Origin of the sequence: Actinomyces sp. zg328 (assembly GCF_009829635.1) — a bacterium.
Taxonomy (GTDB): domain Bacteria; phylum Actinomycetota; class Actinomycetes; order Actinomycetales; family Actinomycetaceae; genus Actinomyces; species Actinomyces marmotae.
Genome location: NZ_VWPE01000015.1, coordinates 1 through 57,671, shown reverse-complemented (window position 1 = coordinate 57,671; position 57,671 = coordinate 1). Strand labels below are relative to the sequence as shown.

At 72.2% G+C, this 57,671-nt stretch carries 41 protein-coding genes, 2 tRNA genes and 1 pseudogene (1 of these 44 running past the window's edge); 33 read left to right on the top strand and 11 right to left on the bottom strand.

The window, feature by feature from the left end; translation table 11 throughout:
* Positions 1–463, bottom strand: the 5' end (the start) of a protein-coding gene (locus GVV75_RS07480; protein ID WP_159814186.1) for a leucyl aminopeptidase. It extends 1,082 nt beyond the left edge of the window; the window shows 463 of its 1,545 coding nt (coding positions 1–463); the start codon lies at positions 461–463; its stop codon lies beyond the left edge, outside the window.
* A gap of 193 nt (positions 464–656) precedes the next feature.
* Here GVV75_RS07480 and GVV75_RS07475 point away from each other — a divergent pair, with 193 nt between their 5' ends.
* Positions 657–1,175, top strand: coding sequence for a hypothetical protein (locus tag GVV75_RS07475; protein WP_159523213.1), 519 nt, complete (start codon positions 657–659; stop codon positions 1,173–1,175).
* 20 nt (positions 1,176–1,195) lie between these two features.
* On the opposite strand, the gene GVV75_RS07470 is transcribed toward GVV75_RS07475, so the two are convergent.
* Together GVV75_RS07470 and GVV75_RS07465 are read right to left on the bottom strand one after the other, a co-directional pair.
* On the bottom strand, positions 1,196–3,145 hold the full coding sequence (locus tag GVV75_RS07470) for a chloride channel protein (protein ID WP_159814184.1): 1,950 nt from the start codon (positions 3,143–3,145) through the stop codon (positions 1,196–1,198).
* Positions 3,142–5,154, bottom strand: coding sequence for an alpha/beta hydrolase family protein (locus GVV75_RS07465; protein WP_159625179.1), 2,013 nt, complete (start codon positions 5,152–5,154; stop codon positions 3,142–3,144). The genes GVV75_RS07470 and GVV75_RS07465 overlap by 4 nt, the downstream gene beginning before the upstream one ends.
* Positions 5,155–5,417: 263 nt before the next feature.
* Here GVV75_RS07465 and dxs point away from each other — a divergent pair, with 263 nt between their 5' ends.
* The 4 genes from dxs (at position 5,418) to pflA (ending at position 11,208) form a co-directional block, all read left to right on the top strand.
* Positions 5,418–7,472, top strand: a complete 2,055-nt coding sequence (dxs, locus tag GVV75_RS07460; RefSeq protein ID WP_236263206.1) for a 1-deoxy-D-xylulose-5-phosphate synthase — start codon at positions 5,418–5,420, stop codon at positions 7,470–7,472.
* A 404-nt stretch (positions 7,473–7,876) separates the two neighbouring features.
* The gene (locus tag GVV75_RS07455) at positions 7,877–9,994 is read left to right on the top strand and encodes a pyruvate formate lyase family protein (protein WP_159523205.1); all 2,118 of its coding nucleotides are present in this window, start codon (positions 7,877–7,879) and stop codon (positions 9,992–9,994) included.
* Between the two features lie 67 nt (positions 9,995–10,061).
* Positions 10,062–10,307: an autonomous glycyl radical cofactor GrcA2 gene (grcA2, locus tag GVV75_RS07450; protein ID WP_080463415.1), complete on the top strand. Its 246-nt coding sequence runs from the start codon at positions 10,062–10,064 to the stop codon at positions 10,305–10,307.
* A gap of 22 nt (positions 10,308–10,329) precedes the next feature.
* Entirely contained in the window at positions 10,330–11,208 is an 879-nt protein-coding gene (pflA, locus tag GVV75_RS07445) for a pyruvate formate-lyase-activating protein (RefSeq protein WP_159523203.1), read from the top strand.
* Between the two features lie 170 nt (positions 11,209–11,378).
* Here the strand turns inward: pflA and GVV75_RS07440 are convergent, their stop codons facing one another.
* The 5 genes from GVV75_RS07440 to glgX all read right to left on the bottom strand — a co-directional run bounded on the left by GVV75_RS07440 (position 11,379) and on the right by glgX (position 21,513).
* Positions 11,379–12,677 (bottom strand): HRDC domain-containing protein, encoded by a 1,299-nt coding sequence (locus tag GVV75_RS07440; protein ID WP_201288737.1) that lies wholly within the window; start codon positions 12,675–12,677, stop codon positions 11,379–11,381.
* The gene (locus GVV75_RS07435) at positions 12,665–13,270 is read right to left on the bottom strand and encodes a DUF3000 domain-containing protein (protein ID WP_159523201.1); all 606 of its coding nucleotides are present in this window, start codon (positions 13,268–13,270) and stop codon (positions 12,665–12,667) included. The genes GVV75_RS07440 and GVV75_RS07435 overlap by 13 nt, the downstream gene beginning before the upstream one ends.
* A gap of 1,294 nt (positions 13,271–14,564) precedes the next feature.
* Positions 14,565–16,376 (bottom strand): malto-oligosyltrehalose trehalohydrolase, encoded by a 1,812-nt coding sequence (gene treZ, locus GVV75_RS07430; protein ID WP_159814182.1) that lies wholly within the window; start codon positions 16,374–16,376, stop codon positions 14,565–14,567.
* Positions 16,373–19,084 carry a malto-oligosyltrehalose synthase gene (gene treY, locus GVV75_RS07425; RefSeq protein WP_236266100.1) on the bottom strand — a complete coding sequence of 904 codons (2,712 nt, stop codon included), beginning with the start codon at positions 19,082–19,084 and terminating at the stop codon, positions 16,373–16,375. Before treY ends, treZ begins: the two co-directional genes overlap by 4 nt.
* 65 nt (positions 19,085–19,149) lie before the next feature.
* Positions 19,150–21,513 (bottom strand): glycogen debranching protein GlgX, encoded by a 2,364-nt coding sequence (gene glgX / locus GVV75_RS07420; protein WP_159814180.1) that lies wholly within the window; start codon positions 21,511–21,513, stop codon positions 19,150–19,152.
* Positions 21,514–21,678: 165 nt separating this feature from the next.
* Here glgX and GVV75_RS07415 point away from each other — a divergent pair.
* The 21 genes from GVV75_RS07415 (at position 21,679) to GVV75_RS07315 (ending at position 43,021) form a co-directional block, all read left to right on the top strand.
* Positions 21,679–21,751: transfer RNA gene (locus tag GVV75_RS07415), tRNA-Gly, on the top strand.
* Between the two features lies 1 nt (position 21,752).
* Positions 21,753–21,824 (top strand) — tRNA-Val (locus GVV75_RS07410).
* Between the two features lie 287 nt (positions 21,825–22,111).
* Positions 22,112–23,350 (top strand): carboxylate--amine ligase, encoded by a 1,239-nt coding sequence (locus tag GVV75_RS07405; RefSeq protein ID WP_159625186.1) that lies wholly within the window; start codon positions 22,112–22,114, stop codon positions 23,348–23,350.
* 77 nt (positions 23,351–23,427) lie between these two features.
* Complete coding sequence (locus GVV75_RS07400; RefSeq protein ID WP_159814178.1) at positions 23,428–24,492, top strand: lipid II:glycine glycyltransferase FemX; 1,065 nt, start codon at positions 23,428–23,430, stop codon at positions 24,490–24,492.
* Positions 24,493–24,646: 154 nt separating this feature from the next.
* Complete coding sequence (gene thrS, locus GVV75_RS07395) at positions 24,647–26,704, top strand: threonine--tRNA ligase (protein ID WP_159625190.1); 2,058 nt, start codon at positions 24,647–24,649, stop codon at positions 26,702–26,704.
* The gene (locus GVV75_RS07390) at positions 26,697–27,299 is read left to right on the top strand and encodes an HIT family protein (RefSeq protein WP_159523189.1); all 603 of its coding nucleotides are present in this window, start codon (positions 26,697–26,699) and stop codon (positions 27,297–27,299) included. Before thrS ends, GVV75_RS07390 begins: the two co-directional genes overlap by 8 nt.
* A gap of 56 nt (positions 27,300–27,355) precedes the next feature.
* Positions 27,356–28,006, top strand: a complete 651-nt coding sequence (pgsA, locus tag GVV75_RS07385; protein ID WP_159625192.1) for a phosphatidylinositol phosphate synthase — start codon at positions 27,356–27,358, stop codon at positions 28,004–28,006.
* The gene (locus GVV75_RS07380; RefSeq protein WP_159814176.1) at positions 28,003–29,004 is read left to right on the top strand and encodes a phosphatidylinositol mannoside acyltransferase; all 1,002 of its coding nucleotides are present in this window, start codon (positions 28,003–28,005) and stop codon (positions 29,002–29,004) included. Before pgsA ends, GVV75_RS07380 begins: the two co-directional genes overlap by 4 nt.
* A complete protein-coding gene (locus tag GVV75_RS07375) occupies positions 29,001–30,182 on the top strand; it encodes a glycosyltransferase family 4 protein (RefSeq protein ID WP_159814174.1) in 1,182 nt (393 codons plus the stop codon). The genes GVV75_RS07380 and GVV75_RS07375 overlap by 4 nt, the downstream gene beginning before the upstream one ends.
* A gap of 10 nt (positions 30,183–30,192) precedes the next feature.
* The gene (locus tag GVV75_RS07370) at positions 30,193–30,834 is read left to right on the top strand and encodes a hypothetical protein (protein ID WP_159523181.1); all 642 of its coding nucleotides are present in this window, start codon (positions 30,193–30,195) and stop codon (positions 30,832–30,834) included.
* The gene (locus GVV75_RS07365) at positions 30,831–32,030 is read left to right on the top strand and encodes a PrsW family intramembrane metalloprotease (protein ID WP_159814172.1); all 1,200 of its coding nucleotides are present in this window, start codon (positions 30,831–30,833) and stop codon (positions 32,028–32,030) included. The genes GVV75_RS07370 and GVV75_RS07365 overlap by 4 nt, the downstream gene beginning before the upstream one ends.
* A 24-nt stretch (positions 32,031–32,054) precedes the next feature.
* A complete protein-coding gene (locus GVV75_RS07360; protein WP_159718341.1) occupies positions 32,055–32,699 on the top strand; it encodes an NUDIX hydrolase in 645 nt (214 codons plus the stop codon).
* Positions 32,700–32,972: 273 nt separating this feature from the next.
* Positions 32,973–33,737 (top strand): YebC/PmpR family DNA-binding transcriptional regulator, encoded by a 765-nt coding sequence (locus GVV75_RS07355; protein ID WP_159625200.1) that lies wholly within the window; start codon positions 32,973–32,975, stop codon positions 33,735–33,737.
* An 80-nt stretch (positions 33,738–33,817) separates the two neighbouring features.
* On the top strand, positions 33,818–34,420 hold the full coding sequence (locus GVV75_RS07350; protein ID WP_159523312.1) for a crossover junction endodeoxyribonuclease RuvC: 603 nt from the start codon (positions 33,818–33,820) through the stop codon (positions 34,418–34,420).
* 65 nt (positions 34,421–34,485) lie between these two features.
* Positions 34,486–35,127, top strand: a complete 642-nt coding sequence (gene ruvA / locus GVV75_RS07345; RefSeq protein ID WP_159814170.1) for a Holliday junction branch migration protein RuvA — start codon at positions 34,486–34,488, stop codon at positions 35,125–35,127.
* A gap of 4 nt (positions 35,128–35,131) precedes the next feature.
* Positions 35,132–36,151 (top strand): Holliday junction branch migration DNA helicase RuvB, encoded by a 1,020-nt coding sequence (gene ruvB / locus GVV75_RS07340; protein WP_159523310.1) that lies wholly within the window; start codon positions 35,132–35,134, stop codon positions 36,149–36,151.
* 252 nt (positions 36,152–36,403) lie between these two features.
* Positions 36,404–36,781, top strand: coding sequence for a preprotein translocase subunit YajC (locus tag GVV75_RS07335; RefSeq protein WP_159625205.1), 378 nt, complete (start codon positions 36,404–36,406; stop codon positions 36,779–36,781).
* 101 nt (positions 36,782–36,882) lie between these two features.
* Positions 36,883–38,928, top strand: a complete 2,046-nt coding sequence (secD, locus tag GVV75_RS07330; RefSeq protein WP_159814168.1) for a protein translocase subunit SecD — start codon at positions 36,883–36,885, stop codon at positions 38,926–38,928.
* Positions 38,925–40,028, top strand: coding sequence for a protein translocase subunit SecF (gene secF / locus GVV75_RS07325; RefSeq protein WP_159625209.1), 1,104 nt, complete (start codon positions 38,925–38,927; stop codon positions 40,026–40,028). The genes secD and secF overlap by 4 nt, the downstream gene beginning before the upstream one ends.
* The gene (locus GVV75_RS07320; protein ID WP_159523167.1) at positions 40,025–40,570 is read left to right on the top strand and encodes an adenine phosphoribosyltransferase; all 546 of its coding nucleotides are present in this window, start codon (positions 40,025–40,027) and stop codon (positions 40,568–40,570) included. The genes secF and GVV75_RS07320 overlap by 4 nt, the downstream gene beginning before the upstream one ends.
* A gap of 123 nt (positions 40,571–40,693) precedes the next feature.
* Positions 40,694–43,021 (top strand): RelA/SpoT family protein, encoded by a 2,328-nt coding sequence (locus GVV75_RS07315; protein ID WP_159523165.1) that lies wholly within the window; start codon positions 40,694–40,696, stop codon positions 43,019–43,021.
* Here GVV75_RS07315 and GVV75_RS07310 read toward each other — a convergent pair.
* The gene (locus GVV75_RS07310) at positions 42,995–43,660 is read right to left on the bottom strand and encodes a hypothetical protein (protein WP_201288736.1); all 666 of its coding nucleotides are present in this window, start codon (positions 43,658–43,660) and stop codon (positions 42,995–42,997) included. The two genes, GVV75_RS07315 and GVV75_RS07310, sit on opposite strands and share 27 nt — an antisense overlap.
* Before the next feature lie 162 nt (positions 43,661–43,822).
* Entirely contained in the window at positions 43,823–45,463 is a 1,641-nt protein-coding gene (locus GVV75_RS07305) for a DUF349 domain-containing protein (RefSeq protein ID WP_159814166.1), read from the bottom strand.
* 369 nt (positions 45,464–45,832) lie between these two features.
* On the opposite strand from GVV75_RS07305, the gene GVV75_RS07300 reads away from it, so the two are divergent.
* The 6 genes from GVV75_RS07300 to GVV75_RS07275 all read left to right on the top strand — a co-directional run bounded on the left by GVV75_RS07300 (position 45,833) and on the right by GVV75_RS07275 (position 52,957).
* Positions 45,833–46,411, top strand: coding sequence for a hypothetical protein (locus tag GVV75_RS07300; RefSeq protein WP_159524605.1), 579 nt, complete (start codon positions 45,833–45,835; stop codon positions 46,409–46,411).
* A gap of 19 nt (positions 46,412–46,430) precedes the next feature.
* Entirely contained in the window at positions 46,431–47,096 is a 666-nt protein-coding gene (locus GVV75_RS07295) for an RES family NAD+ phosphorylase (protein ID WP_159814164.1), read from the top strand.
* An 84-nt stretch (positions 47,097–47,180) separates the two neighbouring features.
* Positions 47,181–48,008 (top strand): MBL fold metallo-hydrolase, encoded by an 828-nt coding sequence (locus tag GVV75_RS07290; protein WP_159524607.1) that lies wholly within the window; start codon positions 47,181–47,183, stop codon positions 48,006–48,008.
* Positions 48,009–48,042: 34 nt separating this feature from the next.
* A complete protein-coding gene (gene hisS, locus GVV75_RS07285; protein WP_159814162.1) occupies positions 48,043–49,446 on the top strand; it encodes a histidine--tRNA ligase in 1,404 nt (467 codons plus the stop codon).
* Positions 49,447–49,454: 8 nt separating this feature from the next.
* On the top strand, positions 49,455–51,281 hold the full coding sequence (locus tag GVV75_RS07280; protein ID WP_159814160.1) for a dynamin family protein: 1,827 nt from the start codon (positions 49,455–49,457) through the stop codon (positions 51,279–51,281).
* On the top strand, positions 51,278–52,957 hold the full coding sequence (locus GVV75_RS07275; RefSeq protein WP_159814158.1) for a GTPase: 1,680 nt from the start codon (positions 51,278–51,280) through the stop codon (positions 52,955–52,957). Before GVV75_RS07280 ends, GVV75_RS07275 begins: the two co-directional genes overlap by 4 nt.
* A 153-nt stretch (positions 52,958–53,110) precedes the next feature.
* On the opposite strand, the gene GVV75_RS07270 is transcribed toward GVV75_RS07275, so the two are convergent.
* Positions 53,111–55,633, bottom strand: a complete 2,523-nt coding sequence (locus GVV75_RS07270) for a DEAD/DEAH box helicase (protein ID WP_159814156.1) — start codon at positions 55,631–55,633, stop codon at positions 53,111–53,113.
* A gap of 625 nt (positions 55,634–56,258) precedes the next feature.
* Here GVV75_RS07270 and GVV75_RS07265 point away from each other — a divergent pair.
* Positions 56,259–57,671: pseudogene (locus tag GVV75_RS07265) on the top strand (hypothetical protein); the annotation flags it as partial.

Sequence of the window (57,671 nt, the reverse complement as noted above, 5' to 3'; positions counted from 1 at the left end):
CGCCGGTCATCGCGCCCTCGGCGACGGCGGTCAGATCGTGGGCCTCGGCGCAGGGCAGCGCGAGGACGGCGCGCTCCACGCCGGCCAACTCGCGGGTGGCGCGCGCCGCCGCGCGCGACAGTGCGCCGGCGCGCGTGAGGCCCAGGGCCGCCGCGTCGTGATCGGCGCTCTCGGCCAGCTCGAGGCCCCGTCCAGTGCCGACCACCAGGATCGTCGGCGCGCTGATCGCCTGGCCGGCGGGCGCGGCGATGGCGGAGGGGATCCGCACCACCGCGTCGAGCGAGCCGGAGAAGCCGAGGGAGGGGAGCGCCGCCTCCACGGCGCCCACATCGATCCCCTCCAGGCAGGCGCCGGCGGCCAGGATGCCGGAGGCGCCTCCATCGGAGGGCGGGGCCGCGGCGAGGACGAGGACATCGGCGTCAATCCGCGCGGCGGGGTCCTGGATGATCTCGAGAGTGCTCATGAAGGGAGATGGTATGCCCGATGGTAACGTCATGGTGCCGGAGGAGCCCCGTGCCGCGGCAGTCCCCTGGGCGCCGCCCGGAGACGCGCTTCCGGCATTCAGCAACGGGCCGGGCCGGGCGGGGGGCCCGCGCCGCCCGGAGCGGCGCGCGAGCGCGCCGCGGGCCCGACGCCGACGAGCCAGGAGGAGCAGCATGGACGATCGCCCCGAGGTCCGATCGACGGAGGACCGTCGTCGGCCCGCGCGAGGCCTGAGCCGTATTCTCGTGGGCGTCACGGCGGTCTTCGGCCTGGTGGTGCTCTGCCCCGCCGTCGTCTCCCTCATCCGGCATCCCGATCAGGCGCCCGTCCTGGACGCGATCGACGCCGTCGCCGGAGCCCTCTACCTCATGCTTGCGGTGTGCATGGCCCACAACGGCCGCCGCATGCGGATGATCGGGTGGGTCTGCCTGGGCGGTCTGCTGAGCGGCGCGATGCTGCTGGGACTGCTGACCATCACCGGCACCGCGCCCGAGCTCGAGGCCTCATTCCTCGCCCACGGGGGGCGCGGGCACGGATACCTCCCTCTCGTCCTGCCGATCATGGCCGCGTTCTGGATGTGGATGAGCGACCCCCGCCGCATCGTCGTCCACGCCGAGATGATCACCGATCTGGCCTCGGCCCGCTCCGACAGGTCGGGCAAGGACCGCGCCAGCGGCGAGGCGCGGGAGTAGCCGCGGGTGCTCTCAACGGCTCACCGACGGCGGTGGGCCCACCACGCCTGGGTGCGCGATCCCAGTGAAGTCCGCGACTGCGCGGCCTCAAGGGCGGCGTGCTGGTGGCGGTAGAGGCGCCGCACCATCTCATCCTGATCCACCCAGCCCAGTAGCGCCCGCTCGCTCCCGCGGCCCCGGCCGCCCCGGGCGGCCTCCTCCACCACCGGAAGGCCTGAGGCCCTGGAGTCGACGAGCGCCTTGAGGACCGCCGTCGTGCCGCTGGAGGCGTCGATGACCTCCTGGTCGAGCGGAAGATCGCCGACCGTCCGGGGGGTCTGGCCCCGGCGCTCCTCCAGGGCCGCCTGGGCCAGCGCCACGGCGCTCACGCAGCCGAGCAGGCGCCGACGGCCGGCGACGCCGCCTGGAGCGCCATCATCACCCGGGCCGTCCTCCGATCCCTCCGCCTGGCCCGAGGCCCCGGCATCGGCCACGACCGGCAGGCTCGTGCTCCCGGAGGCCCGCACGATCCTGGCGGCGCGGGCCAAGGAGGTCGAGGCCGTGAGCACCGCGGGCGGCTCATGCATGAGGTCGCGGGCGGTCGCCCGTCCGACGATGGTTGCGCCGACAGGGTCGTCGATGTCCTCGCCGCGGCGCCGCAGCTCCTCGGTGTAGATCGTGGTGCGGGTCAGGAACCTGCTGGTGACCGTCGCCAGCGCGATGGCGAGCATAAGCGGGGTGAGCAGGCCGTACTGGCCGGTCATCTCGATGATGAGGATGACGGCGGTCATGGGCGCCCGGGCCGAGCCGGTGAAGACCGCCCCCATCCCGACCACGCCGAATACGGCGACGCCGGTGGGGGTGGGGGCCACGAGAGAGCCGAGCCAGGCGCCCAGGGTCCCGCCGATGAGCAGCGAGGGCGCGAACACGCCCCCCACGAAGCCCATGCCCATCGTGATCGAGGTGGCGGCGATCTTCGCCGCGGTGAGGGCGAGGAGCGCCGTCGTGGTGTACTCGTTGGCCAGGGCGCGGCCCAGGACGGCGGAGGACTCCCCGTACATCTCGGGCACGGCCAGGAGCAGCGCCCCGAGGGCGAGGCCGCCGATGGCCGGGCGCGCCCACTGGGGCAGGCGGGTCGCGTCAAGGAGGTCGCGGCACCAGTCGGCGGCGAGGAAGCGGCAGCGGGAGAAGGCGATCCCCACCAGGCCGCCCAGCACGCCCAGGAGCGCGACCCAGCCGAGTTGGGCATCGCCGTCGAGGGACAGCGAGGGCAGGGACAGGGACAGGGTGGTCCCCAGGAGGTGGTGGGACAGGACGGAGGAGGACACCGAGGCCAGCACCACGAAGGCGAAGGCGTCCACCGTGAAGTCCACGAGGATCACCTCCATGGCGAAGAAGGCGCCGGCCAGGGGCGCGTTGAACGCCGAGGCGATTCCCGCCGCCGTCCCCGCCGCCGTGAGCATCCGCGCCGACCTGATCGGCAGGCCGAGCGCGCGTCCGACGACGCTGCCGGCTGAGGCGCCGAGCTCGGCGATCGGCCCCTCAGGGCCCACCGCCCCGCCGCCCCCGATCGTCAGGATGGCCGCTCCCGTCGAGGCGAGGGCCGGCACGGGGGCCACGGTGCCGTCGCCCCGCCGCGCCGACCAGATGACGCCGCCCACGCCGTGGCCCGTCGTCGTGCGCCCGAGGGCCGTCATGAGCGGGCCCACGAGCGCTCCGGAGATGACTGGCGCGAGGAGGACGAACCACCGTCCGGCGAAGGAGAGGATCCCCTGGGAGGGGCCCAGGGCCTCGGTGTAGTCCTCCGCCCCCGTGAGCAGCAGGGTCCAGGAGTCGATGCCGATGCGGAACAGGACCGCCCCGCCGCCTGAGACGAGCCCGACGATGACCGCCAGGGCGAAGAGCCCTGAGCGGTGGTAGCGCACGAGGCGCAGGGCCGCCCTCCGGGCGCGCGCGGCGGTTCCGGCGCGCCCGGGTAAGGGCGGCGTCACTCCCCGCGGGGCGCGAGGTTCTCCACCACGATGGGCGTGGCCTCGTCGTCCCGGGCGATGCCCCACACCTGGCTGTAGAAGGACAGCTCGTCGGTCAGGGCCTTGCGGATGTTCGCGCCGAGCTGGAAGCCGTGGCCCTCGCCCTGGAAGACCTCGAGGGCGACCGGCAGGCCCTTGGCGCGCGCCGCCTCGAACATCGAGGTGGCCTGATCGGCCGGGACGATGGGGTCGTTGGAGCCCTGGAGCAGCAGGAGGGGGGCGTGGATCGCCTCCACGTGGTTGATGGGGGAGCGCTCGGCCAGCAGGGGGTCATCGACGGAGTCCGCACCAATGAGCTCCTGGACGTAGTGCGACTCGAACTTATGGGTCTCCTGGATGAGCATCCGCAAGTCGGCGACGCCGTACAGCGAGGTCGCCGCGGAGAAGACGTCGGAGCGCGTGATCGCCGAGAGCACGGTGAACCCGCCGGCCGACGAGCCGCGCACCGCGACCCTGGAGCCATCGACCCGGCCCGCCTCGATGAGGTGGCGGGCGCCGGCGATGACGTCCTCCACCTCGCCCACGCCCCAGGCGCCGTTGAGGCTCCGGCGGAAGGAGCGCCCGTAGCCGGTCGACCCGCGGTAGTTGACCTCCAGGTAGGCGAAGCCCCGGGAGGTCCAGTACTGCACCTTCAGGTCGTAAACCGAGCGGGACATGGCGGACGGGCCGCCGTGCACCTGGACGATGAGCGGGGGAAGCTCGCCCTCGGGACCGGCGTGCTCCACCGAGGCCGGGGGGTAGAAGAAGCCGTGCGCGGTGACGCCGTCGGAGGACTGCCAGGAGAGCGTCTCCGGGAGGGACACGCCGCGATCGGCGGGCCCGAAATCGCCTGAGCCCCGCAGCACGGTCACCTCGCCGCCGGAGATCTCGACGATCCCCGGCAGCTCGCGCTCATTGCCTGCCAGCATGACGACCCGCCCCTCGGCGGCGGCCACGTTGCCCAGGGGCTGCCAGCCCGTCGCCCACTCCTCGAGCTCGCCGTTGGCCAGCTTGATGGTGCCCAGGTGCCACACCGAGTCCCTCGTCCACGAGGCGATGAGGTGCTCGCCGTCGAGGACGTCGAAGGAGTGGGGCCCGAGCTGCCAGGCCGGATGGGTGAAGGTGGCGTCCGTGGGGTGCAGCGGCCGGGTCCGCAGCCGCCCGCTCCAGCCGGTCTCGGCGGTGCCGCGCCGGGGGAAGCCCTCCGTGCGGTAGAGGTTCCAGAAGCCCGAGGCGTCCGAGACATGGATGAGCTCGCACTCCTCGGTCCAGCGCGGCTCGGCAGCGCCGTGCCCGTCGCCGCCGCTGACCAGCGCCTGCTCTCCCAGGGTCCCGTCGGGCAGCAGGTCGCCCACGTGCAGGGCGGCGTTGTCCCAGGGCATCCACGGGTGGTCCCAGGCCAGCCAGGCGAGATGGCGCCCGTCGGGGGAGAGCGTGGGGGAGGAGACGAAGTCGGTGCCCGACACGATCGTGCGCACCGGGGCGTCGTCGCGCGCGGCCGAGCCGTCCAGGGGGATGGCGACCAGTGTGTTCACGGCCTCGCCCTCGCCGCGGTGGTCCTCGCGCACGGCGTAGACGAGTCCGCGCTCGGTGTCGATCTCCAGGTCCCCGTGGCGCACGTCGCCGTAGATCGTCAGGGGTACCAGACCGCGCATCCTGTGCGCGACGTCGAAGCGGTAGAGGCGCCCGTCCCCGGCGTGGGAGACCACGATGATCCCCGAGTCGACGGCGTAGGCACGCCCCCCGTACTCGTGGACCCGGGTGCGGGCGTCGACCAGCTCGTCGCCGGGAGTCAGGGGAAGGACCTCCCCGATGCGGCCCGCGCCGTCGCGGCGCAGGAGCACCTGGCGGCCGGAGTCGGTGGCGCGCCGCTCCACCCAGTAGGTGTCGGGGCCGTCGACACGCACCTGCGAGAGGTCGATCGTTCGGCTGGTGATCGTTCCGGGCGAGATGGGCGAGGGCCAACTGCCGTAGGGCGCGATCGTGGTCATGCTTCCTCCTCGAGGACGGCGATGGTCGGCGCGCGGGCGCGCGCCGACGCGCTCCGGGCGCGGCATGGGAACGCCGCGGGGACGGGCGCTGGGGCCCGCCCCGGTCCCGGGCCAAGACTACGTGCTCGTCAGCACCGCGCGCGATGACGCGCAGCTGCGTCGACGACGCCTATGCTTGCCGCACCGCCGCGGGGCACGTCCACCAGCGGCCATGCTGACCGTTATCACCCATCCGCCGTCGAGATTCCTGGAGGTCCGTGGCGATGACACCTCCGACATCCCCGTCGTCCCAGCGCGATCAGGCGCGCCGGGCGGGCACCGGCGAGCACCCCGTGCCGGCCCCGCTGCTCGCCTCGATCCGCGGGCCCGAGGACCTGCGCAGGCTGACCTCCGACCAGCTCGTCCAGCTGGCCGCCCAGATCCGCGCCTACCTGGTCGCCAGCGTCTCCCGGACGGGCGGGCACCTCGGCCCCAACCTCGGCGTCGTCGAGCTGACGATCGCCCTGCACCGAACCTTCCGCTCCCCGGCCGACTCCCTCGTCTTCGACACCGGGCACCAGGCCTATGTGCACAAACTGCTCACGGGGCGCCAGGACTTCTCGGCGCTGCGATCGCGCGGGGGGCTGTCGGGCTACCCGGACCGTGGGGAGTCCGCCCATGACGTCGTGGAGAACTCCCACGCCTCCACCGCGTTGTCGTGGGCGGACGGCATCGCCCGGGCCAACGGGCTCCGGGGGAACGAGGACCGGCACGTCGTCGCCATCATCGGCGACGGGGCGATGACGGGCGGGATGGCCTGGGAGGCCCTCGATAACATCGCGGACTCGGGGGACAAGCGCCTCGTTATCGTTGTCAACGACAACGGCCGCTCCTACGCCCCGACCATCGGCGGGCTCGCCCACCACCTCGACGCCCTGCGCACCAACCCCGGCTACGAGCGCATGCTGTCCGGGATCAAGCGCGGCCTGCTGGCGCAGGGGGCCCCGGGCCGCGCCGCCTTCGACGCCCTCCACGGCCTTAAGGCCGGCATCAAGGACGTCCTCGTCCCCTCGGCGTTCTTCGAGGACCTGGGGATCAAGTACACCGGCCCGGTGGACGGCCATGACATCACCGCCCTGGAGTTCGCGCTGACACGGGCCAGGGAGTACTCCGAGCCTGTCATCGTCCACGTCATCACCGAGAAGGGCCGCGGCTATACCCCCGCTGAGGAGGACGTGGCCGATCGCTTCCACGCCGTGGGGCGTATCCACTCCGAGACCGGCCTGCCCGTCGTGCCCTCCGCCTTCGGCTGGACAGCTGTCTTCGCCGAGGAGATCCTGGCGCTGGCCCGCCGCGACGAGCGGATCGTGGGGATCACCGCGGCCATGCAGCAGCCGGTCGGGCTCCAGCCGCTGGCCGATGCCATGCCCGACCGGGTCGTGGACGTAGGCATCGCCGAGCAGCACGCCCTGACCGCCAGCGCCGGCATGGCCTTCGCCGGGCTGCACCCCGTGGTGGCGCTGTACGCGACCTTCCTCAACCGGGCCTTCGACCAGGTGCTCATGGACGTCGGCCTGCACCGGGCGGGGGTGACGATCATGCTCGACCGGGCGGGCCTGACGGGCAACGACGGCGCGAGCCACAACGGCATGTGGGACATGGCGCTGCTGGGCCACGTGCCCGGGCTGCGCCTGGCCGCGCCTCGCGACGAGGCCTCCCTGCGCTCCTGCGTGCGCGAGGCAGTGGGCGTCGACGACGGCCCGACCGTCGTGAGGTACCCCAAGGGGGCGCTGCCTGCCCCGCTGCCCGCGGTGCGGACGCTCGAGGGCGATGAGGGCGTCTTCGGCCAGGTCGATCTGCTGCTGGAGCACCGGGCGGGCGACGATGGCGGGCGAGTCGCCGGTGAGGGAGCGGGCCGGGCGCCCGACGCCCCGGCCCTTATCGTCGGCGTGGGCGCCATGGCGCCGGCCGCGCTGGCCGCCGGCCGCGCTCTGGCCGCGGAGGGCCGTGACGTCATCGTCGCCTCCCCTCGGTGGGTGATCCCCGTCCCGAGCGCCCTGACCGAGTTGGCTCTGACGGCCGGTCGTGTCGTGGTGGTCGAGGATGGGCTGGTCGACGGCGGTATCGGCTCGCAGTTGCGCGATGCGATGGATGACGCCCTCGACGCCCTGGCCGCCAGGGGCGGGGATGACTCCCGGGGCGCGGCCCTGGCGCCGCCCCCGACCACGCGGATCGGGGTGCCGAGGCGGTTCGTGCGGACCTGCGACCGGGCCACCCTCCTGGAGGAGTTCTCCATGACCGCCGAGGGCATCGCCGCGGCGGTTCGCGCGCGGCGCTGACCGGTGGGCCGCCCTCTCTCATGGGCGCCTTGCCGCCGGCGCTCCGCAAGGGGGCGGGGCAGGGCCGGCGGCCGCCCTGCTCAGGAGGCCTCAGCCCATGGGACGGGCGTCCTATCGCGCTCGTGCGCCTTCGCTATGCGCGCCTGTGGGGGCGGGTGAGTACCGCTGGCGATCCGATGTCTGACGGCGCGGACCGACCCCAAGCCGGCGTGGGACCAAGGGCCTAAACGGAGGTGGTCTAGAACGCTGTGTGAGTCATCGCACCGATAAGGCCCCCATCGTCTTGGTCGCACCGGGGCCGAAGGGCCTACGCTTGGGGCGACGGCGCAATGATGTACCGCCACGCCTCACGAGGGCGACGACATAGCCGGGCGGGATCGCCGCCCACATACAGGAGGACACGGATGACAACTGAGGTCACTTCATCCACCACCGCGGATGGGACCCGGACCGACGCGTGGGAGGGCTTCGCCACCGGCCCGTGGACCGAGGACATCGACGTCCGCGACTTCATCCAGCGCAACTACACCCCTTACGACGGTGACTCCTCATTCCTTGCCGGCGCCACGGACAAGACCCTTCGTCTGTGGAACACCCTGGAGGAGAAGTACCTCAAGGAGGAGCGCAAGGTCCGCATCCTCGACGTCGACACCCACACCCCCTCGGACATCGACGCCTTCGTCCCCGGCTTCATCTCCGAGGATGACGACGTCATCGTCGGCCTCCAGACCGACTCCCCGCTCAAGCGCGCCATGATGCCCAACGGCGGCTGGAGGATGGTGGCCCAGGCCATCAAGGAGGCCGGCAAGGAGGTCGACCCGGAGGTCGCCAAGATCTTCACCCGCTACCGCAAGACCCACAACGACGCGGTCTTCGACGTCTACACCCCGCGCATCCGCGCCGCGCGCTCCAGCCACATCATCACCGGCCTGCCCGACGCCTACGGCCGCGGCCGCATCATCGGCGACTACCGCCGCGTGGCCCTCTACGGCGTCGACCGCCTCATCGAGCTCAAGGAGATCGCCAAGGACAAGGTCGCCGACCAGCCCTTCTCCGAGCACTGGGCCCGCTACCGCGAGGAGCACTCCGAGCAGATCAAGGCCCTCAAGAAGCTCAAGAAGATGGCGGCCGACTACGGCTTCGACATCTCTGGCCCGGCCACCAACGCCCACGAGGCGGTGCAGTGGACGTACTTCGCCTACCTCGCCTCGGTGAAGTCCCAGGACGGCGCCGCCATGAGCATCGGCCGCCTGTCCGCCTTCCTCGACTGCTACTTCGAGCGCGACCTCAAGGCCGGCGTCATCGATGAGACCCGCGCCCAGGAGCTCATCGACAACATCGTCATGAAGTTGCGTATCACGCGCTTCCTGCGGACCACCGACTACGACCAGATCTTCTCCGGCGACCCCTACTGGGCGACCTGGTCCGACGCCGGCTTCTCCGACGACAACCGCCACATGGTCACCAAGACCTCCTTCCGCCTCCTCCAGACCCTGGTGAACCTCGGCCCCGCCCCGGAGCCCAACATCACCATCTTCTGGGATGAGAAGCTCCCCAAGGGCTACAAGGACTTCTGCGCCTACATCTCCATCACGACCTCCTCCATCCAGTACGAGGCCGATGAGCAGATCCGCGAGCACTGGGGCGACGACGCCGCCATCGCCTGCTGTGTGTCCCCGATGCGCGTGGGCAAGCAGATGCAGTTCTTCGGCGCCCGCGTCAACTCCGCCAAGGCGCTCCTGTACGCCATCAACGGCGGTCGTGACGAGATGACCGGCAAGCAGATCGTCACCGGCCTGCCCGGCATCGAGGGCGACGGCCCCCTGGACTTCGACGAGGTCTGGGACAAGTACGAGAAGATGCTCGATTGGGTCGTCGCCACCTACGTCGAGGCCCTCAACATCATCCACATGTGCCACGACCGCTACGCCTATGAGGCCATCGAGATGGCGCTGCACGACTCCGACATCGTGCGCACCATGGGCTGCGGCATCGCCGGCCTGTCGATCGTCGCCGACTCCCTGAGCGCCATCAAGTACGCCAAGGTTACCCCGGTGCGCGATGAGACCGGCCTCGTCGTCGACTACGTCACCGAGGGCGACTTCCCGATCTACGGCAACGACGACGACCGTGCCGACGACATCGCCGCCACGGTGGTCCACACGATCATGTCCAAGATCAAGGCGCAGCCCATGTACCGCGACGCGATCCCGACCCAGTCCGTTCTGACGATCACCTCGAACGTCGTCTACGGCAAGGCCACCGGCTCCTTCCCGTCCGGCCACAAGAAGGGCACCCCCTTCTCCCCGGGCGCGAACCCGGAGAACGGCATGGACACGCACGGCATGGTCGCCTCCATGCTGTCCGTCGGCAAGCTCGACTACAACGACGCCCTCGACGGCATCTCGCTGACCAACACCATCACCCCGCAGGGCCTGGGCCGCACGCTCGAGGAGCGCGTGGCCAACCTCGTGGGCATCCTCGACGCCGGCTTCGTCCCGGACGACTGCGCCGAGGTCTGATCGCACCGCGCGATCCCCTGGACCATCACGGCTCAGAACACAACTCACCACACAGAAAGGGGCAGACATGCCCACCTACGAAGAGCGCCTTGAGTCCATGAAGGCGCAGCGCCAGGGCAACGGCGGCGTCAAGGGCCTCTACCACGCCAACATCAACGTCCTGGACCGCAACACCCTTGAGGACGCGATGGAGCACCCGGAGAACTACCCGAACCTCACGGTTCGCGTCTCCGGCTACGCCGTCAACTTCGTCAAGCTGACGCGCGAGCAGCAGCTGGACGTCCTCAACCGCACCTTCCACGCCGGCGCCTGATCCGGCACGGGGCAGGGCTCAGATGACTGAGACCATGACCCCCGCGGCGCTGGGCGGCCGGGACCAGGACTTCCTGGCCCCGGCCGCCCGTCTGCGCGGGGCGGGTATCGGCGGGCTCGAGGAGCTCTCCGACATTGAGCGCTCAGAGCGACTGGCGCGCATGCGCGAGGGAACCCTGGGCTCCATCCACTCCTGGGAGCTCGTCACAGCGGTGGACGGCCCCGGCACGCGGATGACCGTCTTCCTCAACGGCTGCCCGCTGCGCTGCCTGTACTGCCACAACCCGGACACCTTCCTCATGAAGGACGGCGAGCCGGTCGAGGCCGACGAGCTCCTGCGGCGCATGAAGCGCTACAGGAATGTCTTCAGGGCCTCGGGCGGCGGCATCACCCTCTCCGGCGGAGAGGTGCTCATGCAGCCGGCCTTCGCCGCGCGGCTCCTGTCCGGCGCCAAGGCGATGGGGATCCACACCTGCATCGACACCTCCGGCAACCTCGGCCGCAACGCCACTGACGAGATGCTCGACAACATCGATCTCGTGCTCCTGGACGTCAAGAGCGGGGACGAGGAGACCTATAAGCGGGTCACCGGCCGGGAACTCGCCCCGACCATCGAGTTCGGCGACCGCCTGGCCGCCAAGGGCATTGAGATCTGGGCGAGGTTCGTCCTCGTGCCGGGGCTCACGGACAGCCCGGAGAATGCGGAGAATGTCGCACGGATCGTCGAGCGCTGGGGATCCGTGGTTAGCCGCGTCGAGGTGCTGCCGTTCCACCAGATGGGCACCGACAAATGGGACGCCCTGGGGCTGGACTACACGCTGCGCGACTCGCGGCCCCCTGAGCCCGAGCTCGTGGAATCCACCCGCGCGATCTTCCGCTCCCACGGATTCACGGTGCACTGAGGAACGCGCGCCCATCGGCGCCCGAGGGGCGCGCGGGGGCGCAAGAGGAAGCCCTCCCGGAGCGGCCCCGCCAACGCCCTCGGGACATCCCGGTGGGGCCTAGCGCGCGCGGTCCCTCGCCATGGCCCTGGGCGCCGAACGGGCGCCGAACCGGCGGCCCGGGCGGAGCGCTACACGACCCGGCGCAGCGCTCGGGACAGGGGATCGGCGCATTGCTCGATCTGCCAGGGCCTGGCATCGAGGTCCTCCAGTCGGGCCGAGACCGCGTCTGAGTCGATCGCGGGGTGCCCGCCCCGGGCCATCTCATGACCGAGGTCCCAGGCGAGCCGGCGCTGGGACTCGGGGGCGAGGAGCAGTTCTTGGGGCACGCGGATCCTCTCTCCATGCGTCCGCACGCAGGAGCGGACGACATCGAGGAGTTGCGCGGCCTCGGGGTGGCGGCGCGCCCAGGACCGGGGCTGGGGCAGTTCGCCGGGCGCGAGCGGGGCGCGCAGCGGCGGGAGCTCGTCGTCGGGAAGGCTCAGGCCCCGCTCCACCGCCCGCCACCACACCTCGGAATGCTGGCGGGCCTGGCGAGAGGAGAAGTCCTTGAGGGCGAAGAGCTTGCGGCGGGAGGTCGGGCAGGCGATCGCCGCGGACACGACGGCGCGGTGGGGGAGGATCCTCGACGGCGTCCGGTCGAGTTCGACGGCGAGTTGCTCTCGGGCGGTCCACACCTCCCGCAGCACCGCCAGTGAGCGCTGGGAGCGCACGGCGGTTCCCGCGCGCGGCGTCTTGCGCCAGGGATCGACCTTCGGGGCTCGTGGGCCCCGAGTGCGCACCGCCTCGAACTCCTGCATGGCCCACTCGAGCTTCCCCGCGTCGGCGAGCTCGGAGGCCAGGGCGTCTCTGAGCTCAGTGAGGAACTCGACGTCGAGAGCGGCGTAGATGAGCCAGGAATCCGGCAGGGGGCGGGTGGACCAGTCTGCGGCCGCGTGGTCCTTGGCCAGCCGCAGGCCGAGCGTCTCCTCGATGACCGCGCCGAGGCCCACATGTTCGCGGCCGAGCAGGCGGGCCGCGAGTTCGGTGTCGAAGACCTCCCGGGGGGCCAGGCCGACATCTGCCAGGCAGGGAAGGTCCTGGTCGGCCGCGTGCAGGATCCACTCGGGCCCGTCCAGCGCCGCGGCGAGGGCATCGAGGGGCCCGGCTGAGACCGGATCGACCAGGATGGTCCCAGCGCCCGCGCGCCGGAGCTGGATGAGGTAGGCGTCCTGCCCGTAGCGGAAGCCCGATGCCCGCTCGGCGTCGACGGCGATGGGGCCGGTGCCATCGCCGATCTCGGAGGCCGCCCGGGCCAGCGCCGCGGGGGAGTCTGTCAGAGGGGGGAGCCCATCGGCCGGCCGCCGGTAGGGGACGACCTCGTCGGCGGGCACCGGCTCGTCGGTCGTTCCGAATCGGCTGACCGGTACGGCCCGCCTCACCTCGCCCATCCCGCGAGGGCGAACATGGGGAAGGCCATTTCCGGCTCATGGCCCGCCGCCGCGTGAAGTGCTTGGTACCAGGCGGTCAGGTGCGGGGCGAGATCGGTGGTCGAGGGCGACCAGGAGGCGCGGATCTCCGCGTGCGCGCAGGAGTCGGTGAGGTCCAGGCCGCCGAAGGTTTCGGAGACAACCCTGGTGACGGTGCCCACGAGGGCGCGGTGTCCCGCGCCGGCCTCATCGAGCGCCTCGGACAACCATGTCCAGGCGGCATGGCCCAGGAGCGGGTCGGAACTCACCTCGTCGTCGATCCGGGACCGCACCATGACGACGACTCGAAGGTCGCCATCCCAGGCGGCCTGCCCCGCGGGATCGTGCAGGATGATGAAGCGGCCCGAGGCCACGGGCGTGCCGGAGTCGGTCTCCTCCGTCTCGGCGGACAGGGCGGCGGCATAGGGGGCGAGTCGACGGGGAGCGGGGACTTCTTCAAGGACGAGACCGCGGGGCCGATCGGCCTCCCTCATCGATAAGAGCACCTCTTCGAATCGCTCAGGGATCTGGGCGGCCGCCTCCGGGGATGAGGCAGGGCCGTTCGTGTCGTTCACGAGCCCAGGCTACCGGCGCTTTGGCTAAGCCCGCGCTGCCACGCCGCAAGGAACCGCAGCCGAGGGGACTTGCCAAGCTCGTTCGAGGGCGGGTCGTGGTGCTTCCGGCTCGGATATGGAGGCTCGGCGCGTGGTGGCGGGTGCGTGTCGGTCTTAGCGGGATCGTTAGGTGTCACCGCCGTGGCGCGTCCTACCGGTGCGGGCGGCTTGTGCGCGAGGTGCGCGATCCCTGCCGCTAGTCCTCCGGTCCGCGGCGGCGCGGGCGGTCCTCCTGCTGCGCCCTCATCCCCGAGATGCCGTCTCAGCGCGGAGATACCGTTTCGCCTCGAAGATACCGCCTCAGCTCCGCGATACCGTTTCGCCTCGAAGATACCGCCTCAGCTCCGCGATACCGTCTCGCCTCGAAGATACCGCCTCAGCTCCGCGATACCGCCCCAGCCCGGCGTTGCGCCCTCATTCTCGCAGTTTGAGGGCGCAACGCCGGGCTGGGGCGGTATTTGCGGGCTGGGACTGTATTCGCGGGCTGGGACGGTATTCGCGGGCTGGGACGGTATTCGCGGGGTGCCCCCGACGTGCGCGATGAATATGATGCGGGGCGGCGCCAAGGAGGAGGCTGGGCTGTCCCGGCTGGAAGAATGACTCATCAGATCACATGCGGCCGTCAAGAGGAAATTGTTCAATCACATGTGGGCCCGGCGCGAGTCCCCCTGGCTCGGGCCGGAACCTTGGAATGCTGTCCGCGCTCGCCGGCTCCGGGGCGGTCGTCCACGCGGCGATGATCGCGGGGAGGGGATGGGCAAGGGGGTGGCGGGCTCGCGGGCCTCATCCCTGGCGCCACCCGAGTCGGCCCATCGGCCCTCGCTGCGCTCATAGGTTCCGCGGGAGACCATCATCAGTTCCTCAATGTGAGATTCTGTCGCCCCGGAGAGGATGTTCTCGCGCTCTATGATGCTTTCTTCCCGGTTGACGGCGGATGTGTTATGGCGCTCGTCGGCATTGATGGCCGTCGAAAGAGCATGATGCGTCCGTTCCTGTCGCGGTTCCATGAGCCTGCCGAGGGGGAGTTCCTCATTCACGGGAGGCCTATCAGTGAGTTCTCAAGACAATCCCACCACTCGTAGTTCTCGGCCCCGTTCCCGGATGTCGTGAGACAAAAGCGATCGAGGAAGAGCGATGGTGTGGGTGGGGTGGGGCGCCTGGCGGTGGCGTGGGGTGCGTGGTGGTGGTGTTGGGCGCTCGGCGGGCGCGGCGATGAGCGCTGGGCGATGAGCGCCGGGGGATGAGCGCTGGGCGATCAGTGCCGGGCGATGAGCGTCTGGCCCGCCGCGAGGACGCCGGGGCGGCGCGGGCCGGCGCCCGCCTCCCCGGGCTCCCACGAGGCGAGGGCCTCGCCGTGATCCGGCGCCGGGCGGTCCTGGCCAGACAGGTTGACCGCGACGATCACGTCGTCGTAGGCCACCGTGATGACGCCGTCGGCGTCCTCGACCCCGGGCCATCGCCGGCGCTGCGACCACCCCAGCTCGCGGCGCAGCGCGATCAGGCGCGTGAACCACTGGAGCAGACGGGAGTGGTCCGGCGCGCTGGGCTCATCCCAGTCCAGGCAGGAGGAGGCCACCGTGGACGGCGCCTGCGGGTCCGGAATGTCCTCGGCCGACCAGCCGAAATCAGCGAACTCCCGCTTGCGCCCCTGGCTCACGCCCGCCGCCAGGGCGGGATCGTCGTGATCGGTGAAGAATTGGAAGGGCCGCCGCGTGCCCCACTCCTCGCCCATGAACAGCATCGGGGTGTAGGGGCTGAGCAGTACGAGGGCGGCCTGCGCCGCCAGCGCGTCATCGCCCATGGAGGCGGCCGGCCGGTCCCCGACAGCCCTGTTGCCCACCTGGTCATGGTTGGAGGAGAAGACGACGAAGCGCCGGGGGTCCGTGCCCTCCGGCACTGGCGCGCCCCACCGGCGCCCCCGGAAGCTCGACCAGGACCCGTCGTGGAGGAAGGCGCGGGAGTACGCCCTCAGCCAGGCTCCCGGGGCGGCGAAGTCGGCGTAGTAGCCCTGGGACTCCCCGGTCAGGCGGGCGTGCAGGGCGTGGTGGACGTCGTCGGCCCACTGAGCGGTCATGCCCAGTGAGGGCGAGCGCGCCGGCGGCCCCTCATCGACGGGCGTGATGACTCCGACGTCGTTGAGATCGGACTCCGCGATGAGCCCCAGCGGCCGACCGAGCTCATCGGACAGGGCCGCCACGGCCTCGGAGAGCTCGGCGAGCACATGGCGGGGGGAGTCGTCGACGATGGCGTGGATCGCGTCGAGGCGCAGGGCGTCGACGTGGAAGTCCCTCAGCCAGCGCAGGGCGGCGTCGATGACGTAGGCGCGCACCTGCTCACTGCCGGCCTGGTCGAAGTTCACCGCCTCGCCCCAGGGTGTGTGGTGCGCGGCCGTGAAGTAGGGGCCGAACGCGCCCAGGTAATTCCCCGAGGGGCCCAGGTGGTTGTAGACGACGTCGAGACACACGGCGATCCCCTCGCGGTGCGCCGCGTCGACGAAGCGGGCCAGGGCCTCGGGCCCGCCGTAGTGCTCGTGGACGGCCCACAGGCTCACGCCGTCGTAGCCCCAGCCCGAGGCACCCGGCGACGGCGCCAGAGGCATGAGCTCGACCATGTCCACCCCGAGCCGGGCCAAATGCCCCAGGCGCCCCGCGGCCGCGTCGAGCGTCCCATCGGGCGTGAACGTCCCCACGTGCAACTCGTAGATGACCGCGCCGCGCACGTCCCTGCCCGCCCATCCGTCATCGGTCCACGCCCTGGCCCAGGCCGAGGGATCGATGTAGCGGGAGGGGCCGTGGACCCCGTAGGGCTGGCGGGCGCTGCGCGGGTCGGGGCGGTCGGGGGAGCCATCGACCCGGAAGGCGTAATCCGTGCCGGGGGTGAGAGCGCGGGGGCTCACCCACCAGCCGTCGCCGACGCGCTCCATGGGCAGCGCCTCCCCGGTGGCGGGAAGGCTCAACTCCACGCGGCTGGCGCCGGGCGCCCACACGGGGACCCTCTCGCCGACGGGCAGGGCGGGGCTCTCCCAGGGGCGGCGCGCGCCCGCCGCGCGGCTGTCCGCGCCGGTCATGGCCGAGCCTCTCTCCGCTCGTGGGCCCGCGCTCCCTCGGCCCAATGGCCGGGGCCCTCCTCATCCGCGGCCGCGGGGGAGGCCTGGCGGGCCAGGACGACGACGGGAGCGTCGCCCATGAGATCGGCCAGGGGGAGCGTGCCCCCGCCGGTCTCGGCATCAGTGATCACCGAGCGCCAGGCCCCCTCGGGCAGGACGATGGAGTGCTCGCGCCAGCCCCCGAGGGTCGCCAGGCGCCTGCCCAGGCGCCGCACGACGACGATGACGTCCTCCTCGCCGTCGAGCGTGCGGGCGAAGGCGAAGGCGTGCGACGTGGTCACGGGGATCGCCCGGTAGCCTGAGCGCGATCCGACGAAGGTCTCGGGGCGGTTCCGGCGCAGGCGCAGCAGGGCGGCGGTCAGCGCGAGCTTCTCCTCGTCCAGGCCGCGCGCGGGAGCTCCGGAGTCCAGGTGGGAGAGCATCCGCTCCAGGCCGCCCTCGCCGCGGTAGTCCACCGGTCGGCGGTTGTCCGGGTCGACAAGGCTGGTGCGGGTGATCTCCGAGCCCTGGTAGACATCGGCCACGCCGAGCCAGGTCAGGGTGAGGGCCTTGTTCGCCAGGACGATCGCGCGGGTCTCGCGGGCGGTGAGCGAGGCGAAGGCCTCGATCTGCTCGGCGACGGCGGGATCGGTGAGCAGGTGGGCGGCGTAGCCGGTCAGAGCCTCTTCGCGGGCGGTGTCCGGACTGGTCCACGTGGTCCAGGTCTTCTGCTCACGGGAGGCCTTGATGAGGTAGGCGGTCAGCCGCTCGGGGGTCATCGGGTCGGCGCTGCCGGGGGCCCAGGTTCCCCACAGCACCTGCCATAGGAGGAGCTCGCTGCGCCCGTCCAGGTCCATCGGCCGCGCCTCCTGGGTCAGGAGGCGGAGCCGATGGATGAGGTCGGTCCACTCATCGGCGTAGGAGGCCAGGACGTCGAGGCGCGCGCGCACGTCCTCCCCGCGCTTGGTGTCGTGGGTGGTGGAGGTGACCATGGTGGCGGGCCAGGTGGCCTGGGTGCGCTCGGCCCAGGCATGGGCCTCATCGGGGTCCAGGGCGAAGCCGGAGGGGTTCCCTCCGACCTCGGTGAGGCTGGTCAGGTGCATCCAGCGGTAGAAGGCCGTGTCCTCGACGCCCTTGGCGGTCACTGCCCCGCAGACCTGCTGGAAGCGGACGATCGCCTCTGCCCGCAGGGGGGAGGCGGACATGCCCTCGCTGCCCACGGGCTCGCCGAGCAGGAGCGCCACGACGAGGTCGAGGGTCTCGGCTTGGTCCTCCTCCAGGCGCTCACGGGCACGCTCGGCGGAGGCGCGTAGGACGGCGGCCTGATCGGGGTCGGCCGAGTGCCCGGGAACGATGTAGGCGCGGTAGCGGTCCGCGGCCACGAGCAGCTCGACGAGGCAGGCGTGCAGGTCGCGCAGGGTGTGGTCGCGCAGGCGCACGTCCAAGGAGGTGAGGCGGTCGAGGATGGCCGCGAGCCGGTAGACCTCCGCGGCCAGGGAACCGCCGATGACCTCCCGCTTGGCGGTCTCAACGACGCGCGGGTGGTCGATCGGGCCCTCACCGGCGAACTCGTGCATGAGCATGCCCAGGCGCGCCGAGCCGGCGGGGTCGACCTGCAGCTGGTCGATGCGCCAGGCGGCGTCGTAGCCGGTGGTGCCGGCCACGGGCCATGAGGGGGGAAGGGACTCGTCGGGCGCCAGGATCTTCTCCGCGGCGATCCACGCCTGGCCGGTGGCCTCGCTCAGGCGCGCCAGGTAGCCTCCCGGGTCGGCCAGGCCATCGGGGTGGTCCACGCGCAGCGCGTCGATCGTGCCGTTCGCGATGAGTTCGGTGATCAGCGCGTGGGAGCCCTCGAAGACGGCGGGGTCCTCCACCCGGATGGCCGCGAGAGTGCCGACGTCGAAGAAGCGGCGGTAGTTGGTCTCCTCATCGCCGACCTTCCAGTAAGCCAGGCGGTAGAACTGCTGCTCGACGAGCACGGCCATGGGCAGGGACTCGGTGCCCTCGGCGATCGGGAAGACATGGTCGAAGTAGCGCAGCACCCACTGCTCGCCCCGCTCGGGCTCGGTGGGCACGACGATCCGCTCTAGGCGCAGCTCGTCGTCAGCCAGGACGCGGCCGAGGCGCGCCCCCAGGATCGGCATGAGGATCGGCTCATCGACCGACACGTCGAACCAGTGCGCGTAAGGGGACTCCGGCCCATCGCGCAGGACCGACCACAGGGGCAGGTTGGACCAGCCGGGAGTGGGAACCGCCATGTGGTTGGGGACGATGTCGACGACGACGCCCAGGCCCGCCTCGTGGGCGGCGCCGGCCAGGCGCTCCAGCCCCTCGCGGCCCCCCATGGGCTCGGAGACCCGGGTGTGGTCGACGACGTCGTAGCCGTGGGTGGAGCCGGGCGCGGCCTGGAGGATGGGCGAGAGGTAGAGGTCGGTGACTCCGAGGTCGACCAGGTAGGGCAGCAGGGCGCGGGCGGCGTCGAAATCCAGGTCCGCGCCCAACTGGAGGCGGTAGGTGCTCACGGGGGCGCGCCGCCCCTCGCGCGGCAGGTGGCCGGACCAGGGCGCGTAACCGGTCTGCGGCGCCGCCTGCGCGGGGGAGGGCGCGCCACCGGTCGGCGCGGGGGTGGCAGGAGGCCGAGGCGGGCCCGCGTGATCCGGGGAGGCGGTCGAGGGGCGGTGATCGGTCATGCTCTCGGTCCTCCTGAGGGTCAGGACTGCCTCATGGTCTGGTCAGGGCGTTCGCCTGGACCGTATCAGGAACGCCTCAGGCCCGTGTGGGAGAGGCCTGCCCGCTCCTGGTGCTCCGGGCCCTGGTCCGCCTGCTCGTCGGAGATGAGGCAGAGGATCGAATGCGCCTGGACGAGGACCTGCTGGCCGGCCAGTAGCGACTCCGGGTGGACCTCGTCCGTGGCGGGAGCCGTGTCGAGGGCGATCCTCCATGCCGGGGCGTGGTCGGCGTCGGGGATGGTGAAGGTGATGTCCTCCCCGGCGGCGTTGATGAGGATGAGGATGGAGTCGTCGACGATCCGCTGGCCGCGCTCATCGGGCTCGGCGATGGCCTCGCCGTTGAGGAAGACGGCCATGGCGCGCGCGTACCAGGTGGCCCAGTCCTCGTCGGTCATGCGCGCCCCGGAGGGGCCGAGCCACTCGATCTCGCCCATGTCCGACTCGCCGCCGTGGCCCGCGGCCCCGGAGAAGAAACGACGACGGCGCAGCACCGGGTGCTCCTGGCGCAGGCGGATCATGTCCGAGGTGAATCGCAGGAGATCGCGGGCCTCGCCGTCGAGGTCCCAGTGGACCCAGGCCAGCTCGTTGTCCTGGCAGTAGGCGTTGTTGTTGCCGTTCTGGGTGCGGCCCATCTCGTCGCCGTGGCAGATCATGGGCACGCCCTGGCTGAAGAGGATGGTGGCCAGGAAGTTGCGGGCCTGGCGGCTGCGCAGCTCCAGGACCGCCGGGTCGTCCGAGGGGCCCTCCGCGCCGCAGTTCCACGAGCGGTTGGCGTTGTCACCGTCGGCACCGCCCTCCCCGTTGGCCTCGTTGTGCTTGTCGTTGTACGACACGAGGTCGCGCAGGGTGAAGCCGTCGTGCGCGGTGACGAAGTTGACGCTGGCCACCGGCGTGCGGCCGGAGTTCTGGTAGAGGTCGGAGGACCCGGTGATCCGCGAGGCGAAATTGCCCAGGGTGGAGGGCTCGCCCCGCCAGAAGTCCCTGACCGTGTCCCGGTATCGGCCGTTCCACTCGCTCCACAGGGCGGGGAAGCCGCCGACGTTGTAGCCGCCGTCGCCCACGTCCCAGGGCTCGGCGATGAGCTTGACCTGGGAGAGCACGGGGTCCTGGTGGATGATGTCAAAGAACGCGCTGAGCTTGTCGACCTCGTGGAACTGGCGGGCGAGAGTGGAGGCCAGGTCGAAGCGGAAGCCGTCGACATGCATCTCGGTGACCCAGTAGCGCAGCGAATCCATGATCATCTGCAGGACGGCCGGGGAGCGCATGAGCAGGGAGTTGCCGGTGCCCGTGGTGTCGAAGTAGTGCTCCTGGGAGCCGTCGACGAGCCGGTAGTAGGCGGCGTTGTCGATGCCCTTGAAGGACAGGGTGGGGCCCATGTGATTGCCCTCGGCCGTGTGGTTGTACACGACGTCGAGGATCACCTCGATATCGGCCTCGTGGAAGGCCTTGACCATGGACTTGAACTCCTGGACCTGCTGACCGGCCTCGCCGTAGGCGGCGTAGGCGTTATGCGGGGCGAAGAAGCCGATGGTGTTGTAGCCCCAGTAGTTCGACAGGCCCTTCTCCTGCAGGTGCGTGTCGTTGACGAACTGGTGGACGGGCATAAGCTCGATCGCCGTGATGCCCAGCGCCTTGAGGTGGTCGATGACGGGGCGCTGCGCCAGGCCCGCGTAGGTTCCGCGCAACTCGGCGGGGATCTCTGGGTGCAACTTGGTCATGCCCTTGACATGGGCCTCGTAGATGATCGTCTCGTGGTAGGGGTGGGCCGGCGGGCGGTCGTGGCCCCAGTCGAAGAAGGGGGAGATGACGATCGAGCGCATCGTCACGGGCGCGGAGTCGGACTCGTTGCGGGTGTCGGGGGCGTCGAAGTTGTAGGAGTACAGGCTGGGGGAGGGGGACACCTGGCCGGAGATCGCCTTGGCGTAGGGGTCCAGGAGGAGTTTGGAGGGGTCGCAGCGGTGGCCCGAGCCGGGATCGTAGGGGCCGTGGACGCGGTAGCCGTAGACCTGCCCGGGGTAGACCGAGGGCAGGTAGCCGTGCCAGACGCCGGCGTCCACCTCGGTCAGGGGCACGCGGGTCTCGGTCCCGGCGTCGTCGAAGAGGCACAGGTCGACGCCGGAGGCGACGGAGGAGAACAGCGCGAAGTTGGTGCCGGAGCCATCGAAGGTGGCGCCCAGGGGGGCGGGCCGGCCCGGCCAGACGACCGGCGCGCCGGCGGGCTCCTCAAGGGGAGCGGCGGGCTCGGCGGACTCCGCGGGCTCTGCGGGGGAGGTGGACTCCGCGGGGGAGGCGGGGGGAGTCGCGGGCTCAGGGGCCTCAGGGGAGGACGGCTCGGTCGCCGTCGGCAGTGGCTCGCGAGTCGGTAGGGGGGTGCCCGTGCTGGTGTCCATATGCGCTACCTTGCCACGGCGGGCCGCCGATGAGGGGGACCTTGCGGATTGACCTCGCGCATCACATGGCGTGACGCAGGTCATGGGCTGGTGGGCGGGGCGGATTTGGCAAGGCCGCGCGCCCCCTGCTACGTTTCTGCCGCGCCGCGATGCGGTGCGAGAAATGCGGATGTGGCTCAGTTGGTAGAGCATCACCTTGCCAAGGTGAGGGTCGCGGGTTCGAGTCCCGTCATCCGCTCGGGCGATTGGCGCAGCGGTAGCGCGCTTCCCTGACACGGAAGAGGTCACTGGTTCGAACCCAGTATCGCCCACTGCCCCATCAAGGCCCGGGTGGCGCCGTCAGCGCCCCGGGCCTTCTACATTGGTCTGACCAGGTCCCTTGGCCGTGGAGGCGCTGGAATCGGCGCTCGGGGCTGCCTGGCGGGAGCGCCGGGCGGCCCGCGCCCCGCCACCCTCCCCGCCCTCACGTGCTCACGCGGCCCGGGTGCGGCTAGGCTGGCCCCCGTGGGGGCACGGCGCCCGCCCCGCCAGCCCTGAACCACGGGTGCCGACCGCGCCCCACCGGCGCCGCCCACCACGATCCCCAGGAGGACCACGGATGACCGCACGGCACGAGCGGATCCTGCCCGTCGTCATCGGCGGCGACATCGGCGTCTACGCCATCGCCCGCCAACTGCATGAGGCCACGGGCCAGAGGGTCACCGTGCTGGCCAACGCTCCCATCGACGCCATTCGCCGCTCCTCCTACATCGACACCGCGCCCCTGCCCGCCCACGCCACCCGGGAGCAGATCCGCGACGCCCTGACCGGCCTGGCCGCCGGGCGCGAGCCCCGCAGTGCCGTGGTCATGGCCAACACTGACGCCATGGCGACCATCCTCGCCTCCCTGCGCGGCGACCTCGAGCCCGTCTACGCCGTGCCCTTCCCGGATGTCGACGTCATCGACCGCGTCTCCGACAAGGGCGCCTTCGGCCGTATCTGCGATGAGGCCGGCGTGCGCAGCCCCAGGCAGGTCGTCGTCGACTTCGCGGGCGCCGACAGCCCCGACTGGGCCGCCCCCGCCATCGACATCCCCTTCCCCCTCGTGGCCAAGGCCGCCGTGGGCGCCGCCTACGATGCCGTCGAGTTCCCCGGCAAGCGCAAGATCTGGTTCATGGACAGCGCCGCCGAGCTCGACTCCCTGTGGGCCGACCTGCGCGCGGCCGGCTTCCGCTCCACCTTCGTCGTCCAGGAGCTCATCGCGGGGGACAACACCGCCATGCGCTCCATCACGGCCTACGTCGGCTCCGACGGCGCCGTCAGGCTCATCGGCTCGGCCCGCGTCCTCCTGGAGGACCACGCCCCCACGATGATCGGCAACCCCGTCGCCATGATCACAGAGGCCTTCCCTGAGCTGTGGGCCGGCGCGGAGCGCATCCTCACCGCGGCCGGGTACCGCGGCTTCGCTAACTTCGACGTCAAGATCGACCCCGCCACCGGCGAGCCCGTCTTCTTCGAGATCAACCCACGCATCGGCCGCAACTCCTTCTACATGACGGCCGCCGGCGCCAATCCCATGGTCCCCATGCTCGCCGACCTCATCGACGGCGCGCCCCTGCCCCGCAAGCAGGTCACCGAGGAGATCCTCTACTCCCTGGTGCCCACGCGCCTGCTGCTGCGCTACATCCGCGACGACGCCCTGGCCGCCCGCATCCGCTCGCTCGCCCCTGGCGCCGACCCCCTGCGCGACCCCGCGGACCGCTCCCTGGTGCGCGCCGCGCTCGTCGAGGCCCAGCGCCTCAACCACTACCGAAAGTTCAAGCGCTACTACCCCGAGCCCACCGACCTGTCCTACTGACGCGCGCCGACCGGCACCCCGCCCAGCGCCGCGGCCCCCACCCGGACCCCTGTCAACCCAGCGCGAGGAGCACGATGATGACCAGTAACGATCACTCCGCCACCGGGCGCCCCGAGACCCTCAGGAGGGTCGATGGGCGCGAGATGCGCCTGGCCATCGGCAACACGCCGGTGGGCATCGAGCAGACCGAGGCCTGGGAGCGCTACGAGGCCTCCCAGGGCCACGCCCTGTGGGGCCGCTACCTCTACGCCGGCGAGGACGGCAAGCCCGTGGCCGCCATCGCCATCTACGCCGACACCATCGGCGGCCGCCCCTTCCTGTGGGCCAAGCACGGTCCCACCTGGCTCAAGGAGCAGTCCCCCGAGCGAGAGGCCCACCTGCGCGAGCTCCTGCGCGCCGAAATCCGCCGTCGCGACCGCGCGATCCCCTTCCTGCGCATGCACGCCCGCTACAACGCCCCGGACCTCCACGAGCTGCTCAACACCATCACCTACGACCGCACCTTCGTCATCGACCTCACACCGCGCACGCCCGACGCCATCGCCGCCGCCATGCCCAAGGACGGGCGCCGCGCCGTCAAGCGGGCCCAGCGCGTGGCGGAGGAGGCCGGCTGCGCCATCAGCGACGAGACGGGCTTGGAGCGCGGCGAGTTCGACGCCATCTACGAGGTCCTCGCCGAGACCGCCCGCCGCGACGGCTTCCGCCCCCACCCCGCCGATGTCTACTGGTCCATGCTCACCTCGCTCGGTCCCGAGCACGCCCGGCTCTTCGTGCTGCGCCGCGACGGCGTCCCGCACTGCTGGGACCTCATCACCACCTCCGGCAAGGACGCCACCGCCTACTACGGGGCGTCCTCCACCGAGTCCCGCGGCTTCCGCGGCGCCGAGGCCCTCGACTGGTGGGCCGCGCGGACCCTGGCCGAGGAGGGCTACCGCGGCCTGGACCTCATGGGCGCCGACTCGCCCCGCGTGCCCGAGCTCTACCAGGTCGGCATGTACAAGAAGCGCTACGCCAAGCATCCCACCGAGGTCGACGGCGCCTGGGACGTGCCCGTCAACCAGGCCATGTACGCCGCGCTGCGCGCCGCCAAGACCGGCAGGGGCGCCTACAAGGCCCTGCGTGATCGCCTCGGGCGGCATTAAGGGGCGCTGAAAGGCGCTGGGGTGCGGAGGGCCCGGGCAACCGGGCCGCGCTGAGCAGCGCCGAACGGCGCTCAGCGGCACTGGTCAGTCTGAGTAGACTGCACCGCGTGCGCCGGCGGCGCGCCCCGCTCTCACTCGACCCAAGGAGACCGCAGTGCCCTCCCAGATCCCGCAGACCATCGACGTGACCATCGACGGCGCCACCCGCGCCATCGAGGCGGGGACGACGGGCACCGAGCTCTTCGCCGAGGAGGCCCGTCACGGCGTCGTCGCCATGCGCGTGGACGGCGAGCCTTGGGACCTCGCGCGCGAGATCCCCGCGGGCGCCGTCGTCGAGCCCATCACCCTGGACTCCGAGGACGGCCTGGCCATCCTGCGCCACAGCGCCACCCACGTCATGGCCCAGGCCGTCCAGGAGATGTTCCCCGACGTCAACCTCGGCATCGGCCCCTTCATCACCGACGGCTTCTACTACGATTTCGGGGGGATCGACGCCGTCACCCCTGAGCTCATGCGCGACATCGAGAAGCGCATGAAGCGCATCGTCAAGGAGGGCCAGCGCTTCGTGCGCCGCGACATCTCCGAGGAGCAGGGCCGCGCCGAGCTCGCCGACCAGCCCTACAAGCTCGAGCTCATCACCACCAAGGGGGCCGGCGCCGAGTCCGCCTCCGTTGAGGTGGGGGCGGGCGGCCTGACCATGTACGACAATGTCCGCCGTGACGGCACCGTCGCCTGGAAGGACCTGTGCCGCGGCCCTCATCTGCCCACCACCAAGCTGATCGGCAATGGCTTCGCCCTGACTAAATCCTCCTCGGCCTACTGGAAGGGTGATCAGTCCGGTGACTCCCTCCAGCGCATCTACGGCACCGCCTGGGCCTCCAAGGAGGACCTGACCGCCTACCAGGAGCGCGTCAAGGAGGCCGAGCGGCGCGACCACCGCAAGCTCGGCGCCGAACTCGATCTCTTCTCCTTCCCCGAGGAGATCGGCCCCGGCCTCGTCGTCTTCCACCCCAAGGGGGCGATGCTGCGCCACGAGATCGAGAGCCACGTCATCGAGCGGCACCGCCAGTACGGCTTCGACTTCGTCCACACCCCCGAGATCTCCAAGAGCGGGCTCTTCCACACCTCGGGCCACCTGCCCTACTACGCGGACACCATGTTCCCGCCCATGCTCGCCGACGAGGAGCGCGACGAGACGGGCGCCATCATCAAGGCCGGTCAGGAGTACTACCTCAAGGCCATGAACTGCCCCATGCACAACCTCATCTTCCGCTCCCGCGGCCGCTCCTACCGCGAGCTCCCGCTGCGCTTCTTCGAGATGGGGCACGACTACCGCTATGAGAAGTCCGGCGTCGTGCACGGCCTGACCCGCATGCGCGGCTTCACCCAGGACGACTCCCACACCTACTGCACCACCGAGCAGGCGGCCGAGGAGATCAAGGCGCAGATCGCCTTCTTCATCTCCATCCTCGAGGACTTCGGCCTGACCGACTTCTACCTCGAGCTGTCCACCCGCGACGAGGACGGCGCCAAGAAGGACAAGTTCATCGGCTCCGACGAGGACTGGTCCACCGCCACCCAGGCCCTGGCCGAGGCCTGCGAGGCCTCCGGGCTGGAGGTCGTCCCCGACCCCGGCGGCGCCGCCTTCTACGGTCCGAAGGTCTCCGTGCAGGTCAAGGACGCCATTGGTCGCACCTGGCAGATGTCCACCGTCCAGTACGACTTCAACCAGCCCGAGCGCTTCGACCTGGAGTACACCGCCGCCGACGGCACCCACCAGCGCCCCATCATGCTGCACTCGGCCAAGCTCGGCAGCGTGGAGCGCTTCATCGGCGTGCTCACCGAGCACTACGCCGGCGCTTTCCCCGCCTGGCTGTCCCCGGTCCAGGCGCGCCTCATCCCCGTGGCCGAGGCCTTCGACGAGTATGTCGACGGCGTGGCCGCGACGCTGCGCGCCGCCGGGGTGCGCGTCGAGGTCGATCACTCCAACGACCGCTTCGGCAAGAAGATCCGCAACGCCGCCAAGGACAAGATCCCCTTCACTCTCATCGCGGGAGGCGAGGACGCCGAGGCCGGCGCCGTTTCCTTCCGCTTTAGGGGCGGTGACCAGGTCAACGGCGTGCCCGTGGACGAGGCCGTCGCCCACATCCGCCGCGTCATCGCCGAGCGCCTCAACGACCCCGCTGACGAGAGGCTCATAGCCCATGACTGACGACGCCGCCCCGATGGCGCCCATCGGGCGCGCTTCGATCGAGGACCCGCCCTATCACGAGGGGGCGCCGGAGTCCTTCCAGCGGCTGTGGACGCCGCACCGCATGGTGTACATCGGCGGGGCCGACAAGCCCAAGGACTCCACGCCCGGCCAGTGCCCCTTCTGCGCCGCCCCCGGGCGGGGCGATGAGGACGCGCTTATCGTCCACCGCGGCGAGCGCGCCTACGTCATCATGAACCTCTACCCCTACAACACCGGGCACCTCCTCGTCTGCCCCTACCGGCACATTTCGGAACTGACCGAGGCCTCCGACGCCGAGCGCCTGGAGATCATCCAGCTCTCCGCCCGCTCCATGGAGGTCCTGCGCGCGGTGTGCCGCCCGCAGGGGTTCAACCTCGGCATGAACGCCGGGGAGACCGGAGGAGCGGGCATCGCCGCGCACCTGCACCAGCACGTCGTGCCCCGCTGGACCGGCGACGCGAACTTCATGCCGATCATCGGGCGCGCCAAGCCCGTCCCACAGCTCCTGGGGGACCAGCGCGACATGATCGCCGGTGCCTGGGACTCCGCGCCCGCCACGCCCCGCGAGCCCTGACCGGCGCGCGGCGCCGGCGATCCCATACCCGACTGAGACGAGACACGAGGCAGCCCATGCTCGGAAACCACGGCAGAGGCCTGACCAAGGCCCTGTTCACCAAGCCGGCCATGCTCCTGGCCAAGGCCGGGATCACCCCCAACATGCTCACCGTGGCGGGGACCATCGCCTCTATCGCCGCAGCCGTCCTCACCATCCCCCAGGGCCGTTTCATCCTCGGCCCCATCCTGCTGACCTGCCTGCTCGTGGCCGACTCCTTCGATGGGATCCTCGCCCGCGCCACGGGCACCTCCTCCGCCTTCGGGGCCTTCCTCGACTCCACCATGGACCGACTCGCCGATGGTGCCGTCTTCGGCTCGCTCGCCATGTGGGCCGCCACGCACCTGGCCCCCGGGCCCTTGAGGACCTGGACGATCGCCCTGGCGTTGGCAGCGGTCGTGCTCGGCGCGGCCGTTCCCTACGCCCGCGCCCGGGCCGAGTCTGTGGGCGCTAGGGCCTCCGTGGGCATCGCCGAGCGCACCGACCGCCTCGTTGCCATCGGCCTGGCCGCGCTCGCCGTGGGCCTGGGCGCGCCCCAGTGGGTCATCACCGCGGGGCTCGCGCTCGTCGTCACCGCCTCTTTCATCACCGTGATCCAGAGGGTCCTCACCGTCCGGGCCCAGCTCGCCGGAGTGCCCGCGGGCGGCAGGGCGGGAGCCGCCGGGTGAGGCGGCCCCGCGTCGAGGACGCCTACCGCCTCGCCTGGCGGGGCGCCGGGCGCCTGCCCACCGGCCTCGGCTACGCCCTCGCCCACGCCGCCGGTGACGCGCTGTGGGCCCGCCAGCGCGTGCTGCCCGCCCGCGGCGGGGTGGGCCAGCTCGAGCGCAACCTGGCCAGGATCATGCCCGCCGGCACCCCGCGGCGCCGCATCCGCGCGCTGTCCCGCGCCGGGATGCGCTCCTACATGCGCTACTTCTATGAGGCTTTCGCCTTGCCCGGCGCCGGCCAGGAGCGCATCCGCGCCCGTGTCCGGGCCGACCTGCCCCCCACGCTGCGCGAGGACCTCCAGCGCGGCAGCGTCGTCCTGGCCCTCGCCCATATGGGCAACTGGGACCTGGCCGGCGCCTGGGCCTCGTCCGAGCTCGCCGGCGTGCTCACCGTCGCCGAGCGCCTGAGGCCCGCCGATCTCTTCGACCAGTTCGTCAGCTTCCGCTCCTCCCTCGGCATGCGCGTCATCGGGCAGGGCCACGGCGAGCGGGTCTTCGAGCCGCTTGCCGCCGCAGCCGCCGAGCAGCGCCACCTCGTCGCCCTCCTGGCCGACAGGGACCTGTCATCGGCGGGCATCGAGGCCGACCTCCTCGGCCACACGATCCGCGTGGCCGCCGGGCCCGCCGCCCTGGCGCACCGCCTCGGAGCGCCCTTGTACGCGACCACTATCCACTACGAGCGCCTCAGCGGCGAGCGCCGTCGCCGCGCCGGGGCGCGCTGGGGGATCGTCCTCACCCTCGTCAAGGTGCCCGCCCCCCAGGGCCGGCAGGGGGTCCGGGGCGACGACGATGCCCGCGCGCTCATCACCGCCTGGACGAGGGCGTGGGTGGCGGCGCTGGCCCCCGGCCTTGCCGCCCATCCCGAGGACTGGCATATGCTCCAACCCGTCTACGACGCCGATCTGGACCACGAGCGCCTGGCCAGGCGCCACGCCCGGGAGCAGGAGGAACCCGCATGAGGATCGGACTCGTCTGCCCTTATTCCATGGACGCCCACGGAGGGGTCCAGGCCCATGTCATGGACCTTTCCACCGAGCTCATCAACCGGGGATACGACGTCGGCGCGCTGGCGCCCGCCTCGGAGGACATCGAGTTGCCTGACTGGATGACCTCCGCCGGGGATTCTGTCGCCATCCCCTACAACGGATCCGTAGCCCGCCTCAGCTTCGGGGCGCGCGTGGCCCGCCGGGTGCGGCGCTGGCTGGCCGACGGCCAGTACGACCTGCTCCACATCCACGAGCCGATCACGCCGAGCATCGGGATGCTCGCCCTCCAGTCGGCCACGTGCCCGGTCGTGGGCACCTTCCACGCCGCTATGGACCGCTCGCTGGCCCGGGGGCTGCTCTCCCCGATGGCCACCCCCCTCATGGAGCGCATCACCGCGCGCATCGCCGTGTCCGAGGAGGCCCGGCGCACCCTCATCCAGTACCACGGCGGCGACGCCGTCGTCATTCCCAACGGCGTCAACGTCGTCCCCTTCGCCTCCGCCCCCAAGGACGACCCGCGCTTCGCGGGCGCCCCCGGCGCCCCGACCATCTCCTTCCTCGGAAGGCTCGATGAGCCCCGCAAGGGGCTGGCCGTGCTCGCCGGCGCCATCCCCGCCGTCCTCGATGCTATCCCGGGCGCACGCTTCCTCATCGCCGGTCGCGGTCAGGCCGATGACCAGCGGCGCGAGCTCGCCCGGTTCGGGGGCGCCGTCACCTTCCTCGGCGGGGTGAGCGACGAGGACAAGGCCGCCATGCTCGCCTCGGCGACCTGCTACGTCGCCCCGCAGACCGGCGGGGAGTCTTTCGGCATCGTGCTCGTCGAGGCCATGGCCGCCGGCACCCGGGTCATCGCCTCCGATCTCACCGCCTTCTCCGACGTCCTCCAGGGCGGGCGGCTCGGCTCACTGTTCACCAATGGCGACAGCGCCGACCTCGCCCGGGCCATCATCGACGTCCTCACCCGGGCCGAGGCTGCTGAGGCCCGTCGCCGCGCCGCCACCGAGGTCGTCGGCCGCTACGACTGGGCGCGGGTGACCGACGCCGTCCTCGACGTCTACGACATGGCGCTGTCCACCGCCCACACCCGCGTCACCGTCGCCCCGGGGCAGCGCACCGCGCTCGGGCGCCTGCGGGACGCGCTCGACGATTGAGAGGATCCACATGAACGGGCTCGACCCCATCCTCCTAGCGGTCATCGTCGCTCTTGTCCTCCTGCTGCTCCTCGGCTGGAGGCTCTACGCGATCGCCGTGAGGGTCGACCGCCTCCACCGGCAGGTCCTCGGCGCGCGCGCCACCCTCGAGAAGCACCTGGCCTACCGGGCGCAGGCCGCGGTCGACCTCGCCTCGACGGGGCTGCTCGACGCCGCCTCGGCGATGCTCCTCCAGCGCGCCGCCCATGAGGCCCTCGACTGCGAGACCCCGATCGTCCCCGACGGCCTCGACCCCCTCGATACCGCGGGCAGGAGGGCGGCCCCCGCCGAGCCTCCCCAGGGCAGCGCGGGGCGCTCCCGGGCCGGAGTCGAATCCGACCTCTCCCGGGTCATCCGCACCGCCGTCGACGGCGAGGCCAGGGCCGAGCTGCGCGCCACCGAGATGGGAGTGGACGCCGTCGGCCGCCTGGAGCGCGCCAGCGCGCGCGTCGTCCTGGCCCGCCGTTTCCACAACACGCATGTCGCCGAGGCCCGCAGACTCCGCTCCACCCCCGTGGTGCGCCTGCTGCGCCTGGCCGGGCACGCCCCGATGCCCAGCGCCTTCGACATCGACGACGATGCCGAGCCATCCCCTGATCAGGAGGCAGCATGACCGCGCCCGGAAGTTCGGGGTGGGCGCCGCGCGCGGGCTACCGGCGCTCGGCCTGGGCCCCCCGCCCCACCCACCGCGAGGACGTCTTCGCCTCCTCCGCCGCCCCCGACTGGGCCGATCCCGTCGCCATGCGCCGCGTCCGCCGTCGCCGCGTCGTCGTCGGACTGCTCGTGGCGGCCGGCGTCATCGGCGCGGGCATCATGCTCTACGTGCTGGCCTCCATCGCCTCCAGCGGCTCCAGCCTCCTGCAGATGACCCTCCTGGCGCTCGTCCCCCTGACCATCGTGCTGACCACCGTGTGGTGGATCGACCGCTGGGAGCCCGAGCCGCTCGGAATGCTGCTGCTGGCATTCCTGTGGGGAGTGGGCGTGTCCACGGCGGTCTCCCTCGTCGCCAACACGAGCGCCACCATGCTCTTGGCCGGCGCCACCAACGACTTCCGGTACGTCAGCGCCGTCATCACTGCGCCCCTCGTGGAGGAGAGCACCAAGGGACTGGGCGTGCTCCTCATCTTCCTGCTCGCGCGGCACTCCTTCAACGGCGCCGTCGACGGCATCGTCTACGCGGCCGTCGTGGCCGCCGGATTCGCCTTCTCCGAGAACATCCTCTACTTCCTGCAGAACCAGGACAACCTCGCCCGCACCTTCGTGCTGCGCGGCATCATGTCGCCCTTCGCGCACATCATGTTCACCGCCTGCACCGGCGTGGCGATCGGCGCCTCGGCCCGGATGCGCTCGCGCCTGGCCTGGCTGTGGCTCACCCCGATGGGCCTGGCCGGGGCGATCTGCCTCCACGCCTTCTGGAACGGCGCGCTGTCAAGCGACCTCATGCTCTACTTCATCGTCGAGGTCCCCCTGTTCGTCGCCGCCATCGCCCTCGTCCTGGTGCTGCGCTGGCGTGAGCGGCTCCGGATACGCGCGAGGCTGCGCGAGTACGGGCAGTCCGGCTGGTACCACGAGGCCGAGGTCACCATGCTCACCACCTCCGCTGGGCGCAGAGCCGCCCGCCGGTGGGCCAGGAGGCGCGGCCCGGGCGCCAAGCGCGCCATGCGAGACTTCCAGGCCTCCTCCGTCCAACTGGCCAACCTCCGCCAGGGCGCCATGGAGGGCCACTCGGTGAGCGATTTCGCCGCCTCCGAGAGGACTCTCCTCGACCGGGTCATGGACTCGCGCGCCGCCTACATGGGGCAGCGCTGACATGGCCGCCCAGGAGGGGCCCGCATGACCCCGCCCCGGAGCGCGCCGGGCCTTGCCCCTGATGGGCGCGACCCCGCGCGAGTGCCCGCCGACTGGCGGGAGCTGCTTGGCTCCGAGGAGTGGCGACTCGGTCCCGAGGGGCTGCCGTTCCGGCGCGCCGCCCGCGTCATCGCCCTGCGCGAGGATCCCGAGCCGGGGATCCTCCTGGTCCTGGGCCACGACTTCGCCGACGCCGCCCGCGCCTGGGCCTTCACCCCTGGTGGCGGCATCGCCGACGGCGAGGGGCCCCGCGAGGCGGCGCTGCGCGAACTGTGGGAGGAGACCGGCATCCGCCTGGCGGCCGACCGGCTCATCGGGCCCGTCGTCGAGAGATCCAGTGACTTCGTCTTCAACCTCGTCACTTGCCGCCAGGACGAGGTGATGTACCTCGCCCGCCTGGAGCGCCCCGACACCGCCGCCCTCGAGGGCCACCTGGGCGAGTTCGACCGCGCCGGGTGGACGGACATGGAGCGCGACGTTTTGGACTCGCTGCGCTGGTGGGGCCTGGATGAGCTCGACGACGCCGTCGCCTCGGGCCTGACCGTCTACCCCGAGTCTCTGCCCATCCTGGCCCGCGAACTCATGGCCGGATGGGACGGCGCCGTCCGCGCCATCCACGAGAGGTCCTGAGGCGCGCGGGCGGCGGGGCGCGCGGTACGCCCGCGGCGAGAGGTGCCAATAGCACCGAGTGGTGCGCTCTGCCCGCTCCTCTCGGTGCTGGCGGCACCTGTCAGGGGGAAGGGCGCCAGTCGGCGCGCGGCGCGGGGCTCGGCCTGAGGCGCGCGGGCGCGGGCGGCGGGCCCCGGCGCGTTAGGATATGCGCGGTTCGCCGCGCCCACTCGCGGCACGTCAGAGACATAGGGCCTGGACGCCGAGCCAGTCCGCTACCGCCGAGGAGAACACATGTCGGGTCACTCCAAGTGGGCCACCACGAAGCACAAGAAGGCCGCCATCGACGCCAAGCGCGGCAAACTGTTCGCGCGCCTCATCAAGAACATCGAGGTCGCCGCCCGCACCGGTGGCGGTGACCCCGCCGGCAACCCCACCCTCTTCGACGCCATCCAGAAGGCCAAGAAGAACTCCGTCCCCGCCGACAACATCACCCGCGCCGTCAAGCGCGGCAGCGGCGAGGAGGCCGGAGGCGCCGACTGGCAGACCATCATGTACGAGGGCTACGGACCCGCCGGCGTCGCCTTCCTCGTCGAGTGCCTCACCGACAACCGCAACCGGGCCGCCTCCGACGTGCGCGTCGCCTTCACCCGCACCGGCGGGTCGCTGGCGGACCCCGGCTCGGTGGCCTACAACTTCACCCGCAAGGGCGTCGTCGAGATCGCCAAGGCTGACGGCATCGACGAGGACACGATCCTCATGGCCGTGCTCGACGCCGGCGCCGAGGAGGTCATTGAGGGCGCCGACTCCTTCGAGGTCATCTCCGAGCCCCAGGACCTCGTCGCCGTGCGCACCGCCGTCACCGAGGCCGGCATGGACTACGACTCCGCGGAGTCCCAGTTCGTCGCGGGCACGCGGATCGAGGTCGACGCCGATGGCGCCCGCAAGGTCCTGCGCCTCGTTGACGCCCTGGAGGACCTCGACGACGTCCAGAACGTCTACACCTCCGTGGACATCTCCGCCGAGGTCGCCGCCGAGCTCGAGGCGGACGAGGGCTGAGCGCCACGGCCGGCGCCTCCGGGGGCGCGCGGCGGCCAGCCTCCAGCCGCGCCGCCGTCGCCCAGCAGCGCGTTCTGGGCATCGACCCCGGGCTCACGCGCTGCGGGCTCGGCTGCGTGGACATCGACCCGCGCCGCCGCGTCCGGCTCGTCGAGGTCGGCGTCGTGCGCACCCCGCCGGCTCAGAGCCCCGAGTTGCGGATCCTGGCCATCGCTGAGGCCCTCGACGACTGGATCGCCCGCCTGGGGCCCAGCGCGCTGAGCGTCGAGAGGGTCTTCGCCCAGGACAACCTGCGCTCCGTCATCGGCGTCGCCCAGGTCATGGGCGTGGTGATGCTTGCCGGCGCCCGGGCCGGCATCGAGGTCGCCCAGCACACGCCGAGTGAGGCCAAGGCGGCCGTCACCGGGTCGGGGGTGGCCGGCAAGGCCCAGGTTCAGGCCATGGTCGCCCGCATTCTCGGTCTGGCCGAGCCCCCCAAGCCCGCCGATGCCGCCGACGCGCTCGCCCAGGCGATCTGCCATGGCTGGCGCGGTGGGGGCACCGGGGCGGACGGCGCCACCGAGATGGTCTCCGCCGGGGGAGCGGTGCGCGCCAGCGCCCGGACCCCCGCCCAGCGCCAGTGGGCGGCCGCCCAGGCGGCGGCCCGTCGCACCGGCGCCGTCGATCCCCGCCACGCCGGATGAGCGCGGGGCCCGCCTCGCGCGCCCCTGCTACTATCCGAACAATTGTTCGAAGGGAGTCCCCGCCTATGATCGCCTCGCTGCGCGGCACCGTCGTCGCGGTCTCGCTGACCTCGGCGGTGATCGAGACCGGGGGAGTGGGCCTGGCCGTCCTCGCCACCCCCACCACCCTGTCCGCATTGCGCGTGGGCGCCGAGGCCCTCCTGCACACCGAGCTCATTGTGCGCGAGGACTCCCTGACCCTCTACGGATTCGCCGAGGCCGACGAGCGCGACTGTTTCCGGGTCCTGCTCGGGGCCAAGGGTGTGGGCGCCAAGCTCGCCCTGGCCATGCTCGCGGTCCACACCCCCGACGCCCTGCGCCGCGCCATCGCCGCCGAGGATGTCGCCGCCCTCAAGCGCGTCCCCGGCCTGGGGCCCAAGGGCGCGCAGAGGATCATCATCGACGTCGGCGACAAGCTCGGGCCCCCGCTCGGCCAGGATCCCCCCGCGAGCCCCGGCGAGCCCATCGCCTCCGACGGCGCGGCCGAGGACGGCGAGCCCCACCCCGACGTCGTCGCCGCGCTCGTCCAACTCGGCTGGAATGAGGCGAGCGCCCGCGAGGCCGTCCTCGCCGTCGGGCCCGGCCTGGCCGCCCCCGGCCAGGCCCCGGCCGTCCCCGAGATCCTGCGCGCGGCCCTGAGATGGCTGGGCGGTGGCCGCCGTGGCTGAGGACATGCCGGGCCGCTTTGTGGGCGGCGGGGCGGATGAGGCCGAGCGCGCCGCCGAGGCCGCCCTGCGCCCCAAGCGCCTGGAGGACTTCACCGGCCAGGAGGTCGTGCGCGGCCAACTCTCCGTGGTGCTGCGCGCGGCCCTCGCCCGCGGCGCGGTCCCGGACCATGTGCTCCTGTCCGGCCCGCCCGGCCTGGGCAAGACGACGCTCGCCATGATCATCGCCGCCGAGGTCGGAGGGGCACTGCGGCTCACCTCCGGGCCCGCCATCCAGCACGCGGGGGACCTCGCGGCGATCCTGTCCTCCCTGGAGGAGGGCGATGTCCTCTTCATCGACGAGATCCACCGCCTGGCCCGCACCGCCGAGGAGATGCTCTACCTGGCGATGGAGGATTACCGGGTGGACGTCGTCGTCGGCAAGGGCCCGGGCGCCACCTCCATCCCCCTGGCGCTGCCCCCCTTCACGGTGGTCGGCGCAACCACCCGGGCGGGCCTCCTGCCCGCGCCGCTGCGCGACCGCTTCGGATTCACCGGCCACCTCGACTACTACGCGCCAGGGGAACTGGCGCGGATCCTCAACCGCTCCGCCGGCCTGCTCGGCGTGGGCCTGGAGCCCGAGGCCGCTTCCGAGCTCGCCAGCCGGTCGCGGGGCACGCCGCGCATCGCCAACCGGCTCCTGCGGCGCGTCCAGGACTGGGCTCAGGTCCACGGGACCCCCGGGATCCTCGATCTTCAGGCAGCCCGCGCCGCGCTGGCGGTCTTCGAGGTCGACGCCCTGGGCCTGGACCGCCTCGACCGGCAGGTGCTGGAAGCCCTGTGCTCCCGATTCGGCGGCGGCCCGGTGGGCCTGGCGACGCTCGCGGTGAGCGTGGGGGAGGAGCCGGAGACGGTGGAGACCGTGGCCGAGCCCTACCTCGTCCGCGAGGGCCTCGTGGTGCGCACGCCCCGGGGCCGCGCCGCGACCCCCGCCGCCTACGCGCATCTCGGACTGGAGCCCCCCGCCGAGGGCGCCCTGCTCGTCTGAGCGCCGCGCGGCCATCGGCCGGTCCGTCCCCGGGGATCTACCCCGGGCGGAAGAGCACAGTCGGGCCACGGCGTGGTCACGCGCGCGTCTCGTCCCGAGCCGCCCCGGCCCGAACGGGGCGCGTGTCACAGCCCGGTCGGGGTTTCGGCCACCCCGTCGCCCCCGGCGGTGCCCTAGACTCGGTGCGGTTTGCCCCACATCGGGGCGTCGTCGCCGCAGGAGCTGCGGATCACTTCCGGAACTGGAGTCCCTATGTCCATCATGATCATGCTCGCCGCGTTCCTCATCATCATGTGGCTGTTCAGCGGCTTCGCCCGCCGTCAGCAGCAGAAGATCGTCGCCGAGCAGGACCGGCGCCGCGAGGAGGCCCTCGTGGCGGGGACCTGGGTGCGCACCACCGGCGGCTTCTACGGTCAGGTGGTTGATGTCGACGGCGACGTCGTCGTGCTCGCCACCCAGCTGGGCGACGAGTCCCTGTGGAACAAGAAGGCCATCGTCTGCGCCGAGGAGCCCCCCTTCGCCTCCGCCAGCGAGGACGATGACACCGCCGGCGAGGCTGATGACGCCGACGACGCGGCCCACGCCACCGCCGAGCAGGCCACCGCCGACTCGGAGGCCACCGAGTCCTGAGCCCATAACGCCCGGCGTCGCCCACTCCCCAGGGCCCGGCGGGCGCCTCCCTCACCCGACGCATCCTGCCGCCCAGGCGGCTACCTGATGAAAGGGACCCCGTGCCCACCAAGAAGATCAAGCGCCCCGGAACCAGGATCCTCCTCCTGCTGCTCGTCCTCGCCGTCGGCTTCGGCGCCCTCGCCTTCGGCTCGGCGACGAAGCGCACCGCCATAACCCCCGGCCTGGCCCTCGACCTCGAGGGCGGCACCCAGATCATCCTCACGCCGACCACGACCGACGGCTCGGAGATCTCCGACGAGGACGTCAACCAGGCCATCGAGGTCATCCGCCAGCGCGTCGACGCCTCCGGCGTGGCCGAGGCCCAGATCTCCCGCCAGGGCGGGCATAACATCGTCGTGGCGCTTCCCGGAACCCCGAGCGAGGCCACCCTCGATCTCGTGCGCAAGGCGGCGGTCCTCTACTTCCGGCCGGTCATCCGCGTCTTCCAGGTCAGCGCCGCGCGGATCGCGGAGCAGCAGAACAACCTGGCGGCGAGGCAGCAGGCGCAGGCCACAGCCACGCCGACTGAGGCGGCCACGCCGACTGAGACGGCCACCCCCACTGAGACGGCCACCCCCACTGAGGCGGCCACGCCCACTGAGACGGCCACGCCCACTGAGACGGCCACCCCCAGCGCCAGTCCTTCCGCCACCCCCACCATCCGGCCGACCACGCCCGAGGAGGTCGCCACCCGGGCCGCCGACGTCAACCGCGACGGCACCATCAGCGAGGACCCCCTGCCGGCCACCAGCGATGACAACTCCTCGGACGCGTGGATCACCGAGAAGATGATCTACGACGCCGCCATGCTCGACTGCACCGCCCCGGAGAACCTCACCGGTGAGGCCCAGGACCCCACCAAGGCCGTCATCTCCTGTGACAAGCGGGGCAACGGCACCGCCTACATCCTCGGCCCCGCCGACATCGCCGGCACGGACATCGACAAGGCCGTCTCCGGCACTGAGACCACCGAGCAAGGAGGGCCCACCAACAACTGGGGCGTGTCCGTCGAGTTCAACGCCAAGGGAACGGAGCAGTTCGCCGAGGTCTCCAAGCGCCTCCTGGGCTTCCGTGACGCCGCTAAGACCGCCGCGAGGCCCACAGCGGGGCCCAATGCCGCGCCGGCCCGCACCACCGCTTCCCAGAAGGCTCAGTTCGCCATCGTCCTGGACGGCCTGACGATCATGTCCTCCGGCTTCCGCGACTCCGTCACCTCGCCGATCACCGATGGCCGCGTGCGCATCGACATCGGCAAGGGAGCGCAGGCCCGGACCCAGTCCAACACGCTGGCCAACCAGCTCTCTTTCGGCGCGCTGCCCATCAACTTCACCGTCCAGTCCGAGCAGCAGATCTCGGCGACGCTGGGAACCGAGCAGCTGCGCAACGGCCTCATCGCCGGCCTCATCGGATTCCTCCTCATCATCGTCTACCTCGCCTGGCAGTACCGGGGCCTGTCGGTGGTGGCCGTGGCATCGCTCGTCATTGCCGCGGTGGGCACCTACCTTGTCATCGCGCTGCTGAGCTGGCTCATCGGCTACCGCCTGTCGCTGGCCGGCGTGGCCGGGCTCATCATCTCCATCGGCATCACGGTGGACTCCTTCATCATCTACTTCGAACGGGTCCGCGACGAGGTCCGCAACGGCCGCACCCTCATCGCCGCCGTCGATGAGGGATGGAAGCACGCGCGCCGGACTATCGTCGTATCAGACGCCGTCAACCTCGTCGCCTCGGTGGTCCTCTACGCCCTGGCTGTCGGCGGCGTGCAGGGCTTCGCCTTCACCCTCGGCGTGACCACCGTTGTCGACCTCGCCGTCATCTTCGCCTTCACCCACCCGCTCATGGTGTGGATCCTTCGCTTCCGCTTCTTCGGCGAGGGGCACCGGCTCTCCGGCCTCGACCCCGAGCACCTCGGCGCCCGCTCGCTCGCCGCCTACGGCAAGGGCCGGGACGCCCTCATCGAGGGGGCCGTTGACTCCCTGGCGCGTCGCAAGGCCCGCGCTCGGCGCGGCCAGTCCGATGGCGCCGCCGCAGGGGATGACGCGATCGAGGGGGACGACGCCGTCGACTCCCAGGCCCACGATGGGAAGGACGGTGAGTCGAAGTGAAGAACCTCGCCACCCTCGGAAACGAGCTCTACTCCGGCAAGACCTCCTTCCCTTTCATCGCCAAGCGGCGCATCTGGTACACGATCGCCGCGCTCATCATCATCGGCTCCGCGACGCTCCTCGGCACGGTGGGCCTCAACACCGGCATCGATTTCAAGGGCGGCTCGGAGGTGACCATCACGGGCCTGGCCTCGCCCGCTGAGGGCCCTGCCAACACCGTCCTGTCCGAGCAGGGCCGCTCCGCGAGTTCGACGGTCACCAAGCTCGGCTCTTCCTCGGTGCGCGTCCAGACCACCGCGCTGGACAAGGCGGACCTCGACGCCCTGTCGAGTGAGCTGGCCACCGCCTACGGGGTCGACGCGGGCGATGTCTCCTCGACGACCATTGGCCCGACCTGGTCCTCTGACGTCACGAACAAGGCGCTGCGGGGCCTCCTGCTGTTCTTCCTGCTCGTTGGCGCCCTCATCTGGATCTACTTCCGCGCATGGAAGATGGCGGTCGCGGCTCTGCTCGCCCTGGCCCACGACATCATCGTCACCGTGGGCATCTACGCCGCGACGGGGTTCGAGGTCACCCCCGCCACGATCATCGGCGTGCTCACGATCCTGGGATACTCCCTCTACGACACGGTGGTGGTCTTCGACAAGATCCGCGAGAACACCGCCTCCTACACCACCCAGACCCGCTCCACCTACGCCGAGTTGGCCAACCTCGCGGTCAATCAGACCTTCGTCCGCTCCGTCAACACCTCGATCGTCGGCGTGCTGCCGGTGGCCTCGCTGCTCTTCGTCGGCGCCTTCATCCTGGGGGCCGGGACGCTGCGGGATATCGCCCTGACGCTCTTCATCGGCATGATCGCCGGAACGCTCTCCTCGATCTTCCTGGCCACGCCGCTGCTGGTCGACCTGGGGCGCCGGGAGAAGAGCGTGCGCGAGCAGGCCGAGCGCGTCGAGCGGGCCCGCAGGAGCCGCATCGAGGCCGCCGGCGACGACGAGGACGCCGTCGAGGCGATCCTGGCCGCCCCCAAGGCCTCGCCCCTCACCCCCGGCCACCACCTCGGACACGCCGCTCAGCCCAAGAGGAGGAAGAAGCGCCCATGAGCGTCCCCCCACCCCTGCCCGCCGCTCTCACCCGGCTCGTCGTCGACAACCTCCGGGAGATCCCCGACTTCCCGGAGCCCGGGGTCCTCTTCCGGGACATCACGCCCCTCCTGGCCAACGGCCCGGCCTTCGCCGAGCTCATCGAAGGCCTTGCCGAGCACTACCGGGGGCGGATCGACGCCGTCGCCGGCCTGGAGTCGCGAGGCTTCATCCTCGCCGCGCCCCTGGCCGTGAGGCTGGGCATCGGGATGCTCACCGTGCGCAAGGGCGGCAAGCTCCCCGGACCCGTCATCGGCATCGACTACACCCTGGAGTACGGCACGGCCCGCATGGAACTGCGCCCCGAGACCGTGCGCGCCGGAGACAGGATCCTCATCATCGACGACGTCCTGGCCACCGGCGGGACCGCCGCCGCCTCCATCGAGCTCGTCGAGCGCGCCGGGGGCAGTGTCGAGGCGATCTGCATGCTCCTGGAGCTCGCCGAGTTGGGCGGCAGGGCCCACCTGGGCGGGCGGGACGTCGACGCCGTCGTCGTCTACTGAGCCCCACTGATCCCGCCCCCGCCCCCGGGGAAGGCGGGATCGCCCGGGGCGGATCCCGCCCCGGGCGGGCCCCAGGGCATCAGATGTCCGATGCATGGCTCCCCTCGTGGCTATGATGTTGCAATGACCGAGACCAAGGGCGCCGCGGACACGGGGCACGACGCGATCGTGCCCGGCTCGCGCGTCCGCAGCCGCCTCGCCTGGTTCGGCTCCCGGGGGCACTCCACGCCCCCCGCGATCGACCCGCTCCTGCGCGCCCTACGGGCCAACCACCCCAAGGCGGACACCGGGCTCATCGTGCGCGCCTACGAGGTCGCCGAGAAGGCCCACGAGGGCCAGACGCGCAAGTCGGGGGAGCCCTACATCACCCACCCCGTCGCGGTGGCGACCATCCTCGCCGAGCTCGGCATGACGCCCCAGACGCTGGCCGCGGCGCTCCTGCACGATACGGTGGAGGACACCGACTACACCCTCGACAAGCTGCGCGCGGACTTCGGCGATGACATCGCCCTGCTCGTCGACGGCGTCACCAAGCTCGACAAGCTCCAGTACGGTGAGGCCGCGCAGGCCGAGACCGTGCGCAAGATGATCATCGCGATGTCCCACGACATCCGCGTTCTCCTCATCAAACTGGGGGACCGCCTCCACAACGCCCGGACCTGGAAGTACGTCCCCGCCGAAAGCGCCGCCCGCAAGGCCAAGGAGACGCTCGAGATCTACGCGCCCCTGGCCCACCGGCTCGGGATGAACACCATCAAGTGGGAGCTCGAGGACCGTTCCTTCAAGGCCCTCTACCCCGGCGTCTACGACGAGATCGAGCGGATGGTCCACGAGAGGGCACCGGCCCGCGAGGAGTACCTGCGCCAGGTCCGCCTGCAGATCGAGGAGGATCTGCGGGTCAACAAGATCAAGGGCACCGTCACCGGCCGGCCCAAGCACTTCTACTCGATTTACCAGAAGATGATCGTGCGGGGGAAGGACTTCGACGACATCTACGACCTGGTCGCCGTGCGCGTCATCGTGGACTCGGTGCGGGACTGCTACGCCGTCCTCGGTGCCCTTCACTCTCGCTGGACGCCGATGAGCGGGCGTTTCAAGGACTACATCGCCGTCCCCAAGTTCAACCTCTACCAGTCCCTGCACACCACGGTGCTCGGGCCCGGGGGCAAGCCCGTCGAGATCCAGATCCGCACCGCGGAGATGCACCGCATGGCGGAGTACGGCGTGGCCGCTCACTGGAAGTACAAGGAGGACCCCAACGCCTCCGGACCGGCCCCGGGCGGCACCGGCGTCGAGGACGCCGGCGAGATGGGATGGCTGCGCCAACTTGTCGACTGGCAGAAGGAGACGCAGGACCCCGCCGAGTTCCTCGACTCCCTGCGCTTCGAGATGGCCGGCTCACAGGTCTACGTCTTCACTCCCATGGGAGACGTCCTATCCCTGCCCAGTGGCTCCACAGCCGTTGATTTCGCCTACGCCGTCCACACGGAGGTCGGTCACCGCACCGTCGGCGCCCGCGTCAACGGGCGCCTCGTGCCCCTGGACACCCGCCTGGAGAACGGCGATACCGTCGAGGTTTTCACCTCCAAAGCGGCTAATGCCGGCCCATCACGGGACTGGCTCAGTTTCGTGGGCTCCACCCGGGCGCGCAACAAGATCCGCGCTTGGTTCTCCAAGGAGCGCCGCGAGGAGGCCATCGAGGAGGGCAAGTCCCTCATCGCGCGCGCCCTGCGCAAGAAGGACCTCCCGATCCAGCGGCTCATGAGCCATGACTCCCTCACGGATGTGGCCAAGAGCCTCGACAAGGTCGATATCGACGGGCTCTACGCCGCGGTGGGCGAGGGGCACATCTCCGCCCAGCACGTCGTCGATACCCTCGTAACCGCCATGGGCGGTGAGGCCGGCGCCGAGGAGACCCTTGCCGAGGGCGTCCTGCCCACCCGGGCCTCGGCCTCTTCCAGCCATCGCCGCAGCGGCGACTCAGGAGTCGTCGTCGAGGGCATGGACGCCGACGACGTCTACGTCAAGCTCGCCCGCTGCTGCACGCCCATGCCGGGGGACCCGATCGTCGGGTTCATCACCAGGGGATCCGGGCTCTCCGTGCACCGGGCGGACTGTCACAACGTCGCCCAGCTCCAGCGCGAGCCCGAGCGGATGCTCCCCGTGACCTGGGCCGAGCACGCGCACTCGGTCTACCTCGTCCAATTGGAGGTCGAGGCGCTCGACCGCGGCGGCCTCCTGGCCGACGTCACCCGCGTCCTGGCCGACAACCACGTCAACATGATCTCGGCGACGATCACCACCTCCAGGGACCGCGTGGTCACCGGGCGGTTCGTCGTCGAACTCGCCGCGGCGAGCCACCTCGACCACACCCTCGCCTCCCTGCGCAGGATCGACGGCGTCTACGAGGCCCGCCGCACCACCTCAGGCGCCCGGAGCAACGGCTCCTGAACCGCGATGCGCGGCGAGCGGCGCGGCCCGCCGCCGCCCCGCGCGCTCGGAGAGCACCCGCTCCACGCTCAGGATGAGCCGCTGGGCCCGGGGGCGGCCGTGCGCCGCCCCGCCACGGCAGTGCCCCAGGGCCAGGAGCATCCCGCGCCGCGTCGCCCCGGCGCCGTAGGCCGCCAGGATCGCCTCGACCGCCCGGGTCGGCGGCGCGGTCCTCGCCACGTCGACGGCGGCGCGCTCCAGGGTGGAGCACTCCACCCCGGCCAGGACTACCCGGTCTTCCAAGGGCAGCGACATGCGGTGGGAGTCGAGGCCCCGCCACGCGCCGGGCCTCACCACGCCCGCCACGGACAGGATCTCGGGCGGCCTGAGCCCGGTGTGCACCCACAGCGCACTGGGGCCGCAGACCAGGTTGCCCCGCGGCACATGGGGGCTCAGGGCCCGAGCGCGCAGCGGGGGAGAGGTGAGCAGGTCGCTGGGGTAGTGGCCGCCCAGGAGCGGGGTGAGCAGCTCGTCGTCGAGCCCGTGGCAGCGCAGCACCCTCATGTCCTGCGGCGGGAGGGCGCCGAGCGCCGGCTCGATGGGACGGGGGCGTAGCCATGCGAGAGCCGCGCGGGCGGGGACGTGGGGATGCCTTGCCATGGGACCATGCTGGGCCCCCGCGCGGCGCCGCGGAAGGGGGCGCGGAGGATCTGTGGATAACCTGGGCGGTGGGCCTAGCGCGGACGGTGGTGGGACGGCTGATGCCCGGCACCTCGATCGGTGCCGGGCATCAGCCGGTTCCTGAGGCGTCGCGCGCCCGAATCAGGCCTGGGCCGAGCGCAGGACCTGGTCGAGCCAGGCGCGACGGGCGGTGAGCGCCGCCTCGGCCTCCGCGACCTTCTTGGCGTCCCCCGCGGCCTGGGCGGCGGCGAGGTCCTTCTCGAGTTCGGCGATCGAGTCCTGCAACTGGCCGGCCAGGCCCTCGGCGCGGGCCTTGGTCTCCGGGTCGGTCCGGCGCCACTCGGCGTTCTCCGCCTCGCGGATCGCGTCCTCGACGGCGCGCATGCGCCCCTCGATCCGGCGCACGGCCGAGCGCGGCACGCGCCCCGCCTCCTCCCAGGCGTCCTGGATGGGGCGCAGGGCCTTCTTGGCCGCCTTGATGTCCTTGATCGGCAGGAGGGCCTCAGCCTTGGCCACGAGGGCCTCCTTGGTCTTGAGGTTCTCCGCGAACTCGGCGTCCACGGCCTCGTCCTTCGCCTTGCGGGCGTCGAAGAAGACCTGCTGGGCGGCACGGAAGCGCGCCCACAGGGCGTCGTCCTCCTTGCGCGAGGCGCGGCCGGCCTTCTTCCACTCATCCATCAGCCCGCGGTACTTGGCGGAGGTGCCGGCCCAGTCCGTGGAGCCCGAGAGTTCCTCGGCCCGCTTGATAAGGGCCTCCTTGGCGGCCTTGACCTGCGACTGCTTGGCGTCGAGCTCGGAGAAGAACTGGCGGCGGTGACGGTCGAAGGCGGTGCGGGCGTGGCTGAAGCGCTTCCACAGGGCGTCCTCGGTGGGGCGGTCCAGGCGCGGCCCGCGACGCTGGGCCTCCTTCCACTTCTCCAGCAGGGCGCGCAACTCGGCGCCGGAATTCTTCCACTGGGTGCGCGCCGGGTCCTGCCCACTGATCTCCTCAGCGCGCTCGACGATGGCGGTGCGGTCCTTGAGGGCCTGCTCCTTGGCCGCGGCACGCTCGGCCGCAACGGCCTCGCGGCGCTCCGCGGCGACCCCGCGCAGGGCGGAGAAGCGGGCGCGCAGCCCATCGAGGTCCCCGACGGCGGCCGGCTCGACGAGCGAGGCCTCGATCGAGGTGATCGTCGTGTCGATGTCGTGGACGGAGAGGTGCGGCAGGCGCGTGGCGAAGAGGTCGATCGTCGCCTTGAGATCGAGGTAGCGGCGCACGTAGAAGGCCATGGCCTCGGCGATTGGGGCGTCCGGGAACTGGCCGACCTCGCGCTCGACGCCGCCGTCCTGGACGTAGACCCTGCCCTCACCGTCGACACGGCCCCACTTGGCGGCGTCCATGGCCTCCTCGGGGTCGATCGGCGCCTCATTCGCGGCCGCGGGCGAGGGCTGCTCGGCCGGGGCGGGGGCCGCGGATTCCGCGGCGTCGTCAGCGTCGTCAGCCTGCTCGATGCTCGCGGTCTCGCCGGAGCCCTCGGCGGCGGCCTCCTCCGGAGAGCCGGGGGCCTCGGAGGGCGCGGCCGGTTCGGCGGCGCCCTCGGCCCCCGTCGTCTCGGGCTCAGCGGCCCGGGCCGCTGCCGGGCCAGCGGGCGCCTCTGCCTGGGCGGGCTTGGCAGCCTCGGCGGCGGCCGACTCTGGCGCGCCCGCGGGGGCGGTGGTGGTCTCGGTGGTGGCGGAGGCGGGCTCCGACTCGGACGTGGCGGTGGGCTCCAGCTCGGCGGCGGGCTGCGTCTGCTCAGTCACGTTGTGCTCCTTCGTGGTTGACGGGGCGAGGGAGGATCCAGATCCCTGTTCCGTTCGCGCCCGGCCTTGACGGCCGGGTGGTGGTGCGCTGGCCCGGGAGGCGCCAGCGCGTCGAGCCTACCCGCAACATCACTGAACTCCGAGCCCCGACCGCTTTTGCTCACAGATGGGGCGCCAGGATCCCGGACCATGACCGCCGCTCGGCCCGGGTCAGGCCGGTATCCGCGCCCGGAAGGAACTCTGGCGCATCTTGGCGCAGCTATATAGAATTGGTTGCGCAGCGCGAAGCGGCCATAGAGCGCCACGGGGCGCTGCTGGGGGCCGCGAAAGGCCGTTGGAGCACGGGCCGGAGAGGAAGGGGGGCGTGAGATGACGCTGACCGTCGCGGATGTCTACGCCGAGCAGGGCCTCGACTACGACGAGGAGGCCCACGCCCGCCAGCTCCGGGCCATGCTGCGCAAGGCGCCACGGGGCATGGCCGTGGGAGAGGCGATGCTCGCCGACCTCGTGGAGCGCGGAGGCCTGGACGAGCCCGCGCGCCTGCGCTCCGGGTCGGGCCGGAGCGCCGCGAGGCTGGCCGTAGGCCATGCCGAGATGGTCATCAATCGGACCCTCGAGCTCACGCTCTCGGCCGCGCAGGCCGCGGAGGAGTTGGGCATCAGCCCCTCCCGCCTGTCCCACCGCGCCGCCTCCACGCCGCTGGCCTCCACGGCGGTGGGCGGGCGCAAGCGTTACTGGCGCTGGCAGTTCGCCGCCGGGCGGGCACTGCCCCACCTGGGGGAGGTCGTCTCCGGGCTGCCGGGGGACTTGGCCGGGATCGACATCGCCACCATCATGACCTCGCCGGATGAGTCGCTGGGCGGCCGCAGTCCCGTTGACCACCTCCTGCTCGGAGGCGGCGCCGAGGCCGTCGTCGCGCTCCTCAACGCCGCCGCCCGCGCCGCCTGAGCGCCGCCGCACTCCCGCCATGCCCCTCGACGCGCCGAAGAACCCCAGTCGCCCGCCATCACCGCTGTCGATCGGGCCTGAGGACATCCACCCCCATCAGGGCCTGCTGTGGCGCATCCACCGCACGGCGGGGGAGTTCCCATCGGCCTGGAACGACTTCCGCTCCTACGGCCCCCTGACCACGATGCGCTGGGACCCGCATCCCGGGCCCGTCGGCAATCACCCCGGGCATGGTGTGCTCTACACGGCCACGGACCTGCGCACGGCCGTCGCCGAGGTCTTCCAGGCGCAGCGCCGGGTCGACCCCATGGGGGCGGGCATCGCCGCGACCACCTTCGTCCCCGTCCGCCCGCTTCGGCTCCTGGCGCTCCTTGCCGAGGGCTCGCCCTGGCTGCTGCGCAACGGGGCCAGTCATTCCCTCATGGCCGCTCCCCGGGGCGCCTGCCGAGCCTGGGCCCGGGAGATCGCGCGGGCCGAGCCCGACGACGGCCTCGGCCCGGTGGACGGGCTGTGGGCGGAGTCCACGATGACGGGGCGCCCCATGGTGGTGCTTTTCGAGCGGGCCGCCTCCGCCCTGCCCGAGGAGCCCCGGGCCAGCGCCCTCCTCGCGGCGCCGGTCATGATGGCCGCGCTGGCGGATATCAGCGCCTCTCTCGGCTGGGAGTTCGCCTGGCCGACGGCGTAGGGGCCGCGCTCGGTCCCCCTCCGCGCGCTCGGCGAGCGCCGATGATCACGTGAGCGGCCCGGGGAGGGTGACTACGCTGGCCCCATGATCCTCGAGCGCACGATCGCCCCCGTCTTCGCCGCCAACTGCTACGTGCTCGCCCCCGCCCCCGGGGGCCCGGCCCTCGTCGTCGACCCGGGCGCGGGATCCGCGCGGGGTGCGATGGCCCTGCTCCGCTCCAACCGGCTCACCCTCGGCGCGATCCTCCTCACCCACGGGCACGCCGACCACGTGTGGGACGCCGCCACCCTCATCGAGGCCGCCCGCGATGAGGGGATCCTCTCCATCGCCGATCCGCTCACCCCGGCCGCCTCCGTCCCCGTCTACGTCCCGCGGCCCGACCTCCACCGCCTCGACGACCCCGATGCCTCCACCGCCATCAGGGCCAATGGCATGAGCTTCGCCGACATGGCCGGCACCGCCTGGAAGCGGCCCGCCGACATCCGGGCCTTCCCCGCCGAGGGATTCGGTGCCGCCTTCGAGATCCTCCCCGGCCTCGGCCTCCAGGCCGTGCCCGCCCCCGGCCACACCGAGGGCTCCACGCTCTTCTTCTTCAACTCCCGCCTGGCGGACAACTACCTCCTCACCGAGGCCGAGGTCATCGACGACGACCCCAGCCACGCCGATGAGGAGCGCGACTACCTCATGGCGCTGGCCGGCGACGTCATCTTCAAGGGCTCCGTGGGCCGCGCCGACCTGCCCGGCGGCGACCAGGTCCAGATGTGGGCGACCCTTCGTCTCCTGGCCGGCGCTGTCTCCCCTGAGACCATCCTCCTGCCCGGCCACGGGGCGGTGACCACCATGGAGCACGAGCACCACGGCAACCCCTACCTGGCCGAGGCCAAGATCCGTGGTGGCGATCGCAACGCCTGACACGCCACCCACCCGGCGAGCGCGCCATGACACAATGCCCGCCATGGCATCGAGCGTCCAGGCGCGTCAGGCGCAATCGTCCCTGTCCGGATTCCCCGAGTGGCTGCCCGCGGGCCGCATCGTCGAGCAGTCCTTCCTGGACGCCCTGCGCGCCACCTTCGAGCTGCACGGCTTCTCCAGCATCGAGACCCGCGCCGTCGAGCCCCTGTCCGAGCTGGCCCGCAAGGGGGAGACCTCCAAGGAGGTCTACCTCCTCAACCGCCTCCAGGCCGACCCCGACGGCCCCGAGGAGGCCGACCCCGCCAAGCGCCTCGGCCTCCACTTCGATCTCACCGTCCCCTTCGCCCGCTACGTCCTCGACAACGCCGGCGCCCTCACCTTCCCCTTCAAGCGCTACCAGATCCAGAAGGTCTGGCGCGGCGAGCGCCCCCAGGACGGCCGCTTCCGGGAGTTCATCCAGGCCGACATCGACATCGTCGGCGACGGCGCCCTCCCGCTGCACAACGACGTCGAGGTCCCGCTCATCATGCACGAGGCCCTGGCCGCCCTGCCCATCCCGCCGGTCACCATCCACGTGTCCAACAGGAAGGTCGCCCAGGGCTTCTACCAATCCATCGGCGTGGGCGACGACGAGCTCATCGAGGTCCTGCGCATCGTCGACAAGCTCGACAAGATCGGCCGTGACGCCGTGGCCGCCGAGCTCACCGAGGCGGTCGGGCTGAGCGCCGACCAGGCGGAGCGCGCCCTCGACCTCGCCACCATCACCGGGACCAGCCCGAGGGCGATCGACGCCGCCGTGCGCACGGCCCTGGGCGAGGCCGCCCCCTCCGAGACGCTCCTGGAGGGCCTAGCCGAGCTCGCCGGCCTCCTCGACGCCGCCAACCTGCGGCGCCCCGGAGCGATCATCGCCGATCTTAAGATCGCCCGCGGCCTCGACTACTACACGGGCACCGTCTACGAGTCCTTCATGGCCGGCCACGAGGACCTCGGCTCGGTGTGCTCCGGCGGGCGCTACGACTCCCTGGCCTCCAACGGCAAGCGCACCTTCCCGGGCGTGGGCATCTCGATCGGAGTGTCCCGCCTCCTCGCCCGCGTCATCGGCGCGGGCCTCATCGAGGTCACCCGCGCCGTGCCCACCGCCGTGCTCGTGGCCGTCACCGACGAGGCCCACCGCGCCGACTCCGACGCCGTTGCCGACCGCCTCCGCCAGCGCGGGATCCCCGCCGACGCCGCCCCCAACGCCGCCAAGTTCGGCAAGCAGATCCGCTTCGCGGACAAGCGTGGCATCCCCTTCGTCTGGTTCCCCGGCGCCCCCGGGGAGGGCGACTCCGTCAAGGACATCCGCACCGGGGATCAGGTTCCCGCCGACGCTGCCACCTGGCAGTGCCCCGAGGATGACCTCGCCCCGCGCCTCGTGGCCCGCGGCGGCCAGGCCTGAGAGGCATCATGACCACCCCTGGCACACCGCCCGGATCACCGGGCCACTCCGACGGCATCGGCGAGCCCGCCGCGCCCGGCGCCCTGGCGGCCACCACCGCCCTGGAGGGGCTGGGGGCGCGACTGGGCCTCATCGACCTGCCCTACGCGCTGCCCGGCGCGGCCGAGGCCGCCGCGCGCGCGGCCCTGGTCGCCGACCAGCTCGGTGACTACATCCTGCCCCGCCTGGCCAGCATCGACGCCCCACTGCTCGCCGTGGTCGGTGGCTCGACGGGCGCCGGGAAGTCCACCCTCGTGTCCTCCCTCATCCGCAGGCGCGTCGCCGCGGCCTCAGCCATCCGCCCGACCACGCGGCGCCCCCTGCTCCTCCACGCCCCCGCCGACGAGCCCTGGTTCGCCTCCGAGAGGGTCCTGGGCTCCCTGGCCCGCGTGCGCGTGCCCGAGGACGCCCCGCCCAGCGCGCCGGTCGCCCCCGACGACGGCGGGGCCCCCGTCTCCTGGAGGGAGCTGGAGGTCCGCTCCTGCCGCGAGCTGCCCCCGGGGCTCGCGCTCCTGGACGCCCCCGACGTCGACTCCGTCGTCGACGAGAACCGCGAGCTCGCCGCCACCCTCCTGGCCTCCGCCGACCTGTGGGTGTTCGTCACCACCGCGGCCCGCTACGCCGATGCCGTCCCCTGGCAGCACCTGCGGGCCGCCGCCGAGAGAGACATCGTCGTCGCCGTCGTCCTCGACCGCGTCCCCGACGGCGCCACCGCCGACGTCGAGGCCGACCTGCGGCGCCGCCTCGCCTCCGCCGGGCTCGCCACGGCCCCCGTCATCACCATCCCCGAGACCGCCCTGGACGCTGAGGGCCTCCTGCCCGACCCACTCATCGCCCCCCTGCGGGACTGGCTCACCACCCTGGCCGCCGACGCCGAGGCCCGCCGCGGCGTCGCCCGACGGACGCTCACCGGGGCCCTGGGCGCCGCCTTGGCCCAGATCGAGTTGCTGGCCGACGAGCTCGACGCCCAGGCCCAGGAGCGCCACGAGCTCGCCGAGGCGGCCTTGACCGCCCACGCTGAGGCCGCGCGGCGGATCAGCGCCGCCTGCGCCGACGGATCCATGCTGCGCGGCGAGGTCCTGGCCCGCTGGCAGGAGTACATCGGCGCCTCCGGGATGCTCAAGGGGCTTGAGACTCACGTCGGGCGCGTCCGCGATCGCCTCAGCGCCGCGCTGCGCGGCCGGCCGGGCCCCGCCCAGCGCGTCGAGGACGCCATCGAGTCCTCCCTGGCCACCCTCATCGTCGCCGAGGCCCAGCGCGCCTCGATCGCCACTGAGCGAGCCTGGCAGCGGGCCGGCACGGCCGCTCCCGCCCTGGAGACCGCCCGCGCGGCGCTCCCCGGCCAGGAGGCCCTCACCGAGCGGGCCACCGCCCTCGTCCACGAGTGGCAGGGAGAACTCCTGGGCCTGGTGCGGGCCGAGGGCGCCGACAAGCGCCTCACCGCCCGGCTCATCTCACTGGGCGTCAACGGGGTCGGCGTGGCCCTTATGATCGTCGTCTTCGCCCACACCGGGGGCTTGACGGGGGGAGAGGTCGGTATCGCCGGGGGCACCGCCCTCATCGCCCAGCGGCTGCTGGAGGCGATCTTCGGCGACCAGGCCATGCGCGCCATGGCCGAGCGCGCGCAGATCGACCTCGACGCCCGCGTCCATGCGCTCGTCAACGAGCAGGCGACGGCGCTGGTCTCCGCCCTGCGCCAGCCCTCACCCACGGGCCCCGAGCTGAGACGAGCCGCGCGCACCGCCGCCTCCGCTCTGGAGGCCACCAGCGGCGTCACCGGGGAGGGCCGCTCATGAGCGGGGCCGGGCCCGAGCGCGCCAGGCGCGCCACGCGCGAGAACCCCGCGGCTCAGAGCCTTGCGGAGGCGCTCGGGGCGCTGGGGAGGATCATCGAGCTCGGTGACGGGCTCGGCCTCGGAGAGGATCTCGACGAGGCCCGCGAGATCGTCGCGCGCGCGGGCGCGCGGGCGTCACTGGCACCGGGGCGCACCGTCATCGCCCTGGCCGGAGCGACAGGCTCGGGCAAGTCCTCCCTCCTCAACGCGCTTGCCGGCGCGCCGATCGCCCGGACCGCCGTCACCAGGCCTACCACCACCCGCCCCCTCGCCCTCCTGCCGGGCGGGCGCGCCGATGGCGAGGCGTCCGCGCTCCTGGACTGGCTTGGCGTTGATGATCGCGTCGTCGCGCCGCTGGCAGGGGCGGTCCCCGCCGATGCGATCATCCTCGACCTGCCCGACGTCGACTCCGACGCGCCCGAGCACAGGCTTATCGCTGAGCGCATGGCCGCCCAGGTCGACGCCCTCGTGTGGGTGCTCGATCCTGAGAAGTACGCCGACGCCGTCCTCCACAAGGACTTCATCGCGCCCATGGCCGCCCACGCGGAGGTCACCCTCGTGGTCCTCAACCAGGCCGACCGGCTCGACGCCGCCTCGCGCGAGCAGGTGAGCGCCGACCTGCGCCGCCTCCTGGCCCGTGAGGGCATGACCGGTGCCGCCCCGATCCTAGCCTCCGCCCGCACCGGCGAGGGAATCGATGCCCTCAGAGGCGCCTTGGAGCGCATCGCCCAGGCGCGCACCGCCTCAGCCCTCCGACTGCGGGCCGATGCGCGCCGGGCCGCGACCCGTCTGAGCGAGCGCGTCGGGGGTGGCGGGGCCGGGGCGCCCATTGATGGCCGCCGCCTCGCCGAGGCGGCTTTCCGCGCCGCTGGCGCCGAGGTCGTCGCCAGCGCCGTCCGCGCGGCCACGATCCATCGCGGGGCGCTGAGCGTCGGATGGCCGCCGGTGCGATGGGTCCGCCGATTCCGAGCCGATCCGCTCGCCGCCCTCCACCTGCGGGGCGCCTCTCCTTCGCGCTCCAGCAGGGCGGGGGAGGGCCCCAAGCCCATCGACGCCGTTGCGCGCACATCCCTGCCCGAGCCGAGTCCCGTGGCCGTGGGGCTCCTGCGCACCGAGGCGCACCGGCTCGCCGCGGACGCCAGCGCCCACCTGCCGGGGACGGCCCGGGACGCCGTGCTCCAGCGCATGGATGAGCGCGCCGAGGCGATCGGCCGTGAACTCGACGCGGCCGTCGCCCGCGCCGACCTGGGGATGCGCGCCCCTCGCTGGTGGTCGGCCGCCTCAGCCCTCCAATGGCTCGCCCTGGTTGTGGCGATCGCCGGGGGACTCTGGCTGGTCGCGCTGTGGGGCATGCGGGACCTGCTGCTCATCGTCGTCGAGCCGCCCCGCTGGGGCCTCGTGCCCTGGCCCGTCGTCCTCCTCGCAGGTGGCCTGGCCAGCGGCGCCCTGCTGGGGGTCATCGGCGTGGCGGCCGTGCGCGCGGGCGCCGGACGGCGGGCGGCCCGGGCCAGGAGGCGCCTGCGGCAGGCGACCGACGCCGTCGTCGACTCACGGCTCATCGAGCCCCTGCGTGTCGAGCGCGAGCGCTGGGACGAACTGGGCGCGATGGCCTCGGGTCTCAGTCAGCACGAGCGCTGACTGGTCCCCACCAACTCTCCACCAGCGCTGCTCCGCGCGTCGGGGCTGTCAAGCCTTGGGGGCCGGGACGCGGATCGCCCCCGGCCGGTGCTCCGGCCGGGGGCGATCACGCCTTATCGCCCTGAGCGCGGGCGTTTCCCCGAGCGCGGGCGCTCAGGAGTCATCGCGCCGCGAGCCCCAGGGCCCCCGGTTGTCGCGGTTCCCACGGTAGCCGCCGCCGCGGTTGCCCCCGAAGCGGTTGCCCCCGCGGTCGTCGCGCCCGGAGCGGTAGCCGCGGTCGTCCCGGAAGCCCGAGTCACGGCCGCCACGGTCCTCCCAACGACGGGCGCCACGGTCCTCCCAACGACGGCCGCCACGATCGTCCCGGTACCCGCCGCGGCGGTCGTCGTGCCCGCCGCGGCGGTCTTCGTAGCGGCCGCGGAAGCCGCGATCGCCGCGCTCGCCGCGGTCCTCCCAGCGGTGCCCGCCGCGCTCGCCCCGACCGCCGCGGAAGCCGTGATCGTCCCGCTCCCCGCGTCGGCCGCGGTCATTGGGGCTGGACCAGCCGTGGCCCGGGCCCTCATCGGGGCGGATGCGCAGCTCACGGCCGGCGAAGGTCGCGCGGCCCATGACGGAGAGCTGCTCGGGGCTCAGGTCGGCGTAGATGGTGACGAGGGAGAAGGACTGGAGGATGTCGATCTTGCCGATGTCCGAGCCCTCAATCCCGCCCTCGTTGGCCAGGGCGCCCACGATCGCGCCGGGCATGACCCGGTCGCGATGGCCGACCTCGATCCGGTAGACGGTGCCGGGGCCCTCGTGCTCGCGGCGCCCGCCGCGCGCGGCGCCCTGCCTGCCCTCGGGGCGCTCGCGACGCCGGTTCTCGCGGCCCCCCTCGAAACTGGCCGAGACGAAGGCGCCCTCGTCGTCGACGCTCACCTCGCGCCGCTCACGGCCCCGGCGCGGGCGGTCGTCGTCGTGGCGGCGCTGCGGTCCCTCGTCGCCCACCGCGAGGGCGAGCAGGATGGCGGCGAGCCCCTCGGCGTCGATGTCCAGCTCGGTGGTGGTGTCGGCGATGAGCGGGGCGTACATGCCCAGGCGGCCGCGCTCGTGGCGGGCGGCGGCCTTGGCCAGGAGCTTGCGGGCGCGGTGCGCGGAGACGTCGGCGGGGGAGGGCAGGGTGATCTCCTCCAGGCGCGTGCCGGTCAGGCGCTCGATCTGGCGGAGCTTGCTCTTCTCCTTGGGGGTCAGGAAGGTGACGGCCTCGCCGTGGCGGCCGGCGCGGCCGGTGCGCCCGATGCGGTGGACGTAGGCCTCGGCCTCGCGGGGCACATCGAAGTTGACGACGAGCCCGATGCGGTCCACGTCCAGCCCGCGGGCCGCGACGTCAGTGGCGACGAGGACGTCCAGGGCGCCGGCGCGCAGTCGCTCGACGAGCCGCTCGCGCTCGCGCTGGGGGACGTCACCGGAGATCGCGGCGGCCTGGATGCCCCGCCCGGCCAGTTCGATGGCGACATCCTCGGCGGTGGACTTGGTGCGCACGAAGACGATGGCGGCCTCCGCCTCGGTGACCGCGAGGACGCGGGACACCGCGCCGATCTTGTGGCGGAAGGGGACCACCGCGTAGGTCTGGTGAACCGTGTCGACGGTGGAGGACTGGCGGGAGACCTCGATGCGCGCGGGGTCGACGAGGTGCTCGGCGGCCACCCGCTCGATGGCGGGCGGCATGGTGGCGGAGAACAGCGCGGTGCGGCGCCCGGAGGGCAGGGAGGCGGCGATGGTCTCCACGTCCTCGGCGAAGCCCATGCGCAGCATCTCGTCGGCCTCGTCGAGGACGAAGTACTTCACCGCGTCCAGGACGAGCGCGCCCTTCTCGATGAGGTCGATGATGCGGCCCGGCGTGCCGACGACGACCTGCGCGCCGGACTTGAGAGCGCCGATCTGGGGGCCGTAGGGGGCGCCGCCGTAGACGGCGACGACGTCGAGGCCGCGCGAGCGCTGGGCCATGTCGGTGATGGCGTCGGCGCTCTGGATGGCCAGCTCGCGGGTGGGGGCCAGGACGAGCGCCTGGACCGTGCCGTTGCGCGAGTCGACGGCGTCGAGCAGGGGCAGGCCGAAGGCGGCGGTCTTGCCGGTGCCGGTCTGGGCGACGCCGACGACGTCGCGCCCACCGAGCAGCACGGGGATGGCCTCGCGCTGGATGGGGGTGGGGGTGGTGAAGCCCATGTCGGTGACGGCCTTGAGCAGGTCGGCGGGCAGGCCGAGATCGGAGAAGGTGGCCTCGGCCGGCGCGCCGGCATCGTCGCGGGCGGAGTCCTCGTCCTCGTCATCGTCGTCGGTGGGATCGAAGGGCGCGTGGCCGTCGACCTCCTCCTCGTCGATGTCGGCGCCGTCGTCAGCGTGCTCGGCCTCGTCGGGCGCGTCGTCCTCGGGGTCGGCCTCGGGCAGGGCGCGGTCGACGTCGTCCTCCTCATCCTCGTGCTCGACATCCTCGGGGTCCTCGGGCGTGTCGGAGGAGGCCGGGGTGTCGAAGGAGGGCGCTGATGCGGACGAGCCGGCGGACAGTGCTGAGATAGTCGTGCCGTGAGCACGGGCGCGCGCCGCGGCGGGTGAGGCGACCCCCTCCTCGGAGGCGCTGAAGAGGTCGTCGAGGCTGAGGGGCCCGTGCTCGTCGGAGGCGGACGGGTTCTGAGTGGTCATTGAGTTCTTCCCAGGTTCTGGCCGTGAGGCCTTCGCGGAGTGTGGGGGAGCGCCGGTCGGCCTCCTCTCTTGCCGCACCTGGCCCACCACACTCGCCCACCGGCGCCCGCCGCGCGAAGGCGCGGGCGCGCTGAGGGGCTTGACGCACAGACTCACGGGCTCACTCGTCCGCGCCGCTTCCCATGCGCTGCCGGCCGCCGCGGGGCGGCAGGGCCCGGGGAATGCCCGGGGAGGGCTTGGGGAAGGGTGCGGGAGTCCCGAACGGGGTTCTCAGGACGCGGATCACTCCTGGGCTCAGCGTAGATGAGGGCGGGAGGGGGACCGGGACGCGCTGCAACAGGTCACAAGTGATATAGGTCTCAGGGGTGCGCCTGGAGTTGAGTTGCACCATTCCTCACCTGCGGGTATGTGCCAAGCTCTCGGTGAGAGAATCGCCTGGTCGACGACGACTCGCTGACGATCGGCCTTCGCTCGGAAGTTGATCTGCCGCGGGATCACGTCAATGGCGCGGCTCGGACGGTAATATAAGGATGTACCCACATGACCGCAGCCCCGAGCGGTCTTGACGTTCCCGGGCCCGTCGGAGACGGCGGGCTCGCCTGAGACAGGAAGCGCACCCGCCGAGATGTCCCGATCCCTGTGCCGTCCGGGCCTCGAGCCCACCCGCGCCGCGATGGTCCTACCCGCGGCGCTGGGCATCGTCCTCACCGCGGGCCTCGGCCTCGGCTCTATCGCCGTGAGCCCCACCGCCGGAGCCGATGAGCTCGGCCCGAAGGCTGCTCAGGCCCCCGGGGCGGCCCCTGCCGCCGTGGACGGCGCTAAGGCTTCCACCCCCCGGGTCAACCGCCCCATCGACCAGATCGTCGGTCGTTCCGGGGGCGCTGTCGAGGCGCTCGCCGATGCCCATGCCGGCGTTGCGGAGCCCCTGAGGGCCGCGGCCGATTCCGATGCCGTGGATCCGGTTCCGGCCCCCATGGGTGGACCGCGGGTCAACAACCTTCGCCGTGCGACGGCGGCGCCGAGCCCGGCCCCGCGGCTTGAGGGGTTCCCTCGTAGGACGCCCGCTCCCGAGGCCACGACGCCGGCCCCGGGCGAGTCCCCGACGCCCGCGCCTCCGGCTCCTTCCGCCACATCCAGCGCGGCGCCCTCGCCGAGCGGCACCGCCTCGCCGTCGCCATCCGCGTCCGCTGAGCCGACCGCCTCCCCGTCGGCCGGGCCGAGCGCGTCACCCTCCGCGTCGCCGTCAGCCTCCCCGTCCGCCACGGCTAACGGGGCCCCTGAGGCGTCGCCTTCCGGCGTTCCGTCCGCCTCTCCCAGCGCGAGCGCCGCGGCGTCGCCTCGGGCGATCACCGGGAAGCCCAGGCTCAGTCTGGGCGATGGGGGCTCTTTCGGCACGACGGCGCTTGCCTTCAAGGGCTCGAACTGGGCCGACGCGAAGGGCAATGCCCTCAACGGCACCGTCAACATGACGGTGGCCCTGCGCGGTGGCGGGGGCGCGATCGACCGCAAGGCCACGATTCCGGTCAAGATGGAGAACGGCGCGTTCTCCACCATGATCGACGCTGAGTCCCTCTTCCACCTGACCACGAAGGATCTTGTGGACAACGGGTGGTTCCGCCTGCGGGTCTCCTCGCCCGATGGTGGCGTGGCCGAGTCGAGGCTGTTCTCCTTCGTCCCGGGGGGCGCGCCCGCTCCCCGGCCGACCAACGCGCCCACCGCGCGGCCGAGCACTCCCGCTCCCACGAGCGGGCCCACCGCCCCGGCGCCGACCGCCGATCCCAAGCCCGCGCCCACGGCGGAGCCGACCACGGCCCCGACCACGCAGCCCGCGCCCCCGGCGCCAACCACTGACCCCACGGCCCCGGCGCCGACCGCCGACCCCAAGCCCGCGCCCACGGCGGAGCCGACCACGGCCCCGACCACGCAGCCCGCGCCCCCGGCGCCAACCACTGACCCCACGGCCCCGGCGCCGACCGCCGACCCCAAGCCCGCCCCCACGGCGGAGCCGACCACGGCCCCGACCATGCAGCCCGTGCCC

Bases quoted from the DNA above. Each gene is read 5' to 3' on its own strand.
- GVV75_RS07355 (WP_159625200.1), top strand. From the start codon at position 32,973: ATGTCGGGTCACTCCAAGTGGGCCACCACGAAGCACAAGAAGGCCGCC.
- pgsA (WP_159625192.1), top strand. From the start codon at position 27,356: ATGCTCGGAAACCACGGCAGAGGCCTGACCAAGGCCCTGTTCACCAAG.
- GVV75_RS07315 (WP_159523165.1), top strand. From the start codon at position 40,694: ATGACCGAGACCAAGGGCGCCGCGGACACGGGGCACGACGCGATCGTG.
- ruvB (WP_159523310.1), top strand. From the start codon at position 35,132: ATGCCGGGCCGCTTTGTGGGCGGCGGGGCGGATGAGGCCGAGCGCGCC.
- GVV75_RS07375 (WP_159814174.1), top strand. From the start codon at position 29,001: ATGAGGATCGGACTCGTCTGCCCTTATTCCATGGACGCCCACGGAGGG.
- GVV75_RS07370 (WP_159523181.1), top strand. From the start codon at position 30,193: ATGAACGGGCTCGACCCCATCCTCCTAGCGGTCATCGTCGCTCTTGTC.
- GVV75_RS07280 (WP_159814160.1), top strand. From the start codon at position 49,455: ATGACCACCCCTGGCACACCGCCCGGATCACCGGGCCACTCCGACGGC.
- grcA2 (WP_080463415.1), top strand. From the start codon at position 10,062: ATGCCCACCTACGAAGAGCGCCTTGAGTCCATGAAGGCGCAGCGCCAG.
- GVV75_RS07475 (WP_159523213.1), top strand. From the start codon at position 657: ATGGACGATCGCCCCGAGGTCCGATCGACGGAGGACCGTCGTCGGCCC.
- GVV75_RS07390 (WP_159523189.1), top strand. From the start codon at position 26,697: ATGACTGACGACGCCGCCCCGATGGCGCCCATCGGGCGCGCTTCGATC.
- GVV75_RS07400 (WP_159814178.1), top strand. From the start codon at position 23,428: ATGACCAGTAACGATCACTCCGCCACCGGGCGCCCCGAGACCCTCAGG.
- GVV75_RS07300 (WP_159524605.1), top strand. From the start codon at position 45,833: ATGACGCTGACCGTCGCGGATGTCTACGCCGAGCAGGGCCTCGACTAC.
- GVV75_RS07405 (WP_159625186.1), top strand. From the start codon at position 22,112: ATGACCGCACGGCACGAGCGGATCCTGCCCGTCGTCATCGGCGGCGAC.
- GVV75_RS07295 (WP_159814164.1), top strand. From the start codon at position 46,431: ATGCCCCTCGACGCGCCGAAGAACCCCAGTCGCCCGCCATCACCGCTG.
- GVV75_RS07360 (WP_159718341.1), top strand. From the start codon at position 32,055: ATGACCCCGCCCCGGAGCGCGCCGGGCCTTGCCCCTGATGGGCGCGAC.
- GVV75_RS07270 (WP_159814156.1), bottom strand. From the start codon at position 55,633: ATGACCACTCAGAACCCGTCCGCCTCCGACGAGCACGGGCCCCTCAGC.
- GVV75_RS07465 (WP_159625179.1), bottom strand. From the start codon at position 5,154: ATGACCACGATCGCGCCCTACGGCAGTTGGCCCTCGCCCATCTCGCCC.
- glgX (WP_159814180.1), bottom strand. From the start codon at position 21,513: ATGGACACCAGCACGGGCACCCCCCTACCGACTCGCGAGCCACTGCCG.
- GVV75_RS07455 (WP_159523205.1), top strand. From the start codon at position 7,877: ATGACAACTGAGGTCACTTCATCCACCACCGCGGATGGGACCCGGACC.
- treZ (WP_159814182.1), bottom strand. From the start codon at position 16,376: ATGACCGGCGCGGACAGCCGCGCGGCGGGCGCGCGCCGCCCCTGGGAG.
- treY (WP_236266100.1), bottom strand. From the start codon at position 19,084: ATGACCGATCACCGCCCCTCGACCGCCTCCCCGGATCACGCGGGCCCG.
- dxs (WP_236263206.1), top strand. From the start codon at position 5,418: ATGACACCTCCGACATCCCCGTCGTCCCAGCGCGATCAGGCGCGCCGG.
- ruvA (WP_159814170.1), top strand. From the start codon at position 34,486: ATGATCGCCTCGCTGCGCGGCACCGTCGTCGCGGTCTCGCTGACCTCG.
- GVV75_RS07320 (WP_159523167.1), top strand. From the start codon at position 40,025: ATGAGCGTCCCCCCACCCCTGCCCGCCGCTCTCACCCGGCTCGTCGTC.
- GVV75_RS07365 (WP_159814172.1), top strand. From the start codon at position 30,831: ATGACCGCGCCCGGAAGTTCGGGGTGGGCGCCGCGCGCGGGCTACCGG.
- hisS (WP_159814162.1), top strand. From the start codon at position 48,043: ATGCCCGCCATGGCATCGAGCGTCCAGGCGCGTCAGGCGCAATCGTCC.
- GVV75_RS07290 (WP_159524607.1), top strand. From the start codon at position 47,181: ATGATCCTCGAGCGCACGATCGCCCCCGTCTTCGCCGCCAACTGCTAC.
- GVV75_RS07440 (WP_201288737.1), bottom strand. From the start codon at position 12,677: ATGGGCGAGGTGAGGCGGGCCGTACCGGTCAGCCGATTCGGAACGACC.
- pflA (WP_159523203.1), top strand. From the start codon at position 10,330: ATGACTGAGACCATGACCCCCGCGGCGCTGGGCGGCCGGGACCAGGAC.
- GVV75_RS07310 (WP_201288736.1), bottom strand. From the start codon at position 43,660: ATGGCAAGGCATCCCCACGTCCCCGCCCGCGCGGCTCTCGCATGGCTA.
- GVV75_RS07335 (WP_159625205.1), top strand. From the start codon at position 36,404: ATGTCCATCATGATCATGCTCGCCGCGTTCCTCATCATCATGTGGCTG.
- GVV75_RS07275 (WP_159814158.1), top strand. From the start codon at position 51,278: ATGAGCGGGGCCGGGCCCGAGCGCGCCAGGCGCGCCACGCGCGAGAAC.